Origin of the sequence: Streptomyces sp. NPDC005202 (genome assembly GCF_040608235.1) — a bacterium.
Classification (GTDB): Bacteria; Actinomycetota; Actinomycetes; order Streptomycetales; family Streptomycetaceae; genus Streptomyces.
Genome location: NZ_JBEXHW010000038.1, coordinates 1 through 57,035, shown reverse-complemented (window position 1 = coordinate 57,035; position 57,035 = coordinate 1). Strand labels below are relative to the sequence as shown.

General features: G+C 71.8%; 48 protein-coding genes, 1 rRNA gene and 9 pseudogenes (1 of these 58 running past the window's edge). 17 read left to right on the top strand and 41 right to left on the bottom strand.

What is annotated here, in order from left to right:
* The 8 genes and pseudogenes from ABZV31_RS33295 to ABZV31_RS33260 all read right to left on the bottom strand — a co-directional run.
* Positions 1–482, bottom strand: partial view of a S1 family peptidase gene (locus ABZV31_RS33295; RefSeq protein WP_355900590.1) — the 5' portion only. 424 nt of this gene lie to the left of the window's left edge; only the first 482 of its 906 coding nucleotides appear in the window; its start codon is at positions 480–482; its stop codon lies beyond the left edge, outside the window.
* A 245-nt stretch (positions 483–727) separates the two neighbouring features.
* Complete coding sequence (locus ABZV31_RS33290; protein WP_355900589.1) at positions 728–1,510, bottom strand: DUF1684 domain-containing protein; 783 nt, start codon at positions 1,508–1,510, stop codon at positions 728–730.
* The gene (locus ABZV31_RS33285; protein WP_355900588.1) at positions 1,507–2,598 is read right to left on the bottom strand and encodes an LLM class flavin-dependent oxidoreductase; all 1,092 of its coding nucleotides are present in this window, start codon (positions 2,596–2,598) and stop codon (positions 1,507–1,509) included. Before ABZV31_RS33285 ends, ABZV31_RS33290 begins: the two co-directional genes overlap by 4 nt.
* Positions 2,599–2,630: 32 nt before the next feature.
* Positions 2,631–3,245 carry a hypothetical protein gene (locus ABZV31_RS33280; protein ID WP_355900587.1) on the bottom strand — a complete coding sequence of 205 codons (615 nt, stop codon included), beginning with the start codon at positions 3,243–3,245 and terminating at the stop codon, positions 2,631–2,633.
* A gap of 97 nt (positions 3,246–3,342) precedes the next feature.
* Positions 3,343–3,528 carry a hypothetical protein gene (locus ABZV31_RS33275; RefSeq protein ID WP_355900598.1) on the bottom strand — a complete coding sequence of 62 codons (186 nt, stop codon included), beginning with the start codon at positions 3,526–3,528 and terminating at the stop codon, positions 3,343–3,345.
* 113 nt (positions 3,529–3,641) lie between these two features.
* Positions 3,642–3,830: pseudogene (locus tag ABZV31_RS33270) on the bottom strand (FAD/NAD(P)-binding protein); the annotation flags it as partial.
* Positions 3,831–3,832: 2 nt separating this feature from the next.
* A pseudogene (locus ABZV31_RS33265) lies at positions 3,833–3,922 on the bottom strand (FAD/NAD(P)-binding protein); the annotation flags it as partial.
* Between the two features lie 85 nt (positions 3,923–4,007).
* A pseudogene (locus ABZV31_RS33260) lies at positions 4,008–4,862 on the bottom strand (amino acid ABC transporter permease).
* 408 nt (positions 4,863–5,270) lie between these two features.
* Between ABZV31_RS33260 and ABZV31_RS33255 the strand changes: the two are divergent.
* Positions 5,271–6,228, top strand: a pseudogene (locus tag ABZV31_RS33255) (ABC transporter substrate-binding protein).
* Between the two features lie 8 nt (positions 6,229–6,236).
* Here the strand turns inward: ABZV31_RS33255 and ABZV31_RS33250 are convergent.
* On the bottom strand, positions 6,237–7,502 hold the full coding sequence (locus ABZV31_RS33250) for a DUF5685 family protein (RefSeq protein WP_355900586.1): 1,266 nt from the start codon (positions 7,500–7,502) through the stop codon (positions 6,237–6,239).
* Positions 7,503–7,752: 250 nt separating this feature from the next.
* Here ABZV31_RS33250 and ABZV31_RS33245 point away from each other — a divergent pair, with 250 nt between their 5' ends.
* Positions 7,753–8,190, top strand: a complete 438-nt coding sequence (locus ABZV31_RS33245; protein WP_355900585.1) for a cell division protein SepF — start codon at positions 7,753–7,755, stop codon at positions 8,188–8,190.
* A 36-nt stretch (positions 8,191–8,226) separates the two neighbouring features.
* Here ABZV31_RS33245 and ABZV31_RS33240 read toward each other — a convergent pair whose 3' ends face one another.
* Together ABZV31_RS33240 and ABZV31_RS33235 are read right to left on the bottom strand one after the other, a co-directional pair.
* A complete protein-coding gene (locus ABZV31_RS33240) occupies positions 8,227–9,426 on the bottom strand; it encodes an acyl-CoA dehydrogenase family protein (protein WP_355900584.1) in 1,200 nt (399 codons plus the stop codon).
* 103 nt (positions 9,427–9,529) lie between these two features.
* Entirely contained in the window at positions 9,530–11,131 is a 1,602-nt protein-coding gene (locus ABZV31_RS33235; protein ID WP_355900583.1) for an MFS transporter, read from the bottom strand.
* Positions 11,132–11,391: 260 nt separating this feature from the next.
* Between ABZV31_RS33235 and ABZV31_RS33230 the strand changes: the two genes are divergently transcribed.
* Together ABZV31_RS33230 and ABZV31_RS33225 are read left to right on the top strand one after the other, a co-directional pair.
* Positions 11,392–12,582 (top strand): hypothetical protein, encoded by a 1,191-nt coding sequence (locus tag ABZV31_RS33230; RefSeq protein WP_355900582.1) that lies wholly within the window; start codon positions 11,392–11,394, stop codon positions 12,580–12,582.
* Between the two features lie 237 nt (positions 12,583–12,819).
* Positions 12,820–13,851, top strand: coding sequence for a phosphatase PAP2 family protein (locus tag ABZV31_RS33225; RefSeq protein WP_355900581.1), 1,032 nt, complete (start codon positions 12,820–12,822; stop codon positions 13,849–13,851).
* Between the two features lie 169 nt (positions 13,852–14,020).
* Here the strand turns inward: ABZV31_RS33225 and ABZV31_RS33220 are convergent, their stop codons facing one another.
* Entirely contained in the window at positions 14,021–14,236 is a 216-nt protein-coding gene (locus ABZV31_RS33220) for an I78 family peptidase inhibitor (RefSeq protein WP_355900580.1), read from the bottom strand.
* 436 nt (positions 14,237–14,672) lie between these two features.
* On the opposite strand from ABZV31_RS33220, the gene ctaD reads away from it, so the two are divergent.
* Positions 14,673–16,364 (top strand): cytochrome c oxidase subunit I, encoded by a 1,692-nt coding sequence (gene ctaD / locus ABZV31_RS33215; RefSeq protein WP_355900579.1) that lies wholly within the window; start codon positions 14,673–14,675, stop codon positions 16,362–16,364.
* On the opposite strand, the pseudogene ABZV31_RS33210 reads toward ctaD, so the two are convergent.
* Positions 16,246–17,090: pseudogene (locus ABZV31_RS33210) on the bottom strand (WYL domain-containing protein); the annotation flags it as partial. The gene ctaD and the pseudogene ABZV31_RS33210 overlap by 119 nt on opposite strands.
* Positions 17,091–17,138: 48 nt before the next feature.
* On the opposite strand from ABZV31_RS33210, the pseudogene ABZV31_RS33205 reads away from it, so the two are divergent.
* Together ABZV31_RS33205 and ABZV31_RS33200 are read left to right on the top strand one after the other, a co-directional pair.
* Positions 17,139–17,291: pseudogene (locus ABZV31_RS33205) on the top strand (epoxide hydrolase); the annotation flags it as partial.
* 34 nt (positions 17,292–17,325) lie between these two features.
* The gene (locus ABZV31_RS33200) at positions 17,326–17,553 is read left to right on the top strand and encodes a hypothetical protein (RefSeq protein ID WP_355900578.1); all 228 of its coding nucleotides are present in this window, start codon (positions 17,326–17,328) and stop codon (positions 17,551–17,553) included.
* 164 nt (positions 17,554–17,717) lie between these two features.
* Here ABZV31_RS33200 and ABZV31_RS33195 read toward each other — a convergent pair whose 3' ends face one another.
* Positions 17,718–18,398, bottom strand: a complete 681-nt coding sequence (locus ABZV31_RS33195) for a transglycosylase family protein (RefSeq protein ID WP_355900577.1) — start codon at positions 18,396–18,398, stop codon at positions 17,718–17,720.
* Between the two features lie 536 nt (positions 18,399–18,934).
* On the opposite strand from ABZV31_RS33195, the gene ABZV31_RS33190 reads away from it, so the two are divergent.
* Together ABZV31_RS33190 and ABZV31_RS33185 are read left to right on the top strand one after the other, a co-directional pair.
* Positions 18,935–19,723, top strand: a complete 789-nt coding sequence (locus tag ABZV31_RS33190) for a hypothetical protein (RefSeq protein WP_355900576.1) — start codon at positions 18,935–18,937, stop codon at positions 19,721–19,723.
* A gap of 252 nt (positions 19,724–19,975) precedes the next feature.
* A complete protein-coding gene (locus ABZV31_RS33185) occupies positions 19,976–20,374 on the top strand; it encodes a hypothetical protein (RefSeq protein ID WP_355900575.1) in 399 nt (132 codons plus the stop codon).
* 60 nt (positions 20,375–20,434) lie between these two features.
* On the opposite strand, the gene der is transcribed toward ABZV31_RS33185, so the two are convergent.
* From der to aroH, 5 genes are all read right to left on the bottom strand, one after another.
* On the bottom strand, positions 20,435–21,916 hold the full coding sequence (gene der / locus ABZV31_RS33180) for a ribosome biogenesis GTPase Der (RefSeq protein WP_355900574.1): 1,482 nt from the start codon (positions 21,914–21,916) through the stop codon (positions 20,435–20,437).
* Between the two features lie 116 nt (positions 21,917–22,032).
* Entirely contained in the window at positions 22,033–22,734 is a 702-nt protein-coding gene (locus ABZV31_RS33175; protein WP_355900573.1) for a lysophospholipid acyltransferase family protein, read from the bottom strand.
* A complete protein-coding gene (gene cmk, locus ABZV31_RS33170; RefSeq protein WP_355900572.1) occupies positions 22,692–23,387 on the bottom strand; it encodes a (d)CMP kinase in 696 nt (231 codons plus the stop codon). Before cmk ends, ABZV31_RS33175 begins: the two co-directional genes overlap by 43 nt.
* Before the next feature lie 87 nt (positions 23,388–23,474).
* Complete coding sequence (locus ABZV31_RS33165) at positions 23,475–24,560, bottom strand: prephenate dehydrogenase (protein ID WP_355900571.1); 1,086 nt, start codon at positions 24,558–24,560, stop codon at positions 23,475–23,477.
* Positions 24,557–24,919: a chorismate mutase gene (gene aroH, locus ABZV31_RS33160; protein WP_355900570.1), complete on the bottom strand. Its 363-nt coding sequence runs from the start codon at positions 24,917–24,919 to the stop codon at positions 24,557–24,559. Before aroH ends, ABZV31_RS33165 begins: the two co-directional genes overlap by 4 nt.
* Positions 24,920–25,123: 204 nt before the next feature.
* On the opposite strand from aroH, the gene ABZV31_RS33155 reads away from it, so the two are divergent.
* The 4 genes and pseudogenes from ABZV31_RS33155 (at position 25,124) to ABZV31_RS33140 (ending at position 27,567) form a co-directional block, all read left to right on the top strand.
* Positions 25,124–25,780: a hypothetical protein gene (locus ABZV31_RS33155; protein WP_355900569.1), complete on the top strand. Its 657-nt coding sequence runs from the start codon at positions 25,124–25,126 to the stop codon at positions 25,778–25,780.
* Between the two features lie 21 nt (positions 25,781–25,801).
* Positions 25,802–26,388, top strand: a pseudogene (locus tag ABZV31_RS33150) (DUF6529 family protein).
* Positions 26,385–26,801: a Rieske (2Fe-2S) protein gene (locus ABZV31_RS33145; protein ID WP_355900568.1), complete on the top strand. Its 417-nt coding sequence runs from the start codon at positions 26,385–26,387 to the stop codon at positions 26,799–26,801. Before ABZV31_RS33150 ends, ABZV31_RS33145 begins: the two are co-directional and overlap by 4 nt.
* Positions 26,802–26,823: 22 nt before the next feature.
* Positions 26,824–27,567 (top strand): nucleotidyltransferase domain-containing protein, encoded by a 744-nt coding sequence (locus tag ABZV31_RS33140; protein ID WP_355900567.1) that lies wholly within the window; start codon positions 26,824–26,826, stop codon positions 27,565–27,567.
* 50 nt (positions 27,568–27,617) lie between these two features.
* On the opposite strand, the pseudogene ABZV31_RS33135 reads toward ABZV31_RS33140, so the two are convergent.
* From ABZV31_RS33135 to ABZV31_RS33090, 10 genes and pseudogenes are all read right to left on the bottom strand, one after another.
* Positions 27,618–27,736 (bottom strand): annotated as a pseudogene (locus ABZV31_RS33135) (ADP-ribosylglycohydrolase family protein); the annotation flags it as partial.
* A 30-nt stretch (positions 27,737–27,766) separates the two neighbouring features.
* Positions 27,767–28,858 (bottom strand): pseudouridine synthase, encoded by a 1,092-nt coding sequence (locus tag ABZV31_RS33130; protein ID WP_355900566.1) that lies wholly within the window; start codon positions 28,856–28,858, stop codon positions 27,767–27,769.
* Positions 28,858–29,544 (bottom strand): SMC-Scp complex subunit ScpB, encoded by a 687-nt coding sequence (gene scpB, locus ABZV31_RS33125; RefSeq protein WP_355900565.1) that lies wholly within the window; start codon positions 29,542–29,544, stop codon positions 28,858–28,860. Before scpB ends, ABZV31_RS33130 begins: the two co-directional genes overlap by 1 nt.
* Positions 29,541–30,731, bottom strand: a complete 1,191-nt coding sequence (locus ABZV31_RS33120; RefSeq protein WP_355900564.1) for a segregation/condensation protein A — start codon at positions 30,729–30,731, stop codon at positions 29,541–29,543. The genes scpB and ABZV31_RS33120 overlap by 4 nt, the downstream gene beginning before the upstream one ends.
* Positions 30,732–30,749: 18 nt before the next feature.
* Positions 30,750–31,322, bottom strand: coding sequence for a hypothetical protein (locus ABZV31_RS33115; RefSeq protein WP_355900563.1), 573 nt, complete (start codon positions 31,320–31,322; stop codon positions 30,750–30,752).
* Positions 31,307–32,434, bottom strand: a complete 1,128-nt coding sequence (locus tag ABZV31_RS33110) for a ParA family protein (protein ID WP_355900562.1) — start codon at positions 32,432–32,434, stop codon at positions 31,307–31,309. Before ABZV31_RS33110 ends, ABZV31_RS33115 begins: the two co-directional genes overlap by 16 nt.
* Before the next feature lie 412 nt (positions 32,435–32,846).
* Entirely contained in the window at positions 32,847–33,971 is a 1,125-nt protein-coding gene (gene ald, locus ABZV31_RS33105) for an alanine dehydrogenase (protein ID WP_355900561.1), read from the bottom strand.
* A gap of 135 nt (positions 33,972–34,106) precedes the next feature.
* The gene (locus ABZV31_RS33100; RefSeq protein WP_355900560.1) at positions 34,107–36,176 is read right to left on the bottom strand and encodes a tetratricopeptide repeat protein; all 2,070 of its coding nucleotides are present in this window, start codon (positions 36,174–36,176) and stop codon (positions 34,107–34,109) included.
* Positions 36,177–36,337: 161 nt separating this feature from the next.
* Positions 36,338–36,964: an NUDIX hydrolase gene (locus ABZV31_RS33095; RefSeq protein ID WP_355900559.1), complete on the bottom strand. Its 627-nt coding sequence runs from the start codon at positions 36,962–36,964 to the stop codon at positions 36,338–36,340.
* An 85-nt stretch (positions 36,965–37,049) separates the two neighbouring features.
* The gene (locus tag ABZV31_RS33090; protein ID WP_355900558.1) at positions 37,050–38,699 is read right to left on the bottom strand and encodes a CTP synthase; all 1,650 of its coding nucleotides are present in this window, start codon (positions 38,697–38,699) and stop codon (positions 37,050–37,052) included.
* A 524-nt stretch (positions 38,700–39,223) separates the two neighbouring features.
* Here ABZV31_RS33090 and ABZV31_RS33085 point away from each other — a divergent pair.
* Together ABZV31_RS33085 and ABZV31_RS33080 are read left to right on the top strand one after the other, a co-directional pair.
* Positions 39,224–41,026 carry a glycoside hydrolase family 15 protein gene (locus ABZV31_RS33085; protein WP_355900597.1) on the top strand — a complete coding sequence of 601 codons (1,803 nt, stop codon included), beginning with the start codon at positions 39,224–39,226 and terminating at the stop codon, positions 41,024–41,026.
* 105 nt (positions 41,027–41,131) lie between these two features.
* A complete protein-coding gene (locus ABZV31_RS33080; RefSeq protein WP_355900557.1) occupies positions 41,132–42,799 on the top strand; it encodes a PucR family transcriptional regulator in 1,668 nt (555 codons plus the stop codon).
* On the opposite strand, the gene ABZV31_RS33075 is transcribed toward ABZV31_RS33080, so the two are convergent.
* The 6 genes and pseudogenes from ABZV31_RS33075 to ABZV31_RS33050 form a co-directional block, all read right to left on the bottom strand.
* A complete protein-coding gene (locus ABZV31_RS33075; RefSeq protein ID WP_355900556.1) occupies positions 42,796–43,929 on the bottom strand; it encodes a glycosyltransferase family 4 protein in 1,134 nt (377 codons plus the stop codon). The genes ABZV31_RS33080 and ABZV31_RS33075 overlap by 4 nt on opposite strands.
* 239 nt (positions 43,930–44,168) lie before the next feature.
* A pseudogene (locus tag ABZV31_RS33070) lies at positions 44,169–44,919 on the bottom strand (hypothetical protein).
* 28 nt (positions 44,920–44,947) lie between these two features.
* Complete coding sequence (recN, locus tag ABZV31_RS33065) at positions 44,948–46,666, bottom strand: DNA repair protein RecN (RefSeq protein ID WP_355900596.1); 1,719 nt, start codon at positions 46,664–46,666, stop codon at positions 44,948–44,950.
* Positions 46,667–46,908: 242 nt separating this feature from the next.
* Positions 46,909–47,814, bottom strand: coding sequence for an NAD kinase (locus ABZV31_RS33060; protein ID WP_355900555.1), 906 nt, complete (start codon positions 47,812–47,814; stop codon positions 46,909–46,911).
* Complete coding sequence (locus ABZV31_RS33055) at positions 47,811–48,626, bottom strand: hemolysin (RefSeq protein ID WP_355900554.1); 816 nt, start codon at positions 48,624–48,626, stop codon at positions 47,811–47,813. The genes ABZV31_RS33060 and ABZV31_RS33055 overlap by 4 nt, the downstream gene beginning before the upstream one ends.
* A gap of 55 nt (positions 48,627–48,681) precedes the next feature.
* Positions 48,682–48,987 (bottom strand): hypothetical protein, encoded by a 306-nt coding sequence (locus ABZV31_RS33050; protein WP_355900553.1) that lies wholly within the window; start codon positions 48,985–48,987, stop codon positions 48,682–48,684.
* A 42-nt stretch (positions 48,988–49,029) separates the two neighbouring features.
* Between ABZV31_RS33050 and ABZV31_RS33045 the strand changes: the two genes are divergently transcribed.
* Entirely contained in the window at positions 49,030–49,377 is a 348-nt protein-coding gene (locus ABZV31_RS33045) for an SCP2 sterol-binding domain-containing protein (RefSeq protein WP_355900552.1), read from the top strand.
* On the opposite strand, the gene ABZV31_RS33040 is transcribed toward ABZV31_RS33045, so the two are convergent.
* From ABZV31_RS33040 to ABZV31_RS33025, 4 genes are all read right to left on the bottom strand, one after another.
* Positions 49,361–50,185, bottom strand: a complete 825-nt coding sequence (locus ABZV31_RS33040) for an ABC transporter ATP-binding protein (protein ID WP_355900551.1) — start codon at positions 50,183–50,185, stop codon at positions 49,361–49,363. The two genes, ABZV31_RS33045 and ABZV31_RS33040, sit on opposite strands and share 17 nt — an antisense overlap.
* Before the next feature lie 82 nt (positions 50,186–50,267).
* Positions 50,268–51,359 carry an iron chelate uptake ABC transporter family permease subunit gene (locus ABZV31_RS33035; RefSeq protein ID WP_355900550.1) on the bottom strand — a complete coding sequence of 364 codons (1,092 nt, stop codon included), beginning with the start codon at positions 51,357–51,359 and terminating at the stop codon, positions 50,268–50,270.
* A complete protein-coding gene (locus tag ABZV31_RS33030) occupies positions 51,356–52,399 on the bottom strand; it encodes an iron chelate uptake ABC transporter family permease subunit (RefSeq protein ID WP_355900549.1) in 1,044 nt (347 codons plus the stop codon). The genes ABZV31_RS33035 and ABZV31_RS33030 overlap by 4 nt, the downstream gene beginning before the upstream one ends.
* An 82-nt stretch (positions 52,400–52,481) precedes the next feature.
* Entirely contained in the window at positions 52,482–53,510 is a 1,029-nt protein-coding gene (locus tag ABZV31_RS33025) for an HAD hydrolase-like protein (RefSeq protein ID WP_355900595.1), read from the bottom strand.
* A gap of 85 nt (positions 53,511–53,595) precedes the next feature.
* Here ABZV31_RS33025 and ABZV31_RS33020 point away from each other — a divergent pair, with 85 nt between their 5' ends.
* Positions 53,596–54,888 (top strand): DUF1015 domain-containing protein, encoded by a 1,293-nt coding sequence (locus ABZV31_RS33020; RefSeq protein ID WP_355900548.1) that lies wholly within the window; start codon positions 53,596–53,598, stop codon positions 54,886–54,888.
* A 93-nt stretch (positions 54,889–54,981) separates the two neighbouring features.
* Here ABZV31_RS33020 and ABZV31_RS33015 read toward each other — a convergent pair whose 3' ends face one another.
* Together ABZV31_RS33015 and rrf are read right to left on the bottom strand one after the other, a co-directional pair.
* On the bottom strand, positions 54,982–55,746 hold the full coding sequence (locus ABZV31_RS33015; protein ID WP_355900594.1) for a hypothetical protein: 765 nt from the start codon (positions 55,744–55,746) through the stop codon (positions 54,982–54,984).
* A gap of 1,196 nt (positions 55,747–56,942) precedes the next feature.
* A 5S ribosomal RNA gene (gene rrf / locus ABZV31_RS33010) occupies positions 56,943–57,035 on the bottom strand; the annotation flags it as partial.

Sequence of the window (57,035 nt, the reverse complement as noted above, 5' to 3'; positions counted from 1 at the left end):
GACGAGTCCGACCACCAGGTGCCCGCACCGTCGGTGCAGTGACCGGCGGTCAGGAAGTAGTAGTTGCCGCTGGCGTCCTGGACGTTGAAGCCCAGCGAGCAGCGCCAGCTACTCGCATAGATGGCGTCGCCGCCGGAGATCAGTTTGTTGAACTTGCCCGGGGTGTGCTTGATGGTCAGGGCGCCGGAGTTGGCACCCGCCTGCCGCTTGATCTTGGCGATCTCGGCCGGAGAGACCGTGCTGTCGACGGTGACGACGACACGGTTGGTCTTGCTGTCGACCGCCCAGGCGGTGCCCGGGATGTCGGCCTTGAGCACCGAGTCGCTCGCCTTGGTGAGCTGGGCGGTGCTGAAGGTGGTCGTGTCGGACGCGTTCGCGCTGGGGACCGCGAACGCGGCGGCGGCAACGAGCCCGGTGGAGACGGCGATCAGCCGGGTCCGTCTCGTAATGCCGCTGCGAGGAGTGGTGCGCTTGATCCTCACTTTTCGTTCCTCCACAGGGGAAGTCGGGGGCCCGCGTGGGGTCGGGGCCCGTGAGGCGCAGCCAGGGAGCACGCGTCCGGATTCCGGACACGCCGTGCCCCTGACAAGCGCTGTGGGGGGAGTATTCGGCCGAACGGCCGGTAGGCGCAAGGGCGCCTTTCGGCCGTGCGACTGTGTGTGATTCGAGTGGGCTGTGTGCGATCAGGACGAGTTGACGCTCCGTCAGCAGCGAGGACAACCTTGCCTCAGAGCAGGGTGCGCTCCCCCGCCGGTATCGCAAGGCCCAGGGTGTTCCCCGGCGGCGGGAACGGGCAGATGAAGTGGTCGGCGAACGCGCACGGCGGAAGAAGGGCGCGGTTGAAGTCGACGATTGTGCGCCCCTCGGCGTCCGGGGCGCCGGGGTACAGGAACCGGAAGCGGATACTGCCGTCCCCGCTGGTGGCGTCGGCGAACACCGCCCACAGCGAACCGTCCTGCCGCACCGCGACCTGGAGCGTCAGTTCCTGTCCGTCGAGCGTGAAGGCCAGTTCCCCGGCGAGCCCGAGACCGCGCTCGCGTCCGTCCGCGTTCCGCACGCGCACGGTGCGGCTCTCCTCGTACGCGGTGAAGCGCCCCGGCACCGACCAGCGCGGATCGTAGGCAGTGGCCTCGATGCCCCGGAACGCCCGCCGCGCCGCGGCGGCGGGATTGAAGTCCCGTATGCCCCATATGCCTTCGCGGACCAGCACGACCAGCCGGCGCTCACCCAGCGCGACCCGGGCGGCGTCCACCGCTCCGGTGTCGGCGACGAGCCGCACCTGACCGCTGAAGGGCTGCCCGTCGACGGTCAGACCGTCCGCCTCGGCAGCGGTGAGCACGACCGTGTCACCGTCGGCCGCCCAGGTCCCGGGGATGTCCGGAATTCGACCGTCCGGATAGTCCTCCAGCCAGTACGTGCCGGACAGCGCGAGTGGCCCGTAGGGCGCCGACACCGTTTCGACACGGTGTTCGTGCCACTGCTTCCACGCGTCGGATGCGTCCGTCGTCATGTGATCAACCCTTCCATGCCGGGCTGGGCAGGCAAACCGAGGTGTGAGCGCAGAGTGACGCCCTGGTATTCCGTGCGGAACGCGCCGCGCTCCTGGAGCAGCGGCACCACGCGGTCCACGAAGTCGTCCAGTCCGCCGGGGGTGAGATGCGGGACGAGGATGAAGCCGTCGGCGGCGTCACGCTGTACGAACTCGTCGAGTTCGGCGGCGACCGCCTCCGGGGTGCCGATGAAGGACTGCCGGCCGCTCGCCTCGATCACGGTCTGCCGGATGGACAGCCCCTTCTCCTTCGACAGCGCCCGCCACTTCTCGGCGAGCGCGACGGTGTCGCCGCGCCGGGTCCGTCCCTGCGTGAGCTGCGCGTCCGGCACCGGGTCCAGGTCGGGCAGGGGCCCGTCGGGGTCGTACGCCGACAGGTCGACGCCCCAGATCTGCTCCAGCGCGAGCATCGCGTTCTGCGGGGAGATCTGCCGCTTGCGCATCTCGCCGGCCTTCTCCTGGGCCTCGGCGGCGGTGTCGCCGAGGACGACGGTCACGCCGGGCATGATCTTCAGGTCGTCGGGTCCGCGGCCGTACTTCGCCAGCCGCCGCTTCACATCGGCGTAGAAGGCGCGCCCCGCCTTCAGCGTGCCGTGCCGGGTGAAGATCACGTCGGCCGTGGCGGCCACGAACTCCCGGCCCTCGTCGGAATCCCCCGCCTGGATGACGACCGGATGGCCCTGCGGCGAGCGCGGAACGGTGAACTCGCCCGCGATGTCGAAGTGCTGCCCTCGGTGCGCGAACGGCCGCGACACGCCGTCCGGCGTCCACGCGTCCCACAGCTGACGTGCCTGGACGTGGAAGGGCTCGGTGTGCGTGGTGGTGACCGTGGGGACCAGGCCGACGCGGTGGGTCGCGGGCGCCACCCGGGACAGGACGGTCAGCGCGTCGGGGCCGGGGCGCGCGAAGCTGTCGTCGAGCGTCACGAAGTCCAGGCCACCGCTCTCGGCGAGCCGCGCCAGCGCGACGTAGGAACCGGCGTCGTACGCCGACTGCTGATCGACGGCGGCCGCCAGGTGCAGCAGCCTCCGGCCGTGCGGTGCGGTCATGTGGGGGAATCCCTTCTGTGGCGAGCCACGGTTCAGAGGACCTTGGAGAGGAACGCCCGCGTCCGCTCGTGCTGCGGCCGGTCGAGTACGTCGTCGGGCGCGCCCTGCTCGACGATCCGCCCGGCGTCCATGAAGACCACGGTGTCGGCGACCTCGCGGGCGAACCCGATCTCGTGCGTGACGACGATCATCGTGGTGCCCCGGCCGGCCAGGTCCTTGATGACGTCGAGGACCTCGCCGACCAGTTCGGGGTCGAGCGCGGAGGTGGGTTCGTCGAAGAGCAGCAGCTTGGGTCCAGAGGAGTACCGCACCCCGTCCAGCGGACGGTCGAGGGCACCGAGGTCGAGCCGGTCGGCGGGGTCGGGCACGGCGGACGCGACGAGCACCTCGCGCTCGGCGGTGTCGGCGGCCGCGTACTTTTCCTCGAAGTCCGCCCAGGCGACGGAAGTCCGGTCGGGGTGAGCCGCGAACAGCCGGTGATAGTGGGCGAACCCGAGTTCCTTCTCCACCAGCGGCCACACGTCGCGCCGGAAGTCGAAACCGTCCGGCCGGGCGAGCAGCGCGTCGACGTCGGCGGGGCCGAAGAAGCGGGGCAGCGGCGGGCGTTCACCGCCGAAGTCGTAGCCGATCTTGGAGTGGTACGGCACTCCGCGCCGCGAACCGAGTACAGGACCGGCTCCTGTCCCGACTAAACGTACGTGTCCCCCTCGTACCGCCCGCCCCGCCCCTCCGTCAGCAGCACCATCAGGTCGACGAAGGCGAGCCCGAACCGCGGACGAGGACGGGTTCGCCGGCCTTCAGCGGGGACAGGTCGCTGTCGGCGGTGAAGTCCGGCGGCAGGTGCACCAGGCCATGGGTGCGGGCGTAGGCGGCCAACTCGCCCTGCTCGCCGTCGAGTTCGGCGTCCAGGTGCCCCAGGGCGAGCACCACGAGGTCGGCGGGGAGCGGACGCGGGCGGCCCTCCAGCCACACCTGCTGGCGGCCCGCGCGCGGACGGCGGTGACGCGCACGGCGCGCCGCGGGTGGTGGTGCACGGTGATGCCCAGGGGCAGGGCGGCCACGGCCCGGTCGTACACCCAGCGCAGGTAGGCGCCCTGGATACGACGGTCGGCGAAGGTACGGCCGTCCAGGCCCGCCCACTCGTGCAGGTCGGGCCCTCGCGCACCGGCCCGGCCATGTCCACCGTGTCGTCGGTGAACATGGTGACGTCCTCGGCGTGCGAGTTCATCCACAGCAGCGGCGACTGCGCCGCGCGCCAGATGCGTCCGGCACCCGGCGGATGGGGGTCGACGAGGTGGATGTCGAATCCCGAACCGGCATACAGCTCGGGCGCGTTGGCGGCGATGCGCTCGATCAGACCGGTCCCCCGCGGCCCGGCCCGACGATCACCAGCGACGGCCGGTGGGTGGTCATCGGGTGCGCTCCGAACCGCGCGCGTAGTGCTTCTCCACGTAGTACTGGCCGACGCTGAGCACCGAGGTGACGAGGGTGTACCAGATCGTGGCCACCATCAGCAGCGGGATGACCTGGTAGGTGCGGTGGTAGACCAGTTGCACCGAGTACAGCAGGTCCTGGACGGCGATGACGCTGACGATGGAGGTGCCCTTGAGGGTGCCGATCAGCATGTTCCCGGCGGGCGGCACGATGGCGCGCATCGCCTGCGGCAGTACGATCCGCCGCCAGCGGCGCCACCGGCTCAGGCCGAGCGCCTACGCGGCCTCGATCTGGCCGCGATCGACGGACAGGATGCCGCCGCGCACCACCTCGGCGGCGTACGCGGCCTCGTGCAGGGTGAGGCCGACGATCGCGACGGTGACCGGGCCGAGCAGGTTGACCGTCTTCACGCCGAGGATCTGCGGGTACAGCGCCCCGATGTTGAACCACAGCAGCAGCTGCACCAGGATCGGGATCGACCGGAACAGCCAGACGTATCCCCAACTCACCGCCCGCAGCACGGGGTTGGCGGACAGCCGGAACACGGCGAGCAGGGTGCCCAGCGCGAAACCGAGCGCCATGACGACGGCGGTCAGCCACAGGGTCAGCCACAGCCCGCGCAGCACGGAGTCCGAGGTGAACCAGTCGGCGACGACGTCCCACTGGAACGCCTGGTTGCGCACGACCGAGGTGAGCGCGAGGCCGAGCAGGACGAGGACGAGGGCGGCGGCCGTCCACTGGCCGAGCCGGCGCTGCGGGACGATTCGCAAGGCGCCCGCGTGCTCCGGTATCTCCGGTGCGACGGCTTGGGCGAGAGTGTCGGAGGACATGCGAAGGCTCCGTGATGCGTAGGTTCGAGCACGGGGTGGGTGCCTTCACACGGAGCGCGCGGTGTCGCCACGGCACGCGGTACGGCCGAGCCCCTCAGCAGGGCCGTTCGTCGAGAGTACGGGTCCGTTTGCCCTCGCTGTCAAGGCTGTCCATCATGTGAGCCGTACATCTCAAGTCGGTTGACGCGGAACCGGATGCCTGTTCCACTCGGCCCATGCATCCACAGCAGTGGCTGGTCACGCGCTCCCACATCGACTTCGGTCGCGTGTGGTCCTCTTCCTGTTGAGCCGACCCACTGCGCGCCCCTGATCCCGTGGGCGCCGTCAGCGTTCTCCCTCCTCGCCTTCACACGCGCACCCATCCCTCGCGCTCTTTGACGCCCTTTTGCTCCCAGGAGACCGCACACCATGCGTACGCCCACGCGTGCCCGCCGCCGCCTTTTCGTACCCTTTGCCCTGATCACCTCCGCAGCGCTGCTCCTCACCGCGTGCAGCTCCGGGTCGGACGGCTCCTCGGGGAGCGGTGCCGCGGGCGCCGCCGCCAAGGCCGGCACGATCCCCACCACGGACGTCGTCTCCGGCATCCGGAGGGACGAGGCGGCTGCAAGGCTGCTGCCGTCCGGGGTGTCGGGCCTCACCGTCGTCTACAGCGTCGGCGGCACCCCGCCCGGCACCACCTACCTGGACGACGGCAAGACTCTCACCGGCCAGGACGTCGACTTCACGAACGCCGTCGCCAAGGTGCTCGGCATCAAGCTCAAGACGCAGCAGGCGAGCTTCGAGGCGATCCTGCCCGCCCTCGACAGCGGCAAGTACGACGTCGGCGCCGGCAACTTCGACGTGACCGACGAGCGGCGCAGGACCATCGACTTCGTCACCTACATCAACGACGGCCAGGGCTTCGCCACCCGCGAGGACAGCAAGCTGGGCAAGGTCACCGACCTCAAGCAGCTGTGCGGGCTGAACATCGCCACCGGCGCGGGCACGACCTTCGAGGCCACGCTGGAGCAGAACAAGCACGTCTGCACGGACGCGGGCAGGCAGGCGTACGGCGTGCAGACCTACAGCGAGACCGGCGCGCTGTGGTTTTCGCTCCAACAGGGCCGCAGCGACGTCGTGATGTCCACCATCAACGGCCTGCGCTACGCCGTCGCCCACCAGACGGGCGTGAAGTTCCTCAACGAGTACCACCGCCTCGACGTCGGCTTCGCCTTCAAGAAGGGCACGAAGCTGGCTCCGGCCTTCCAGGCGGCGGTGAACAAGCTGATCGCCGACGGGACGTACGAGAAGATCCTGAAGAAGTGGGGGACGACGGGATCGGCGATCAAGAAGTGGCAGATCTTCGCCGCCGGAACTGAAGAACTAGAACAGGCCTCAGCAGTCGCAGCCGCAGTCGCAGCCACAGCCGTCACCGCAACTGCAGCAGTTCCCGCAGCACTCACAGCAGTCGCCGCAGTCGCAGTCACAGTTGCTGCACCAGCCCTCGCGTTTCTGCCGCGACCACGGACCCTCGAACTCGTCTGCGCAGCACGCCTTGCAGGTGCAGCACAGCCCGATGGCCACCGCGCACCCGGCCCAGAAGCCGCGCTTGCCCGGCCGTGGGGGCTCGCCGCCGAAGGGGTTGCCTCCCGTGTAGGGGTTGTTGGGGTCGTACGGGGTCTGCGGGTTCTGGGGTAATGGGGGGCCCTGCGGTGCGTAGGGGCCCTGCGGCGGCCCGAAGGCGCCCTCGGGCGCGTGCCCGCAGGACTCGGTGCCGAAGGCCCGGTCCACCGAGCGCCGCAGTTCGTGGGCGAGCAGCAGGTGGGCGAGCCGGCCGTCGGTGAACTCCACCTCGCGCAGGGCGAGCCGGATGCCGTGCACCGCGTCGTCGGCGAGCCGGCGGGCCTCGGCGAGCGAGGTGCCGGTCGCGGTGAGCGGGTTCCAGGCACCCGACGCGGCGTCGGCCTCCCGGTCCTCGACGGCGTCCAGGAGGTGCGCGAGCCGTCCGAAGAGACGCCCGGCCTCGGCGAGCGGCTCGGCATTGCCCGGCCGCCCGGCGAGGACCGCGGTGTGGGCGAAGGCCGCGGCGGTGGCGGTCTCGGTCGGTTCGGTGACCGTCAGGATCGGCGTCCCGGGCCCGGCGAGCGCCTCGATGCCGACCTGCCGGTCGACGGCGTCGACGAGGACGGCAGTGTCGAACCCGACGTCGGCCCCGGTACGGGCGCCCGCGCGCCCCCAGCTGTCGGCGACCCGGCGGGCGGCGAGCGCCACCGGACGGCGGGCCAGCAGCCCGTCGCCGTCGGCGACGTGGTCGCGTACCTTGGCCGAGGCGAGCACCAGCGAGACGGCCGCCGCGAGCCGCGCCCCCTCGCCCTGCGCGACTGAAGCGGTGCGCATGCCGCGCAGCGGACACGGGCCCGCTGTGCGCCGCCCCCTTTCGTTCTTCGCGACCTGAGCCTCCGTCAGAACGGATATGATAAGCCCGTCATAGTTCGTCACGACGCGCGCGAACTGTCCGTGGTCGCCGCGCAGCGCCAGGCACAGCCCGCACAAATGCGCCATCCACTGAGTCTTGAGACTCTCACCGAGCCGGTGGCGGCAAGGCCTGACAATTCCGAACACGACGATCCCCCGTGACGCGTACGACGTTGACTGCCGCATCGTATCGGCCACTTCGTTCACCCGTACGCACCGCACGTCACCCGTACGCCGCCTACAATCATATTTCACTCTCAGTCAGCAGCCGTTTACCGCCGTGCCCTTGGGAAACACGGGCTCTCGACGGATTCGCTGTGCACCAGTACCGTCACAAACCCCCCGCGCGGCGTCTATCCACTTGGCGCGCCATCCGCATCATGGATGACCATAGGGATGCGGAAAGCAAGAAAGACCGCTGCGAGAGGAGGCGTCCATGGGATCGGTACGCAAGGCGAGTGCGTGGCTCGGCCTCGTCGACGACAACGATGACGAGCGCTACTACGACGACGACTACTCCGAGGGCACCGAGTCCGGGGACGCCTGGGTCACGGACCCCCGGGTGAAGGTGGCCACGGACACGGCCGAGGACAAGGGCCGCCGGATCGGCACGGTGACCCCGGACAGCTTCCGCGACGCGCGCGCCATCGGCGAGCTGTTCCGGGACGGGGTGCCGGTCATCATGAACCTCACGGCCATGGAGGCCGCCGACGCCAAGCGCGTCGTCGACTTCGCGGCCGGGCTGGTCTTCGGCCTGCGCGGCTCCATCGACCGCGTGTCCAACCGGGTGTTCCTGCTCTCCCCCGCCGACACCGAGATCGTCAGCGGCGACCCGGCGGCGCATCGCTCGGACGGCTTCTTCAACCAGAGCTGAGGCAGGGCCGCGTACCGGCCCTGCCTCCTTGAGGCCTCACCGGAAGGCGTCGAGACCGGTGAGCGCCTTGCCCAGCACGAGCTGGTGCATCTCGACGGTGCCCTCGTAGGTGAGCACCGACTCGAGGTTGGTCGCGTGCCGCATCACCGGGTATTCGAGGGAGATCCCGTTCGCCCCGAGAACGGTCCGCGCCGTACGACAGATCTCGATCGCCTCTCGTACGTTGTTGAGCTTGCCGAAGCTGACCTGCTCGGGACGCAGACGGCCGGCGTCCATGCGCCGCCCCAGGTGGTGGGCGAGCAGAATTCCCTTGTGCAGTTCGAGCGCCATGTCGGCGAGCTTGGCCTGGGTGAGCTGGAAGCCACCGATGGGCCTGCCGAACTGCTCCCGCGACTTCGCGTAGTCGACGGCGACCTCGAAGCAGGAGCGGGCCGCGCCCATGGCACCCCAGACGATCCCGTAGCGGGCGTGGGACAGACAGCTCAGGGGTCCGCGCAGTCCGACGACCTCGGGCAGCACGGCGTCGGCGGCCAGCCGCACGTCGTCGAGGACGAGCTCGCTGGTGACGCTGGCCCGCAGGGACCACTTGTGCTTGATCTCCGGGGCGGAGAAGCCGGGGGTGTCCGTCGGCACGACGAATCCGCGGATGCCGTCGTCGGTCTGTGCCCAGACGACGGCGACGCCGGCGACGGAGCCGTTGGTGATCCACATCTTGCGGCCGTTGAGAACCCAGTCGGTGCCGTCGCGCTTGGCGTAGGTGCGCATGGAGGCGGGGTCGGAGCCATGGTCGGGCTCGGTGAGGCCGAAGCAGCCGATCACCTCGCCGGTGGCCATGCGGGGGAGCCACGTCTGCTTCTGCTCTTCGGAGCCGAACCGATGGATGGCGTACATGGCGAGGGAGCCCTGTACGGAGACGAGGGACCGGATGCCGGAGTCGGCGGCCTCGAGTTCGAGGCAGGCGAGGCCGTACTGGACGGCGGTGGCGCCGGCGCAGCCGTATCCGGTGAGCGACATGCCGAGGGCGCCGAGGGCGCCGAGTTCGCGGGCGAGGTCGCGGATGACGGGCAGTTCGCCGTTCTCGTACCACTCGGCGACGTGGGGCAGGACGCGGTCGGCGGCCCAGTTCCGTACGGTGTCGCGGATGGCCAGGTCCTCCGGGTCCAGGAGGTCGTCGATCCCGAGCGGATCGGCGGGGTCGAACGGGGGCAACGGGGGCAACTTCGAGGACGCGGACATGGGACACCCTCCGGCAACTGAAAACTAGCATCGCTAGTTGAGCGACTCGGCCCGACGTTACGACGCAGTGTCTCGCACGTCCACCCAGCCCGTAGGAGGCGGCTCAAGCCGAGACGCGGGGCCTTTCGACCTCCCGTTGGGCAGGCAGCTCCACCGCCGACCCCTCACACTGCATCACCCGCGGCAGGCGCAACGCCATCACCGCCCCGAGCAGCAGCAGCCCCGCACTCACCAGCAACGTCACATGCAGCCCGTGCACGAAGGAGTCCCGAGCCGCCCGCCGCAGGGCCACCCCCGCCGACCCCCCAAGCTGCCCGGCCACCTCGTACGCCTCCCCGAGCGAGTGCGACGCCGCCCCGGACGCCGCCGCCGGCACCCCCGGCACCCCCGCCAGCCCAGGCGCGTACGCCGCGTTCATCACGCTGCCCAGCAACGCGATCCCGATCCCCGCCCCCAACTGGTACGACGTCTCCCCGATCGCCGCGGCCCCGCCCGCCTGCGCCGGCGGCGCCTCGCTCAGCATCGACTCGTACGCCCCGAACAGGGTCGTCTCCAGACCGAAGCCCAGCAGCACGAACCCGGCCAGCAGCAGCCCGGCGTTGTCGTCCCCGCCCATCGCCGTCAGCACCACCACCGCGGCCGCCGTCAGACAGAACCCGAAGCACACCATCCGCCGCGGCCCGAACCGCCGCAGCATCCGCGCCCCCGCCAGCCCGGCCGCCATCGCCGCGAACGTCAGCGGCAGCAGTCGCAGCCCGGTCTCCAGGGGGGACAGCCTTAGCACCAGCTGCAGATACTGGGCCGCGATCAGCTCCAGCCCGACCAGCGCCAGCATCGCCAGCACGATGCACCCGACGGACGTACTGAACGCCGGCCGCGAGAACATCCGAAGATCGACCAGGGGATGCCGACGGCTCCCCTGCCTCCGTACGAAGAAGACCAGCAGCACGGACCCCGCCGCCAGCGGCACCAGGGTGAACACGCTCAACACCGGCTCCCCGCCGCCGAGCCGCTTCACGCCCAACACCGCGCAGAACAGCCCGGCCGCCGCCATCAGCGCGCCCACGACGTCCCAGGGACCTTCGCGGTCGCCGGTCGACTCGGGCAGCAGCAGCCGGCCCACCGGCAGGCTGACCAGCATCAGCGGGATGTTGACGAGGAAGACCGACCCCCACCAGAAGTGCTCCAGCAGGAAGCCGCCGAGCAGCGGCCCGACCGCCGCGCCCACCGCGGCCACGGCGCTCCAGACCCCGATCGCCAGCGCCCGCTCACCCCGGTTGGGGAAGACCTGCCGCAGGATCGACAGCGTCGCAGGCATGATCATGGCGCCACCGACGCCGAGCAGCGCCCGGGCGAAGATCAGCATCTGGGGGTTCGGGGCGAAGGCCGATACGGCGGAGGCGATGCCGAAGAGGGCGTAGCCGAGGAGCAGGATCCGCCTGCGGCCCGCCCGGTCACCGAGAGTGCCGAAGAGGATCAGCAGCGAGGCGCAGACGAGCGGGTAGGTGTCGACGATCCACAGCAGTTGGATGGCGCCGGGCCTGAGATCCTCGGTGACGGCGGGCACCGCCACGTGCAGCACGGTGGCGTCCACGGCGACGAGCAGCAGGCTGACGCAGAGGACGACGAGGACGACCCAGCGGTTGGCACCGGCCCCGGCCGCCCGACGGCGCAGCGCACCGGCGGCCGTGGTCGTCCCGGACATGTACGTACCTCCCAGATGAGCCCTCGCGGTCGGCGGGCCCGCGGGGTGGGGACTCCCCACGGCTCGGCCGGAGAGGAGCGGTCGTCTCCAGCCCGCGCAACGACGTGCGAGTGACTCGTCAGCGTACGCGAGTCCGCCCCGGTGTCGCGTGGCCCACCTCTCAGACCCCGTGCCGAACCCGTGTGGCGTGCGCCACCCCCTCCTCCGCCATCACGCCCCCGCGGCCGGTCCGGTTCCGTACGCGGTCGATAATCGAGCCCGTGACCGATCTTGAAACGCACGTGGCATCGGCCCGCCCCGGGGCCCTGCGCCGGGCCGCACCGGCGCTCCTCGGGTACGCGGCCGTCCGCGCCCTGGGCCTGATCGCCCTGGCCGCATGGAGTGCCGCGCGCGGCAAGAGCGCGTACACCCTGCTGACCGCCCGCTGGGACTCGCTCTGGTACACGCGGGTCGCCGGGCTCGGGTACGGCTACGAGGTGCGCCTCCCGAACGGGGACGTGCACTCCAACCTGGCCTTCTTCCCGCTGCTGCCCTGGCTGGAGCGACTGCTCGCCGCGGTGACTCCGTTGTCCTGCGCCGACGCCGGCTTCGTCGTCAGCCTCCTCTCCTCGCTCGCCGCGGCCTGGGGGATCTTCGCGGTGGCCGATCACGTGTACGGCCGCCGGGTCGGGATCTGCGCGGTGCTGCTGTGGGCGGTGCTGCCGGTCGGGATCGTGCAGTCGATGGCCTACAGCGAGTCGCTGTTCACGGCGCTCGCCGCCTGGTCACTGTACGCGGTGCTGACCGGCCGCTGGGTGACCGCGGGCGCCCTGGCCCTGCTGTCGGGGCTGACCCGGCCGGTGGGACTCGCCGTGGTCGCGGCGGTGTGGGCGGGGGCCATCACCTCGTTCGTGCGAACCCGGAGCGCGCCGGAAGCCCACGGCGCGGGCAATCGGACACGCGCCCCCGGACTCGACGCCCGCCGCGCCCTCGGCATGCTGCTCGCCCCCCTCGGTGCCGCCGGCTACGTCCTGTGGGTCGGCCACCGCACCGGCAAGGGCCCCCTCGGCTATCTCGACGTCCAGGCGGGCTGGCGCAACGGCTTCGACGGCGGCTACGCCTTCGCCCGCTTCGTCGCCGACAAGTTCACGTCGTTTCCCTCGGCCCTGGCCGGGCTCGGGCTGGTCGTCGGCGTCGGTCTGGTGATCCGGCTGTACGTCGTCGGCGTACGACAGGGCCAGCCGTTTCCGCTGCTGGTGTACTCGGGCGTCGTCACCTTGCTCGCCCTGTGCGCGTCGGGCTACTTCGGCTCGAAACCGCGCCTGCTGCTGCCCGCCTTCCCGCTGCTGCTGCCGCTCGCTCTGGCCCTGGCCCGGCTGCGTTCGTCCAGGTCTGCCCTGGTGGTGGGTGGTGTGGCGGTGGCCTCCGCGGTCTATGGGGCGTTCTGGCTGAACGGCTCCGGTCCGCCGTGATCGGCTCCGGTCGGCCGATGAGCGCCCGGACAATTCCACCCGAGCGTTCGGTTAACGAATTCATAAGCGCCGCAAAACGGCCCTCCGGAATGATCAAAGGAAATGAAGGACGCCGCGCGCGGGCATTGCGGAATCCATGGAAATAAACCCCCGCTGAGAGCAATCCCACATCACATCGTCATCACAAAGCCCGTGATTCGTCCGGGAACTGCGCTCACTCGCTGTAACGTCGATTGGGTGCGTACCGAACGAACCCTCACCCGCCTGGACCGGGTGTTCGCCAGGCTGGACCGTGAGCCGCAACGGCCGGCGCACATCGACGTGCCGAGGATGAGCCGACACCGGGTCGTGCTCTTCTCGGCGACCCTGGCCTTCTACCTGTCGATCGTCTGGGCCGTGGTGACGACCTCCTGGCTGGTCCGGCTCGACTGGCAGGTCATGTTCTTCCGGCCGTACCAGCAGTGGCCGCAGATCCACGCGTTCCTCGACTACTACGTGGTGCTGGGCCAGCGCGGCCCCACCGCCGTGATGGTCGCCGCGTGGCTGGGCTGGCGTTCGTGGCGGCAGCACACCCTCCGTCCGCTGGTCACCCTCGCCATGTCGCTGCTGCTGCTGAACATCACGGTCGGCGCCGCGAAGATCGGGATGGGGCGCCTCGGACCGCACTACGCGACCGTGATCGGCTCGAACGAGATGGGCCTGGGCGGCGATATATTCCCCAGCGGCCACACCGCCAACGCCGTGGTGACGTGGGGCATCCTGGCCTATCTGGCCTCCACCCCGAGGGCGCGGCGCTGGCTGTCGGCGCTGTCCGCGGTGACGGCGCTCGGCGTCGGCCTCACCACCGTCTACCTGGGTACGCACTGGCTGAGCGACGTGCTCCTCGGCTGGGCCGCGGGGCTGCTGATCCTGCTGGCGCTGCCGTGGTTCGAGCCGCTCATCGCCAAGTCCGAGGCCGGGCTCTTCGACCTGCGCGACCGCTGGCGCTCCCGTCGCCGCCGTCCGGCAGCGGTGCCCGCTCCGGCCGCCCCGGTCGGTGCGCCCGTGCTGCTCAAGCCGCGCGTCCCGGCGCAGGACGAGGCGCCGGTGGGCCGCGAGACGGTCGGCGCACCCCGCTCGGCCAGGACCCCGGTCCATCTCGCCCCGGGCCCGCACACGGCCCGCTCGGAGCGCACGCCGGTCACCCCGGTCGGCAGCCGACGGCCGCCGCACTCCGACCGCATCCCGCGCGGCACGACTTCGGCGGCCCGCCCCCTGACGGGCGGCTGATCTCCCCCACTGCTCAACGCGTGGGAGGTACCCGAAGGCAGCGGGGCCGGTACGCACCCTCCACCCCGCGGCGAAGGCCCCGGCTCCTGTCCTCGAGTTCCAGGAGCCGGGGCCTTCGCCGTCGTTCGCGGCATCACCAGCCGGGCGGGGTGCTTCGTCGGCGGCGGTGTCAGCCCTTCCACGCGCGGGCCACGTGACCGTCCTTGACCTCGAAGTTGAGCCGTCCGACCCGGTACTCCATGGTGATGATCGCGCCCGGCGACAGGGACCGCACTTTGGACCAGCCCCGTTCGCGCGCGAGCCGCTCGGCCCGCTGGGCCTCGAGGCCGACATACCCGTCCGGACTGTCCTGGGGCTCCGCTGGCGGAGTGGGAATCGGTGACATACCGCCACGCTAGGCGCTGGCCCGCGAACGTGGAAGTCCACGGTGGCACCAGGGGTCCCGCATCCCCCTCCTGTCACACTTCTGTCACAGCGGCACGACGCCCGTTCGGCCCGAACTCCGTCACGCGTACGGGCGGTTCCGTCCCCCTTCCGCGGGCATTCGAACGCAATTCCCGCGTGTCGGGGCGGCGCCTGGAAAAGCACGGCGGAAAGTGCCGGGAGAACCGATCCGGGCCGGTCCGGGCCCCTTTCCATTCCGAATCCGCGCGGGGCCACAGGAGCTGACGCAGCACAGGAATTTCACCGTTCCAGCACAGAACACCCGTACGCCCCCTGTCGGAGCGCGCGGCGGCGTGCGCATGATGGCGTAAGCCCGCGGGGAGTGCGACGCGGGCCGCGGCGGACCCGGGCGCGACGAGCGAAGGGGCGAGCGAGCGATGGGAACCCAGACCGATCCGGCCTCCGTGCGACCCGCACGGACCAGGCGACCCGGCCGACTGGTCGTCGACTGGCTGACCACCACCGACCACAAGAAGATCGGCCATCTCTACCTGATCACGTCGTTCGCGTTCTTCCTGATCGGCGGGATCATGGCGCTGCTGATGCGGGCCGAACTCGCCCGGCCCGGGCTGCAGCTGATGAGCAGCACCCAGTTCAACCAGCTGTTCACGATGCACGGCGCGATCATGCTGCTGCTGTTCGCGACCCCGAGCTTCGCGGGCTTCGCCAACGAACTGATGCCACTGCAGATCGGCGCCCCCGACGTGGCCTTCCCTCGGCTGAACATGCTGTCGTACTGGCTGTTCCTGTTCGGCGGCCTGATCGTGCTGGGGTCGCTGCTCGTGCCGGACGGGCCCGCCGCCTTCGGCTGGTTCGCCTACGCGCCGCTCAACAACTCCGTGCACTCCCCCGGCCTCGGCCCCGACCTGTGGATCATGGGGCTGGCGCTGGCCGGCTTCGGGACGATCCTCGGCGCGGTCAACTTCATCACCACCATCATCGGAATGCGCGCCCCGGGCATGACGATGTTCCGGATGCCGATCTTCACCTGGAACACGCTGTTCACGTCGATCCTGATCCTGATGGCGTTCCCGGTGCTGGCGGCCGCGCTGCTGGTGCTGGAGGCGGACCGCCGCTTCGGCTCGCAGGTCTTCGAGGCGGCCAACGGCGGGGCGCTGCTGTGGCAGCACCTGTTCTGGTTCTTCGGCCATCCCGAGGTGTACATCATCGCGCTGCCGTTCTTCGGCATCATCACCGAGATCCTCCCGGTGTTCAGCCGGAAACCGATCTTCGGCTATATGACGCTGATCGGCGCGACGATGGCGATCACCGGCCTGTCGGTGGTGGTGTGGGCGCACCACATGTTCGCGACGGGCGCGGTGCTGCTGCCGTTCTTCTCCTTCATGAGCTTCCTCATCGCCGTGCCGACGGGCGTGAAGTTCTTCAACTGGAGCGGCACGATGGTCAAGGGCTCGCTGTCCTTCGAGACGCCGATGCTGTGGGCGACGGGCTTCCTGGTGTCGTTCCTGTTCGGCGGGCTCACCGGGGTGATCCTGGCGTCGCCGCCGTTGGACTTCCACGTCACGGACTCGTATTTCGTGGTCGCGCACTTCCATTACGTCGTCTTCGGCACGGTCGTCTTCGCGACCTTCGCCGGCTTCTACTTCTGGTGGCCGAAGTTCACCGGGAAGATGCTCGACGAACGGCTCGGCAAGATCCATTTCTGGACGCTGTTCGTCGGCTTCCACACCACCTTCCTGGTGCAGCACTGGCTGGGCGCGGAGGGCATGCCGCGCCGGTACGCCGACTATCTCGCCGCGGACGGCTTCACCGCCCTCAACACCGTCTCGACGATCGGCGCGTTCCTGCTCGGGATGTCGACGCTGCCGTTCCTGTACAACGTGTGGAAGACCGCCAAGTACGGCGAGAAGGTCGAGGTCGACGACCCGTGGGGCTTCGGCCGCTCCCTGGAGTGGGCGACCTCGTGTCCGCCGCCCCGGCACAACTTCGTCACGCTGCCCCGGATCCGCTCGGAGTCCCCGGCATTCGACCTGCACCATCCCGAGCAAGCCGGTGAGGCTCCGCAGCCCGAGCCAAAGCGGCATCAAGCCGGTCACGGGCCGTCCTGATCGCCTCGGTCAGCTCGGCTGGCTCCAGCACCTCGAACTCCAGGCCCATCATCACGTGGACGACCATCACGTCGAGGCTCGCGGCGCCCGTGCGCAGGATGCAGGCGTCCGGCCCGTCGGCCTGAAGCGTCCCGGCCGAGGGCGAGATCCGCTCGGCGGCCTCGGCCAGCGGCACGAACAGCCGGATGACGGCGTGCGAGGCGTACGCGCGCGTGGAGACGCCCAGGGAGACGTACGCGGCGAGGTCGTCGGCGGGCGGGTCCGTGGGGCGAAGCGCGGGCCGTGCGGCGGCCTGGGGGTGATGCGGTCGACGCGGAACGTACGCCAGTCGTCGCGGTCGAGGTCCCACGCGACCAGGTACCAGCGACGCTCGGTGCACACCAGGCGGTGCGGTTCGACGGTCCGGCGGGTGGCGGCGCCGATGGGGGTCCCCCCGCTCGAGCCGGTTCGAGAGTGGGGGAGGCTGCGGTACTCGAAGCGCAGCCGCTCGGCGTCCCGGCACAGCTGGGCGAGCTCGGTCAGGACGGCGGGGTCGGCGGCGGAGGGCTGGGGGCCGCGCAGCATCGGCACGGTGAAGGCGTTCAGGGCGCTCATCCGGCGCCGCAGCCGGCTCGGCAGCACCTGCTCGAGCTTCGCCAGCGCCCGTACGGAGGTTTCGCCGATGCCCTCGATGCCCTGCCCGGCGGCGGTGCGCAGTCCGGCGGCGACGGCGACCGCCTCGTCGTCGGCGGGCTCACCGAGCGGGAGCGGCGCAGCCTCGCGCCCATCGCGCGGTTCACCACGGGCGGCTTCGGCTACAACGTCCTGCAGTCCACCCGCCCGCAGACCCTGTCCTACGCCCTCATCGACTCCCCCGTCGACCGGGACACGCTGCTGACGAACGTGATGCTGTACTGGCTGACCGGCACGGCCGGTTCGGCCTCGCGCGCGCGTGGTGCTCCTCGACGAGCCCGCGCAGGGCATGTCGCCGACGGTCGCGGCCCGCACGTACGACCTGCTGGCAGCACTCCACGCGTGCGTGGTGCTCGCCGAGCAGCGACTGCCGCCCGTGCTGCACGGCCGTCCGGCCGTGGTGTACGAACTGCACCGCGGCCAGGTCGTGTTCAGCGGCGAGGCGAGCGAGCTGCAGCGGCGTTCGAGCAACGGCGGATCGCAGCGGGGCTCGGGCCCGGGGCGCCCTTCCGGCTGACCACCGACGCATCCGGGCCGAGAGCCGGTCCGGATGACCGCCGACGTGTGCCCGGGCCGAGCCGGTCCGGCTGACCACCGACACGCCCCGGCCCGCCCCAACGGGTGGGCCCCGCCCGGCCGGCGGGCCGGGCGGGGCCTCGTGCCCGGCGCAGGGGGAGCGGCTCAGAGAGCGAGGCGCTGTCCGGGCACGATCAGGTCGGGATCACCGCCGATGACGGCCTTGTTGCCGGCGTAGAGCCGCTGCCAGGTGGTCCCGTGCCGGGCGGCGATGCCGCTCAGCGTGTCGCCCTCGCGGACGGTGTAGTCGCGGCGGGACGCACCGCGGTTCGTGTAGCCCGTCGCGCGTGCCGGCGCCTGCGACGGTTGCTGCGAGGGGGCTGCCTTCCGTGTCGTCTTCTGGGCCGACTTGTGCGTCGACTTGTGCGTCGACTCGGTCGTGACCGAACCCGACGCGGCCGCGGGTGCGCTGCCGTACGCCCCGGCCCGGGCCGAACAGACCGGCCAGGCGCCCCACCCCTGGGCCCGCTGGACCCGGGTGGCGACGGCGATCTGCTGGGTCCTGGAGGCCTGGTCGGCGGTGGGCGCGTACGCCGTTCCGCCGTAGGCGCGCCAGGTGCCGGCGGCGAACTGGAGCCCGCCGTAGTAGCCGTTGCCGGTGTTGATGTGCCAGTTGCCGCCGCTCTCGCACTGGGCGATGCGGTCCCACACTCCGCCGTCCGCCGCCTGGGCGTTGCCGGTCGCGGCCAGCAGCCCGAGCGGAGCGAGCAGGGCCGCCCCGGCGAGAACCGCCGCCGTCCGTGTCTTACGAGCGTTGTCGCGCGTGGTATCGGCACATTCGGACATGTAATTCCCTTTCGAAGGACTCGGGGTCCCCCAAGGCGGGGCGCACTTCCCGCGCATGAACGCGGTTGTTGCGCTCCGCCCCGTCCGCCGGAGGCTGTGCTGCGAGCCGACTTGGTGCGGTCGGCGGACGTACCCGAGCGGTGCTCGTTGCACACGGCCGAGGAATTTAGGGAGCATGGCGAGCCGGGATCAACCAACTCCCCGTCGCCCCAGGCCAGTTCGCCGTTACCCCAGGTATCGGCGATTTCCGGTCACCCACTTCATGCGCTGATTTCCTGATTTGTCGACCAGTGACGCCGTCCACCTGTGACTCACTTCACCTCGTCAAGGCCCTTTGATTTCCGAGGAGTTGACAAGGAGTGGCAGGTTCCGCACCAGGCGTGACCCTGTGCGTCCGATGGTTCGATTCCGTTCGCCGGAGGGCGTGACTCCCGCCACAGATCACCCGTTGTCTTCTTCATGAACCGGGGGCCCATCCGGTTCATGGGCCGGGAGCCACCCGGTCCCGCCACGCACCGCATCCCGAGGGAGCCACCGTGCCGCGCATGCTCGACGTCAGCGACGCCGTACGCGCCGAGATCGGCGACGAAGAAGCCGACCGGCTGCTCGCCGGAGAGAACGCCCCGGGCAGTTACGACTGCACGTCCTGCCGCACCCCGGGCGACTCCGAGCAGGAGCGCACCAGCACCGTCCTGTTCGTCGGGGACGAGACCGCCGTCCTCGCCTTCGCCCACGCCAGCTGCCTGCCCTCGCAGGTCATCCAGGTCACCGAGGAGCAGCTGCAGGGCGCGGTCCGCTCCATCAACGCCGGTTCCGGGGCCACCGATGCGGAGCCCCAGAAGGTCGTGCCCGAGCAGGCCGTCCTCGGCGTGACCAGCGGGCTCGTCCTAATCGCCGGGGAGTTGCACCCGGCCCTCGTCGTGGAGCCGACCGCGCCGATCGTGCGCCCGGGCACGACCGGCGCCGGTGACGACTTCCTGCCGCTGCTCATCGAGCAGGGCTTCCTGTCCGTGACCGACCTCGGCTCCGTGCCGCCCGTGCTGCACGGCTGGTCGGTGCTGCTGGCCGTGGGCCGGCTGCACGCCGTCCTCCAGCCCGGGACCAACGGGGGCCAGGCGGTGGCCTGGTGGCAGGCACATCAGCCGCTGCAGGTCACCGACGGGTGGCGGGCGGCCGCCAACAAGCACCAGCAGGTCATCATGCTCGCGGCGCCGGTGGGGTCCATCGGGCGGCAGCCCCGGGAGGACCTACTGCGGGCGGCTTTGGACAAGGCGGCGGCGAACGGGAAGCTGGTTGCGGCGGCGCTGCCCCTGGCCGGGACCTGAGCGCCCAAGGTCCGGGGGCTACGGCTCCGACGATGGCTACGGCTCCGACGGTGGCTGCGGGTCCCGACGGTGACTACTTATCCCGACGGTGACTGCGGATCCCGACGGTGACTGCGGATCCCGACGGTGACTGCCGGTCGTTCGTGGCTTGTCGCGCCCTCGCGGCGCAGCCGCGTGACGCCACAGTCACCGCGCCCCTTTTGGGGCGCTTCACAGCCGCATCCCTTCCGGTTCGGGGTCGTTTGGACATACGTGCACGCATATGACGTTCCCCGCCGCCAGTCCTATCAGCTGATCCCGTCCGCGCGGGTGGCGCAGGATCCTCCTAGCGGCCCATCGGCCACGCCGATCTACGACGCGCTCTACGCCGAGTACGTCAAGTCCTACCGAGCCCTGCCGGGTGACCGCAGCGGCGAGGAGGACCTGGGCTTCATCGCGTTCGGGAACCTCCCGCACGGCTCGGGCCCGCACAGTACAGGGTCGTACGGCTCCAGCGGATACAGCGCCTACAGCGCGGGGGCGTACAGCACCCGTCACGGCACCGGGCAGCAGCAGTCGCAGTGGCAGCGCGTCGGGACACTCGGGCGGCAGGACTCCGGGATGCACCACGTTCCGGCGGCATTGCCGCCCGCCCGGCGGCGCGGAATCTGACGTACCGGCGTGAAAAGGGCGGCCCCTGGACAGGGGCCGCCCTTTCCGTCGCCGCTGCGGCTACTTCTTCTTCGCGCCGCGCTTCTCGCGCACCCGCACCGAGATGTGGATCGGCGTCCCCTCGAAGCCGAACTCCTCGCGCAGCCGACGCTCGATGAAGCGCCGGTAGCCCGCCTCGATGAAGCCGGAGGCGAACAGCACGAACCGCGGCGGCTTGGTGCCGGCCTGGGTGCCGAAGAGGATGCGCGGCTGCTTGCCGCCCCGGATCGGGTGCGGGTGGGCGGAGATGAGCTCGCCGAGGAAGGCGTTGAGGCGACCGGTGGGAACCCGGGTCTCCCAGCCGGCCAGCGCCGTCTCGATCGCCGGGACCAGCTTCTCCACGTGCCGCCCGGTGCGCGCCGAGACGTTCACCCGCGGCGCCCACGACACCTGTGCCAGGTCGGTCTCGATCTCCCGCTCCAGGTAGAAGCGGCGCTCCTCGTCGAGGGTGTCCCACTTGTTGTACGCGATGACGAGCGCGCGGCCCGCCTCGACGGCCATGGTGATGATGCGCTGGTCCTGCACCGAGATGCTCTCGGAGGCGTCGATCAGCACGACGGCCACCTCGGCCTTCTCCACCGCGGCCGCGGTACGCAGGGAGGCGTAGTAGTCGGCGCCCTGCTGGAGGTGCACCCGCTTGCGGATGCCGGCGGTGTCGACGAACTTCCAGGTCTTGCCGCCCAGTTCGATCAGCTCGTCGACCGGGTCGCGGGTGGTGCCCGCCAGCTCGTTGACGACGACGCGCTCCTCGCCGGCCACCTTGTTCAGCAGCGAGGACTTGCCGACGTTCGGGCGGCCGATCAGGGCGACCCGGCGCGGGCCGCCGACGGCGGTGCCGAAGGTCTGCGCCGGGGCGTCCGGCAGCACCTCCAGGACGCGGTCGAGCATGTCGCCGGTGCCGCGGCCGTGCAGCGCGGAGACCGGGTACGGCTCACCGAGGCCGAGGGACCACAGGTACGCGGCGTCGGCCTCGCCGCTCGGGCCGTCCACCTTGTTGGCGCACAGCACCACGGGCTTGCCGGCCTTGCGCAGCAGTCGTACGACCGCCTCGTCGGTGTCGGTCGCGCCGACCTTGGCGTCGACGACGAAGACGACGGCGTCGGCGGCCTCGATGGCGTACTCGGCCTGCGCGGCCACGGAGGCGTCGATGCCGAGGACGTCCTGCTCCCAGCCGCCGGTGTCGACGACCTTGAAGCGGCGGCCCGCCCACTCGGCCTCGTAGGTGACGCGGTCGCGGGTGACGCCCGGCTTGTCCTCGACGACCGCCTCGCGGCGGCCGATGATGCGGTTCACCAGGGTCGACTTGCCGACATTGGGGCGGCCGACGACGGCGAGCACGGGCAGCGGCCCGTGTCCGGCCGCATCGATGGCGCCCTCGACGTCCTCGAGGTCGAAGCCCTCTTCCGTGGCGAGCTCCATGAACTCCGCGTACTCGGCGTCGCCGAGCGCCCCGTGCTCGTACTCGTGCTCAGCCGAGCCGTCGGGCTGGATCTGGTCGTTCATGAAGTCCGTACCTCGTCGTTCATCGTGGTGGTCGGTGGCGCACCCGCGCCGGGTGATCCACTACTCAAGTGTCGCCCAGCGCCCGGTGAGGCGCCCGGCGTTTTCCGGGCGGCCCGTCAGAGGCGGGTGCCCGGCTGACGGCCGGTGAGCCGTCTGGCGTGCTCCAGGTGGGCCGCGAGCTGCTTCTGGATGCGCTCGGTGGCCTCGTCCAGCGCCCTGCGCGTACGCCGGCCGCTCCCGTCGCCCGCCTCGAAGGGGTCGCCGAAGACGACGTCGACGCGGGAGCGCAGCGGGGGCAGCCGCTTTATCAACCGTCCGCGCCGCTCGGAGCTTCCCAGCACGGCCACCGGGACGACGGGGGCGCCGCTGCGGACGGCGAAGTACGCGAGCCCGGCGCGCAGCGAGGAGAAGTCGCCCTCGCCGCGGGTGCCCTCCGGGAAGATGCCGAGGACGCCGCCGTTCTCCAGGACGCCGAGGGCCCGGGTGATGGCGGTCCGGTCGGTGGTGTCGCGGTCCACCTTCACCTGACCGATGCCGGTCAGGAAGGGGTCGAGCGGACCGACGAACGCCTCCTTCTTGATCAGGAAGTGCACCGGCCGGGGCGCCACTCCCATCACCATCGGACCGTCGATGATGTGGGAGTGGTTCACCGCGAGGATCGCCGGACCCGTCGCCGGCACCTTCCAGGCACCGAGCACGCGCGGCCGCCACAGCCCGTACATCAGGCCGACGCCGATGCGCCGCCCGACCTCGGCGCCCCGCTCCGAGGGAAGGCTCACTTGGCGGCCCGCTTCTCCTCGACGAGCGTGACGACACACTCGACGACCTGCGCCAGCGTGAGGTCGGTGGTGTCCACCTCGACCGCGTCGTCGGCCTTCGCCAGCGGCGAGGTCTTGCGGCTGGAGTCGGCCGCGTCCCGCTTGATCAGGGCCTCGCGGGTGGCGGTGACGTCCGCGCCCTTCAGCTCGCCGCTGCGGCGGGCCGCGCGCGCCTCCGGGGAGGCGGTGAGGAAGATCTTCAGATCGGCGTTCGGCAGCACGGTGGTGCCGATGTCGCGGCCCTCGACGACGATGCCGGTCTTGGCGGAGGCGGCCAGCGAACGCTGCAGCTCGGTGATCCGGGCGCGCACCTCGGGCACCGCGCTGACCGCGCTGACCTTGGAGGTGACCTCCTGGGTGCGGATCGGTCCGGCGACGTCCACGCCGTCGACGGTGATCGTCGGGTGGGCCGGGTCGGTGCCGGAGATGATCTCGGGCTTGCCGGCCACGGCGGCGATCGCGGAGGGGTCGTTGATGTCGATCCCGTTGGTCACCATCCACCAGGTGATCGCCCGGTACTGGGCGCCGGTGTCCAGGTAGCTCAGGCCGAGCTTCGCGGCCACGGCCTTCGACGTGCTCGACTTGCCCGTGCCGGAGGGGCCGTCGATGGCGACAATCACGGGCTGGGCGGTCCGGGCGGCGCCGTTTTCCACAGGGGACACCTTCCTGGTGAAGGGTGGTGGATGGGTGCGGGACGCGAGGGCGCCCCGCACAAGGTTACTGGCTCCGCGGACGCCCTCTTACTGGCGGATGGCCCAGCCCCGCTCCCGCAGGGCCGCCGTCAGGACCGGTGCCGCCTTCGGCTCCACCATCAGCTGCACCAGACCGGCCTGCTGCCCGGTCGCGTGCTCGATGCGGACGTCCTCGATGTTGACGCCGGCCATCCCCGCGTCCGCGAAGATGCGGGCCAGCTGGCCGGGCTGGTCGTCGATGAGGATGGCCACGACCTCGTACGCCCGCGGAGCGGAGCCGTGCTTGCCGGGGACGCGGACCTGGCCCGCGTTACCGCGCCGCAGCACGTCCTCGATGCCGGCGGTGCCCTCACGGCGCTTGGCCTCGTCGGAGGACTGCAGGGCGCGCAGGGCCTGGACCGTCTCGTCCAGGTCGGCGGCGACGTCGGAGAGCAGGTCGGCGACCGGGCCGGGGTTCGCGGACAGGATGTCGATCCACATGCGGGGGTCGGAGGCGGCGATCCGGGTCACGTCCCGGATGCCCTGCCCGCACAGCCGTACCGCCGCCTCCTCGGCGTGCTCCAGGCGCGCGGCGACCATGCTGGAGACCAGGTGGGGCATGTGGGAGACGAGGGCGACGGCGCGGTCGTGGGCGTCCGCGTCCATGACAACCGGAACGGCCCGGCAGTGCGAGACCAGCTCCAGGGCCAGGTTGAGGACCTCGGTGTCGGTGTCCCGGGTGGGGGTGAGCACCCAGGGGCGGCCCTCGAAGAGGTCGCCGGTCGCGGCCAGCGGGCCGGACTTCTCGCGGCCCGACATGGGGTGGGTGCCGATGTAGCAGGACAGGTCGAGGCCGAGCGACTCCAGCTCGCGGCGCGGGCCGCCCTTGACGCTGGCGACGTCCAGGTAGCCGCGGGCCACGCCCCGGCGCATGGCGTCGGCGAGCACTCCGGCCACGTGCGCCGGCGGGGCCGCAACGATCGCGAGGTCGACCGGGCCGTCCGGGGCCTCGTCGGTGCCGGCGCCGAGCGCGGCCGCCGTACGGGCCTGCTCCGGATCGTGGTCGGCGAGGTGGACGGTGACGCCGCGCTGGGCGAGGGCCAGGGCCGCGGAGGTGCCGATGAGCCCGGTTCCGATGACGAGTGCGGTTCTCACTGGGCGATGTCCTTGCGCAGGGCTGCCGCGGCGCCGAGGTAGACGTGGGCGATGTCGGCGCGGGGTTTGTCGGACTCGATGTGCGCGAGGACGCGGACGACGCGGGGCATGGCGCCCGCGATGTCCAGCTCCTGGGCGCAGATCAGCGGCACGTCGACGATGCCGAGCTTGCGGGCCGCGGCCGCCGGGAAGTCGCAGTGCAGGTCGGGCGTGGCCGTGAACCAGATGCTGATCAGGTCGTCCGTGGTCAGGTCGTTCCGCTCCAGGATGGCGGTGAGCAGGGCACCGACCTGCTCGTCCATGTGGCCGGCCTCGTCCCGCTCCAGTTGGACGGCCCCCCGGACCGCTCGTACCGCCACGGCGCTGCTCCTTGCTGACGTGCGTATCGGCTCTTGGCCCATCCAGCCTAGTCAGACCACATCCGGCCGGTGCGTGGTGCCCGCCGGCTGAGACGGCGGGGACGTCGGCCCCGACATCACCCGAGAACACTCCCGTGCGCCTCTGGACGCGGGGGCGCCGGTCCGCTCTGATGGCAAGCAAGCCCGCCTCGGGCAAGGCCCCGCATGAAGCGTCCCGGACCGCTGCTCACCCTTCACGCGGGCCTGCTGCTCGGCCTGTTCATGCTGACCCTGAACGCGACGACGGGGACGAAGAACGCTTCGTCGTCGTACCGCGAGGAGTCCCCCGCCCCTACGGCGTCGCCCCCGAGGACGACGACCCCGCCGCCCGGCCCGACGCCGTCGCGGACACCGGTGCGCGACGCCGACTACGCCGGCCGCACCGACGACGACGCGGCCGCGGTCGCCGTCTCGGTGCGGAACGGCAGGGCGATCGCGTACTTCTGCGACGGCCGCGCCAAGGAGTCGTGGCTGAAGGGCGACGTGAAGGACGACGGGAGCATGAAGCTCACCGGCCGTCACGGCACCGAGCTGGACGGGAAACTCCAGGAGGGCCGGCGGATCCGCGGCACGGTCGACATCGACGGGGGGCACTTCGCGTTCACGGCCGACAAGGCGGTCAAGCCGTCCGGGCTGTGGCGGGCGACGGCCACCGTGCGCGGCGCGAAGATCGACGGCGGCTGGATCGTGCTGAGGGACGGTCGGCAGGTCGGCCTCCTCGACCGCGACGGCAAGCCGTCGGCGGCGCCCCGCATCGATCCAGTGACCGGCGCGGTGACGGTCGACGGACAGCAGCTCACGGCTCGCCCCGTGACCCCCTGAAACCCCCTGAGGGAGCCGACCATGACCGTCGACCCGAACGCCGCCACCCAGGGCTTCCCCGCGCCCCGGCAGCCCGCCCGGCGCCGCCCGCACCCCGCCCGCTACCTCGTCCCGGCCCTCGTGGCCGCCGCCGTGGCGGTCGCCCTCGGCGTGTACGGCAAGGTGCACCATCCGACGGGCACCGCCTTCAACCTGGCCGGGTTCAGCAGCACGGGCGCGGTGAAGTCGTGGCTGGCGTCGACCGCCTTCTTCTTCGCTCTCGTCCAGCTGGTCTCGGCGTTCATGGTGTACGGCAGGCTGCCCGGGCCGCGCTGGGCGCCGGCGCTGCACCGCTGGTCGGGCCGGGCCGCCTTCCTGGTGGCGGTGCCGGTCGCGGTGCACTGCCTGTACGCACTGGCTATCAGTCGTACGAAACGCGCATTTTGTGGCACTCTCTCCTGTGTTGCTTCTTCTTCGGCGCCTTCAGTGCAAAGATGCTGTTGCTCCGCTTGGAGCGCCTCCCCGGCTGGCTGCTGCCCGTCGTCGGCGGACTGGTGTTCGCCGTGCTCACGGCCATCTGGCTGACGTCCACCCTCTGGTTCTTCCGCACCTTCGGAGTGACGACATGACCCACCCCTCGACGCGGCGCACGGTTCTTGCGACGGGCGCAGCGGCGCTCGTCGCGGCGGGGTGCAGCAAGCACGGCGACGACAACAACTCCTCGAAGGCGTCCCCGTCCGCGAGCGCCTCCGGCGGGCAGGTGCTGGCGAAGACGAGCGACATCCCGGTCGGCGGCGGCAAGGTCTTCACGGACCAGAAGGTCGTGGTGACCCAACCGACGAAGGACGAGTTCAAGGCCTTCTCGGCGATCTGCACCCACCGGGGCTGCACGGTGAACAAGGTCGCGGACGGCACCATCGACTGCCCCTGCCACGGCAGCAGGTTCCGCATCGCCGACGGCTCGGTGGCCGGCGGCCCGGCGCCGAGGCCACTGCCCGCGGAGCAGATCGAGGTGGAGGGAAATTCGATCCGCCTGGCATGAGGATCCGCGTACGCTCCCGGGCATGCAGCCCGAGGACCTGGTGCGCGACCACACGATCTACGCCTGTGTCATGGGTTCGCGGGCCTTCGGTCTGGCGACGGACGACAGCGACACGGACCGCCGTGGTGTGTTCGTCGCCCCCACACCCCTGTTCTGGCGCTTCGAGAAGCCGCCGACGCACGTGGACGGACCGCTTCAGGAGCAGTTCAGCTGGGAGCTGGAGCGCTTCTGCGAGCTGGCGCTGCGCGCGAATCCGAACATTCTGGAGTGCCTGCACTCCCCGCTGGTCGAGTACGCCGACGACACGGGCCGTGAACTGCTGGCCCTGCGCGAGGCGTTCCTGTCCCGGCAGGTGTACGAGACCTTCACGCGCTACGCCCTCGGCCAGCACCGCAAGCTCGACGCCGACGTCCGCACCCGCGGCGCGCCGCGCTGGAAGCACGCGATGCACCTGCTGCGCCTGCTGACGAGCGCCCGGGACCTGCTGCGCACGGGCCGGCTGACCATCGACGTGGGCGACGAGCGCGAGCGCCTGCTGGCGGTGAAGCGCGGCGAGGTCCCGTGGCCCGAGGTCGAGTCCCGGATGACCCACCTGGCGACGCAGACCGAGGCGGCGTTCCACCGCACCCCGCTCCCCGAGGAGCCCGACCGCCGACGCGTGGCGGACTTCCTGCTCCGTGTCCGCCGCGCCTCAGCCCTCCAGGCGGACCCGGACGACGAACACGTGCAGGACGTCGCACGCCCCCGGCGCGTCGGGCAGATCTGAGACGCCCCGCAGGTCCACATCCGAGTCCAAGGCCGGTGTCCAGGCGACGATCACGCCTCAGCGTCCCAGAGCGCTCCCAGTGCCAGCAGCTCCCCTCGGTACTCGATGCGGTCCGCCCACTGCGCCGGCCAGGCCTCCGCCCCCAGGCACGCGCGCCAGCGAAGGCGCCCGCCCCGGCGCAAGCCCCTGGAGATCGCCCCTAGAGGTCGACCTCCTTCATCAGCATTCCGACCTCCGTGTTCGACAGGCGGCGCAGCCAGCCCGACTTCTGGTCGCCCAGGGCGATGGGGCCGAAGGCGGTGCGGACCAGTCTGTCGACGGGGAAGCCGGCCTCCGCGAGCATGCGGCGCACGATGTGCTTGCGGCCCTCGTGGAGGGTGACCTCGACGAGGTAGTTCTTGCCGATCTGCTCGACGACACGGAAGTGGTCGGCGCGGGCGTAGCCGTCCTCCAGCTGGATGCCGTCCTTGAGGCGCTTGCCCAGGTCGCGCGGGATCGGGCCGACGATGTGCGCGAGGTAGGTCTTCCGCACGCCGTACTTGGGGTGGGTCAGGCGGTGCGCCAGCTCGCCGTGGTTGGTGAGCAGGATGACGCCCTCGGTCTCGGTGTCGAGCCGGCCGACGTGGAAGAGCCGCGTCTCACGGTTGGTGACGTAGTCGCCGAGGCACTGGCGGCCCTCCGGGTCCTCCATCGTGGAGACCACACCCGCGGGCTTGTTCAGCGCGAAGAACTGGTACGACTGGGTCGCGACCGTCAGGCCGTCGACCTTGACCTCGTCCTTCTCCGGGTCGACCCGGCGGCCCTGCTCGGTGACGATCTCGCCGTTGACCTCGACCCGGGCCTGCTCGATCAGCTCCTCGCAGGCGCGCCGGGAGCCGTACCCCGCGCGTGCGAGCACCTTCTGCAGCCGCTCGCCCTCCTGCTCGGCGCCCGGGAAGGTCTTGGGCAGCTTGACGTCCTTCTTGCCCGCGTACCGTGCCCGGTTGCGCTCCTCGATCTGCACCTCGTACTCGCGAGGGCGCGCCGGGGCCGTACGGCCGCGTCCGCCGCGCTGCTGCGGGGACTGCTTGGGGCCGCCCTTCGCGCCGCCGCGGGCCGCGTCCCCGCGCGCCGCGCCGCCACGCCCGGACTTCGGGCCGTCCTTCGTGGCGCCGGGGCCCACGTCGTAGCGGCGCTCCTCGGGGCGGGGCTTGCGGGGGCGGCCCTGCCCCTGCCTGTCGTCCCTGCTGTTGCCGGCACCGCGGTAGTTTCCGCGCCCGCCGTGTCCGCCGTTCCTGCCGCTGCTTCGCATCAAAGTTCCGTCTGGTCGTCTACGTCGTCGGTACCCGGCCTCACCGGGGTTCCCGGCGCATCGTCATCAGGCGCGTCCGGGTCGAACGACAAAGCCCCTTCCTGGGTCTCGGCCTCGATCGCCTCGGCCTCGGGGAGGAAGGGCGCGAGCTCCGGGAGCTCGTCCAGACCGCGCAGGCCCATCCGTTCCAGGAAGTAGTTCGTCGTCCTGTACAGGATCGCACCTGTTTCGGGTTCCGTGCCCGCCTCCTCGACCAGACCGCGCTGCAGCAGGGTGCGCATCACGCCGTCGCAGTTCACGCCGCGGACCGCGGAGACGCGGCTGCGGCTGACCGGCTGGCGGTAGGCGACCACCGCGAGGGTCTCCAGCGCGGCCTGGGTGAGCCGGGCCTGCTGGCCGTCCAGGACGAAGCCCTCGACGGCGGCCGCGTACTCGGGCCGGGTGTAGAAGCGCCAGCCGCCCGCGATGAGCCTGAGCTCGAAACCCCGGCCCTGCACGGTGTACTCGTCGGCCAGCTCGCGCAGCGCGTCCGCGATCTGCCGCCGGGGCCGCTGGAGTATCTTCGCCAGGTGCTCCTCGGTCGCGGGCTCGTCCACGACCATGAGGACGGCCTCCAGGGCGGGCTTGAGGTCGAGGTCGGCGACGGTGCGCAGCCCCGCCGGTACGTCGGTGGTCTCCTCGCTCACGCCTTGTCCTCCTTGGACTTCTTGGGCTCCTCGGGCGGTCGGTCGAACTCGTCCGTCACCATCGGCGTCTCGTCCCCGTCCCCGCCGGTCCAGCGCACGACCAGCTCGCCGAGCGCCGTCTCCTGCTCCAGCGCCACGGCCTTCTCGCGGTACAGCTCCAGTAGTGCTAGGAAGCGGGCTACGACGGTGAGCGTGTCGTCGGTGTCCTCGACCAGCGCCTGGAAGCTGGCCTCGCCCAGCTCCCTCAGCCGCGCGACGACGATCCCGGCCTGTTCCTGCACGCTGACCAGGGGCGCGTGGATGTGGTCGACGTACACCTGCGGCTTGGGCTTGGGCTGCATCGCCTTGACCGCGAGCCTGGCAAAGCCCTCCGCGCCGATGCTGATGACGACGTCGGGCAGCAGCTCGGCGTGGTGCGGTTCCAGGCCGACGGTACGGGGGTGGCGCCGGGCCTCCTCGTCGAGGCGGTGGCTGAAGATGTCGGCGATCTGCTTGTACGCCCGGTATTGCAGCAGGCGGGCGAACAGCAGGTCCCGGGCCTCAAGGAGCGCCAGGTCGGCCTCGTCCTCCACCTCGGCGGCGGGCAGCAGCCGGGCCGCCTTGAGGTCGAGCAACGTGGCCGCCACGACCAGGAACTCGGTCGTCTCGTCCAGGTCCCAGTCCGGCCCCATGGCCCGGATGTGCGCCATGAACTCGTCGGTGACCTTCGACAGGGCGACCTCGGTGACGTCGAGCTTGTGCTTCGAGATCAGCTGGAGGAGGAGGTCGAAGGGGCCCTCGAAGTTCGAGAGGCGGACCTTGAAGACGCCATCACCGGGTTCGGCTTCCTCGGGCTTCGGCTGCGGAGCGCCCTCGGGTGCCGGCTCGGGCTCCGCTTCCGGCTCCGGAACGACGACCGCGAGTTCCGGCTGAGGAACCATGACCTCGGCATCCGGCTCCGCAACGACGACCTCGGCCTCGGGTTCCGGCTCCGGCTCCGGCTCCGGCTCTGAAACGACGGCCGCCGGTGCCGGCTTCGCAGGAGCCGGAGGATCAGCAACGGGCGGTGTCTCCGTCGGCGTGGGAGCGGCCACCGGCGCCGGTTCATCCAGCGGAGCCACCCGCGGAGCGCCCGGCCCCCGCCCCAGCCCCAGCGCACGCCGACGGCTGGCGGAGGCGCCGGGGGCGGGAACGTCGTTCGAGGTCATGGCCCCCGCAGGCTACCGCTACCGCCCGCGCAGCCGTCGTACGAGGATGCTGGCGTCCCCGCGGGTCTCCAGATCCGCGAGCACGACGGCGACCGCCTCGCGGACGATGCGCCCGCGGTCGACGGCCAGCCCGTGCTCGCCCCGGAGCACCAGGCGGGCGTGCTCCAGGTCCATGAGCTCCTCGGCGGACACGTACACCGTGATCTTCTCGTCGTGCCGCTCCCGGCCGCTGGGCCGGCGGGCCGTGGCCCGGCCGCGCTTGCGCGGCTGCTGCGCGGCGGCCGAACCTTCCTGCGCCCCCTGGCGCCGCCCGGAGCGCTCCGCGGCCGCGCCCCGGCTGCGGGACTCGCCGGCGTCGGCCGCTTCGGCGTCGGCCGCGACGTGCTCCGCGCCCTCGCCGTCACCGCCCTGCGCGGGCACCGACTGCGGCGCGTCCTCCGCCGAGGCGACCGCCGGGTCGCTCTCCCCCGCGGGAGCGGGCACCCGGGCCTCGCCGTTGGCCTGGCGCCTGGGAGTTGACGCCTGCAGCGCCATTCCCCCTGTCGTACGGAACAGTTCGTCGGCCCCCGGCAGACTCACTCGGCGTGACACCGGGCGAGCACCTCCCTGGCGAGCTGGCGGTAGGCGGCGGCGCCGACGGAGTTCGAGGCGTACGTGGTGATCGGCTCACCGGCGACGGTGGTCTCCGGGAAGCGGACCGTGCGCCCGATGACCGTGTGGTAGACGTGGTCGTCGAACGCCTCGACGACCCGCGCGAGTACCTCGCGGCTGTGCACGGTGCGCGAGTCGTACATCGTGGCGAGGATCCCGTCGAGCTCCAGCTCCGGGTTGAGCCGCTCCTGGACCTTCTCGATGGTCTCCGTCAGCAGCGCGACACCGCGCAGCGCGAAGAACTCGCATTCCAGGGGCACGATCACCTTGTGCGCGGCCGTGAGGGCGTTGACGGTGAGCAGGCCGAGCGAGGGCTGACAGTCGATCACGATGTAGTCGTAGTCCGGCAGCAGCGGCTTGAGCGCCCGCTGGAGCGTCGACTCGCGCGCGACCTCGCTCACCAGCTGGACCTCGGCGGCCGACAGGTCGATGTTGCTGGGCAGCAGGTCCATGTTGGGGACCGCGGTCTTCAGCAGGACCTCGTCCGCGGACATGCCCCGCTCCATGAGCAGGTTGTAGACGGTGAGGTCGAGCTCCATGGGGTTGACGCCGAGGCCGACCGACAGCGCGCCCTGCGGGTCGAAGTCCACGAGCAGCACACGGCGGCCGTACTCCGCGAGCGCGGCGCCCAGGTTGATGGTCGACGTTGTCTTGCCGACGCCGCCCTTCTGGTTGCACATCGCGATGATCTTCGCGGGGCCGTGGTCGGTCAGCGGACCCGGGATCGGGAAGTACGGCAGCGGACGTCCGGTCGGACCGATGCGCTCACGGCGCTGGCGGGCCGCGTCGGGCGCGAGCGTGGCCGCGTACTCGGGGTCGGGTTCGTACTCGGCGTCGGGGTCGTAGAAGTGCCCCTCGGGCAGTTCGTCGTAGTCGGCGAAGTGGTTGTGGGGCACGCCACTTCCGTCGCCGGCCATGGCGTTCACGTGATGGCCATCCATGCTCTGGTGTGCTGTCCGAGTCGCCTGCGGACTCTGGTGGGCTGCGAAGGTGCGCACAGCAACGGAGCCGACAGCCTCGAATCCCGCGGGACCCCGGCCCCGTGCAGGCATTCCTGGTTGACCACCCCCGGGAGAAAATGTCGACTCATTCACAAGTCGTCTTACCTCCTTGGTGACCAGGAAACTTCTAGACAGGTCAGCGTGGCACCATGCCGACGGTTGGCGACTCTATGGCGTGTCGGCGGTCCGCAGCAACACAATCCGCCGGACCCGGCCCGATGTGTCGGCAATGAAACATCCCTCTGTCAAGGGCGTACGACCGTCGCACGGCAGGTTTCACCGGTGCGTGAATCGGTCGAAGGGTTACGTTCGAGGCGAGTTGACCGAGCGTGACGAAGTGACCATACACACATCCGGCCGGACCTCGTCGGGCAAGGTCCGGCCGGGTGTGCTCTGTTGACGACACGTGTTGACGTATCGCCTTTTGCTGACTGATGACTTGGCGGACGCTCCGGTCGGCGGATCAGCCGAGCAGGGACTCCAGCTCCACGTGCTCCAGGCCGTGCGCCTCCGCGACCTCCTTGTAAACGACCTTGCCGTCATGGGTGTTGAGGCCCTTGGCCAGTGCAGGGTCGCGGCGCAGCGCCTCCACCCAGCCACGGTTGGCCAGTTCGACGATGTACGGCAGCGTGGCGTTGGTGAGCGCGTAGGTGGAGGTGTTGGGCACCGCGCCGGGCATGTTGGCGACGCAGTAGAAGACCGACTCGTGGACCCTGAAGGTCGGCTCGGCGTGCGTGGTCGGGTGGGAGTCCTCGAAGCAGCCACCCTGGTCGATCGCGATGTCGACAAGGACACTTCCCGCCTTCATCCGGGACACCAGCTCGTTGGTGACCAGCTTCGGGGCCTTGGCACCCGGGATGAGGACGGCGCCGATGACGAGGTCGGCGTCAAGGCAGGCCTTCTCCAGCTCGAAGGCGTTGGAGACGACGGTCTGGATCTTCGTACCGAAGATCTTGTCGGCCTCCTTGAGCTTGTTGATGTCCTTGTCGAGCAGGGTTACGTGGAAGCCCATGCCGATGGCGATCTGCGCGGCGTTCCAGCCGGAGACACCGCTGCCGATGACGACCGCCTTGGCGGCCGGCACGCCCGGGACACCGCCGGGCAGCACGCCGCGGCCGCCGTTCGCGGCCATCAGGTGGTAGGCGCCGACCTGCGGGGCCAGGCGGCCGGCGACCTCGGACATCGGGGCGAGCAGCGGCAGGGTGCGGTTCGGCAGCTCGACGGTCTCGTAGGCGATCGCCGTGGTGCCGGACTCCAGGAGGGCGTCCGTGCACTCCTTGGAGGCGGCCAGGTGCAGGTAGGTGAAGAGGATCTGGTCCTTGCGGAGGCGGTGGTATTCCTCGGCGATGGGCTCCTTGACCTTCAGCAGCAGGTCGGCGGTGGCCCAGACCTCGTCCGCGGTGTCCAGGATCTGCGCACCGGCCGCCACGTACTCCTCGTTCGGGATCGAGGAGCCGACGCCGGCGTTCCGCTCGACGACGACCTGGTGGCCGTTGCGTACCAGCTCGTGCACGCCGGCGGGGGTGATGGCCACCCGGAACTCGTTGTTCTTGACCTCGCGGGGAATGCCGACCTTCACGTCGATCACGGTCCTTGGCTCAGAGAATGTGGGGCAATACAACACGTACCCCGGCATGCAGGGGCATACCAGGAGACACCGCAGGAGAACGAGCGGTAGAGCCAGTCTAATGAAGGCGTTCCAGCTGTCTAGCCTTTCATTGCATCAATCTTCAGCGGATGCGCTACGGATTTCGCAGGCGTTAGCGTCGTGTTCCGGGCCTGGATCGCTCTCCTGGAGCTCATTCCCCAGCATGCGCTCGGCCGCCCCGCGGTGCAGGCCCGCGGCCGCCGGGTCGCCCAGCCGCTCCAGGGTGTCGGCGAGCCGCAGCTGCAGCGCGGCCTGCAACCGGACGTCCTCGGCGCGGCGCGCCCACTCGACGGCCTCCTGGCAGGTGCGCAGCGACTCCGCGGGCCGTCCCGCGTACTCCTGGACCCGCGCCAGCTCGCTCAACGCCCGGGCGTGGGCGGCGACATCGCCGTTCCTGCGGTGCGCCGCGATCGCCGCGCGCCAGTTGCGCAGGGCCTCCCCGTAGCGGCCCGCGTAGGTGTGCGCGGTGGCGATACGGCCGTACAGCCGGGCCGCGTCCGCCCGCTCGCCGCGGGCGAGGCGCTGGGCCAGGGCCCGGCCGAACCAGTCGGCGGCCCGGTCGTGATCCCCGAGCTCCTGGTGGGCGCCGCCCACGGATTCCATCGCGCGGCCGGTCGCGTACGGGTCGTTCGCTTCCCGTCCGGCGTCCAGCGCGGCCCGGTAGCGGGCCAGCGCCTCCGTCGTCCGGCCGGTGCGGGCGTCCAGGTCGGCGAGGTTCAGCAGGGCGGCGGCCTTCTCCCGGGGCAGGTTCTGCCGCTCGGCCACGTCGAGGACGAGGCGGTGGATGCCGTACAGGTCGCCCGCGGCGGCCTGGGTGCCGACGTGGGCGACCATCGCCCGCACGAGCTGCGACATCAGGCGGCGCGCGAGGGTGTCCAGCTCCCCGTCGGCGACCGCGAGCCGGGCGGCGGCGAGCAGGGCGGGCCGGCGCACGCGCAGCCAGTCGGCGGCCACCCGCGGGTTGGGAAAGCGCAGGGCCGGGGGCAGGCTCTTCAGCTTCTCGCGGGTCTCGGGGCTGTCGGTCTCCGTGATCGCGCGGCAGGACTGCAGCAGCCGTACGGTCCGCTCCAGCATGCGGGCGCGGGCCAGCTGCAGCTCGGCGGGGCGGTCCTGGGTCTCGGCGAGGGACCGCAGCAGCGGGTGCAGGCAGCCGGGGACCTCGTAGCGCGGCAGCGGCGCGGGCACGGCCCGCAACAGGCCGAGGGCGACAAAGTCGTCGAGGGTGGCGTGGGCGCGGTCGACCGAGCAGCCGACGAGGGCGGAGGCGGTGTGCGGATCCACGTCGCCGGCCGGGGCGAGGGCGAGCAGGCGCAGCATCCGGGCGGCGGGGCCGGGCAGGGAGGCGTGCACGAGCCGGAAGACGCGGCTGAGCGGGCTGCCGTCGTCGGGGTCGGTGTGCAGGTGCTTGGCGAGGTCGGCGACGGCCGCCTTGGGGCGGGCGGCGAGCCAGCCGCCGGCCAGGGTCAGCGCGGCGGGCTGGCCCTGGCACACCTCGACGAGCCCCTCGGCGGCGCGCGGGTCGACGGTGATGCGGACCGGGTCGATGTGCCGGGACAGCAGCTCCACAGCGGACTTGGTGTCGAGCCCGCCCAGGGTGCAGGGGCGGACGTCCGCGATGCCGGTGAGCGGGCCCTCGGCGACGGCGACGACCAGGCAGTCGGCGTTCTCCGGGAGCAGCGCGTCGACCTGCTCGGCGCCGGCCGCGTCGTCGAGCAGGAGCAGCGTCCGGCGGTCGGCGAGGGCGGCCCGGAGGGCTTCGGTCAGGTCGTCCCCGGCGGCGCCGGGCGGGGTCGGCAGTTCCAGGGCGGTGAGCAAGTCGCGGGCGGCGCGCTCGACCGGCACGGGCGTGCCGTCGGGGTCGGTGAGCCGGGCGCGCAGCACGCCGTCCGGGTAACGGTCCGCGACCTGCCGTACCAGCTCCTCGGCGAGCGCCGTACGGCCGGAGCCGGGCCTGCCCGCGATGAGGAGCACGCGCGCGCGGGGGGCCTTGCGGCCGGAAAGGGTGTCGAGGCCGGCGCGCTCGATGTCGGCGCGCAGATCCTTCAACTCCCGTGTGCGGCCCAGGAAGCAGCTCTTCGCGGCCGCGGGGAACCGGTCGTCCGCGGACAGGTTCACGCCACCTGCGTCCACCGCCTGATCCGTCACGGGCCACACTCCCGTCCCACCGCACGCGCAAGCCCGCCGGGACTCCGGTCCGGGCGTTTCCAGAGCCTAGTTCACGCTCTGCGACGTCCCGGGTGGAGCACGGCGGACACGTCGCCCGATCGGATCAGGCGATCGTCACACTGGAGGGGGGAGGGGCGTTCTCAGGACTCGAAGGGGCGCGCGGGCCACGGCGCCTCGGCCGGGCGCAGGGCGTCCAGCCCGGCGCCCTGCCGCGCCGCGAGAAGCGCGAGGACGCCCACGACCAGGCAGTTGTTGTGCAGGTCGCCCGCGAGTACCCCACGCACGAGCTCCTCGACCGGTACGCGCGCGATCTCCAGATCGGTCTCCTCGTGCTCGGCCTCGAAGCGCTCACCCTCCGCCTCGGACAGGCCGCGGGCGAGGAAGATCCGCACGGCCTCGTCGCAGCCGCCCGGGGTCGTGTACACGTCCGTCAGGACGCGCCAGTCCTCGGCCTTGACGTGCGCCTCCTCGTACAGCTCCCGCTGGGCGGCGTGCAGCGGGTTCTCGCCGGGCACGTCGAGCAGGCCGGCCGGGATCTCCCACAGCTTCTGCCGCACGGGGTGGCGGTACTGGCGGATGACCAGGACGCGGTCGGCGTCGTCGAGGGCCAGGACGGCCACGGAGCCGGGGTGCACCTGGTAGTCGCGGCGGACCACGCTGCCGTCGGGCATGACCACGTCGTCGGTGCGGACCGAGGTCTTGTTCCCGACGAACGGGGTCTCCGTCGCCCGGATCTCCCACTCCTCGGGGGTGTCCTTGATCGTCATGCCCTGTCCTTCCACACGTGCACAGAGAAAAGCGGGGGTGCGCACCTTTGAAGGTACGCACCCCCGCCACCGTACAACTGGTGTGTTACTTGGAATTCTTCCGCTCGACCGCGGCCTTCACCAGGCCGGCGAACAGCGGGTGCGGACGGGTCGGGCGCGAGCGCAGCTCGGGGTGCGCCTGCGTGGCGACCAGGTACGGGTGGACGTCGCGCGGGTACTCGACGTACTCGACGAGCTTGCCGTCCGGCGAGGTGCCGGAGAAGACGATGCCCGCCTTCTTCTCCAGCTCGGCGCGGTAGGCGTTGTTCACCTCGTAGCGGTGGCGGTGGCGCTCCTCGACGTACTCCTTGCCGTCGTACACCTCGCGCACGATCGAGCCCTCGGCCAGCTTGGCCGGGTACATGCCCAGGCGCATCGTTCCGCCCATGTCGCCCTCACCGGCGACGATGTCGAGCTGCTCGGCCATGGTGGAGATGACCGGGTGGGCGGTGGCCGGGTCGAACTCGGTGGAGTTGGCGTCCGTGATGTCGGCGAGGTTGCGCGCGGCCTCGATCACGATGCACTGCAGGCCCAGGCACAGGCCGAGCAGCGGGATCTTGTTCTCGCGGGCGTAGCGGATGGCGCCGACCTTGCCGAGCACGCCGCGGTCGCCGAAGCCGCCCGGGATGCAGATGCCGTCGACGTCGGCGAGCTGCTGCTTGGCGCCGGCCGGGGTCTTGCAGTCGTCGGAGGTGACCCACTTGATCTTCACGCGGGCCTTGTTCGCGAAGCCGCCCGCGCGCAGCGCCTCGGTGACCGACAGGTAGGCGTCGGGCAGGTCGATGTACTTGCCGACCAGGGCCAGGGTGACCTCGTGCTCGGGGTTGTGGACGCGGTCGAGCAGGTCGTCCCAGGTCGTCCAGTCCACGTCGCGGAAGGGCAGGTCCAGCTTGCGCACGACGTAGGCGTCCAGTCCCTCGGAGTGCACGACCTTCGGGATGTCGTAGATCGAGCGGGCGTCCGGGCAGGCGACGACGGCGTCCTCGTCGACGTCGCACATCAGGGAGATCTTCCGCTTGATCGCGGTGGGGACCTCGCGGTCGCAGCGCAGCACGATCGCGTCCGGCTGAATACCGATGTTGCGCAGCGCCGCAACCGAGTGCTGGGTCGGCTTCGTCTTCAGCTCACCCGAGGGGCCGATGTACGGCAGGAGCGAGATGTGGACGACGAAGACGTTGTCGCGGCCGACCTCGTGCCGCACCTGGCGGACCGTCTCCAGGAACGGCAGCGACTCGATGTCGCCGACCGTGCCGCCGACCTCGGTGATCACGACGTCGACCTCGTCGGTCGCCATGCGGCGGATGCGGTGCTTGATCTCGTTGGTGATGTGCGGGATGACCTGCACCGTGTCGCCCAGGTACTCGCCGCGCCGCTCCTTGGCGATCACCGTCGAGTACACCTGGCCCGTGGTGACATTGGCGGTGCCGTCCAGGTCCCGGTCGAGGAAACGCTCGTAGTGCCCGATGTCCAGGTCGGTCTCGGCGCCGTCGTTGGTGACGAACACCTCACCGTGTTGGAAGGGGTTCATCGTGCCCGGGTCGACGTTCAGGTACGGGTCGAGCTTCTGCATCACGACGCGCACGCCCCGGGCCTTGAGCAGCATGCCGAGGCTCGAGGCCGTGAGACCCTTGCCGAGAGAGGAGGCGACACCCCCGGTGACGAAGATGTGCTTGGTCGTCGTGGATTTGGGCGGCATGGGCAAGAGGGGGCTCCCGTGGTCGCGGTCTGGAGGGCGGTGCGGCTGTCCGGCCCGGAGAATCCGGGCTTTTCCGGGTTCTTTCCCGGGGGTGCCGTCGCTGCGGTTCGGGGGTTTCGAGCCCACCGGTCCACGGACTACCAGGGTATCAGCGCCGCGCGGGGATGACTTCCGGCCACGCTCCGCGCACACGTCGACACGGTCGCGAACCGCTCACAGGTTTCTCACCCATGGCTCACCCGTTCGGCGCATGTGCGTTGCCCGGAGCGGCACGCAGATCATCTACGTGCGTCGTATCCTGCTCGGACACTCGCTGCCGAGCCCGGCCGGAAACACGGCACCACCCCCGCCCGTCATCACCGGAACAACGAGAGCTCGTCAGTCCGTTGAGCAACAACTGTCGTTTTGCCCCACAAGCCGAGCGACTGCTTGCTGCACCGCTCAACGACGCATTACAACGACCCCTTGACCGCACTAGCGACCGCCCCTTGCGGGGTGACGTGGCCGTTCGACTGGAGTTGCACGTGGCCGGGCGCATCGAAGACTACGCACTCATCGGAGACATGCAGACCGCAGCACTGGTCTGCCGGGACGGGACAGTCGACTGGCTGTGCCTGCCCCGCTTCGACTCGCACGCCATCTTCGCCGGTCTGCTGGGCAACGAGGAGCACGGCTTCTGGCGGCTGGGCCCCGCCCACCCGGCCGACGCGGAGCCGCCCGCGGCGGCCCGCCGCAGCTACCGGGGCGACTCGCTGATCCTGGAATCCGAGTGGGACACCCCGCGCGGCACGGTCCGCGTGACCGATTTCATGCCCCCGCGTGACGGCGCCCCGCAACTGATCCGGATCGTGGAGGGCGTCTCGGGCCGGGTGCCGATGCGCTCGGCGCTGCGCATGCGATTCTCCTACGGCCGGGTCGTGCCGTGGGTGCACAAGCACGACCATCGCACGGTCGCGGTCGCCGGCCCGGACTCCGTGTGGTTCGACACATCCGCCGAGACCTACGGCAAGTCGTTGACCACGTACGCGGACTTCACGGTCGCACCGGGTGACCGGATCACGTTCACGATCTCGTGGCAGCCCTCGCACAAGGAGCCGCCGCCGCTGCCGGAGCCGGAGCAGTCGCTGGAGGCGACGGAGGAGTTCTGGCGCGAGTGGGTCGGGCACTGTACGTACCACGGTCCGTACCGCGAGGCCGTGATCCGCTCCCTGATCACCCTCAAGGCCCTGACGTACGCCCCGACGGGCGGCATCGTCGCCGCCCCCACCACCTCCCTGCCGGAGGACATGGGCGGCGTGCGCAACTGGGACTACCGCTACACCTGGCTGCGGGACGCGGCGATCACGCTGTCCTCGCTGCTGCGCACCGGCTACCGCGAGGAGGCGCGCGCCTGGCGCGAGTGGCTGCTGCGGGCCGTCGCCGGCGACCCGGAGAACCTGCAGATCATGTACGGCATCGCCGGGGAGCGCGAGCTCGGCGAGGCGGAGCTGGACTGGCTGCCCGGCTACGAGAACTCCGCGCCGGTCCGCGTCGGCAACGGCGCCGCGCACCAGCTCCAGCTGGACGTGTACGGCGAGGTCATCGAGGCGCTGCACCTGGCCCACATGACGGGCCTGGCCCGCAACGACTACGCCTCCCTGCTCCAGCTGAAGTTGATCCGCTACCTGGAGCGGCACTGGGAGGAGCCGGACGAGGGCATCTGGGAGGTGCGCGGCCCGCGCCGCCACTTCGTGCACTCCAAGGTCATGGCCTGGGTCGCGGTCGACCGCACCATCAAGCTCCTCGAGTCCGGCGACGCCGACGGCCCGCTGGAGCGGTGGCGCCGGCTGCGTGACGACATCCACCGGGACGTGTGCGAGAGGGGCTACGACAAGGAGCGCAACACCTTCACGCAGTCCTACGGCTCGAAGGAGCTGGACGCGTCCTTGCTGCTCATCCCCCAGATGGGCTTCCTGCCCCCGGACGACAAGCGCGTGATCGGCACCATCGAGGCGATCCAGCGCGAGCTGTCCACGCCGGACGGCTTCATCCTGCGCTACCCCACGGACGGGGAGAAGGCGGGCGTCGACGGCCTCCCCGGCGACGAGGGCGCCTTCCTCGCCTGCTCGTTCTGGATGGCCGACGACCTCGCGATGATCGGCCGCGTGGACGAGGCACGCCAGCTCTTCGAGAAGCTGCTGTCCCTGCGGAACGACCTGGGCCTGCTGGCGGAGGAGTGGGACCCGCGCCTGCAACGCCAGGTGGGCAACTTCCCGCAGGCGTTCAGCCACGTGCCCCTGATCGACACGGCACTGCGGCTGACGGCGAGCGGGGCGTACGGGGGCTGACGCGGGCCACAGGCAGCACGCGGACCCGCCCACCCCCGCAGCCACCCCTGCGCCGGGCGCACCTGAAGCTGTCCCGACTCCATCCGCCCAGGTAGCGTCCGCTGCATGGACAGCAGATTCGACACCGAGGGAGCCGGGATCACGGTTCGGCGCGCCCTCGAGCTGCCCGGCCTGCGCAGCGGCCTTCCTGAGGTCGTCGCCGCCGCCGACCGGCTGCACCGCAGCGTCCGCTGGGTGCACGCGGGCGAGGTCCCCAACATCGCCTCCCTCCTCAAGGGCGGCGAGCTGCTGCTGACCACCGGCTACGGGCTCGGCACCCGCCCGGCCGACCAACGCGCCTTCGTCCGCACGCTCGCCGACCGGGGCATCGCCGCCCTCGTCGTCGAGCTCGGCCCGCGCTTCGCCCGCCTGCCCACCGCCCTGGTCGAGGCGGCCCGGAACGCCGGTCTCCCCCTCGTCCAACTGCACCGCGAGGTGCCGTTCGTGACGGTCACCGAGGAGATCCACACGGAGATCGTCAACGGCCACTACGCGCTGCTCCAGCGGGCCGAGGAGGTGCACCGCCGATGTACGGAGGCCCTGCTGGGCGGCGGCGGGGTGCCGCAGGTGCTCGGCATCCTGGCCGACGTCGGCGACAACCCCGTCTTCCTGGAGACCCCGGACGGGCGGCTCCTGTACGCCGCCGGCTCCGGCCCCGAGGGCGCCGATCCGCTCCAGGTCTGGGAAGGGCTGCGGGGCCAGCACAAGGACGCCCCGCCCCCGGCAGGGTCCGTCCTGGTGGACGTGCCCGGCGGCGGCCCCGGGACGGGGTCGGTCCGCGCCCGGCTCGTGCTGCTGCCCGTCCGGGCGCCCCTCGCGCCGGTGCACCGCATGGCCGCCGAGCGGGCCGCGGGCATCCTGGCGGTGGTCCTGATGCAGGCCCGCCAGGAGGAGGAGCTGGCGGCGCGCGGCCGCGGCGACTTCCTCACCGACCTCGCCGAGGGCCGTATCGCCGCGGAGGACGCCCCGGCGCAGGCCCGCGTCCTCGGCTTCAAGCCGGGCAACAGCCCGCTCCTGCCCGTGGTCATGCGGCTGGGCGACGCCCTCGCGCCCGATGGGGGTACCGCCCGCTCGAGCGCAGGCGGGAGTGGGGGAGGCTGGGCGGTGCTGGCGCGGGCGGTCGCCGAGGAGCTGGCGTCGGTGGGCGTGCCGGTGCTGCTGGGCGTGCGGCCGGTCGAGGGCCGCGTCCCGCTGCTGCTCGGCCTGCGCTCGGAGTCGGAGCGGTCGGCGGTCGCGGACCGGGTCGCGGCGGCGCTGCGGGCCGGTGTGGAACGGGCGGGCATGCAGCGGCCGGGCGCGCAGCCGCCGGTCGTGGTCGTCGGGGTGGCCGGCGGCTGGGCGGCCGCCTCGGCGGGCCTGCGGCACGCGGCCGAGACGGCGACCGCGGCGCAGGGGCTGCCGGACCGGCCCTGGTACGACGCCCGCCGCCTCGACATCGACCTGCTGTTGTGGCGGCTGCGCGACCACCCGGACCTCGCGGCCTTCGTGGACCGCGCCATCGGCCCGCTCCGGGACCACGACAACCGTTCCAAGCCGCCGCTGCTGCCCACCCTGGAGACGTACCTGGCGCACGCGGGCCGCAAGGCGGAGACGGCGCGCGAGCTGCACCTCAACCGGCAGACGCTCTACAACCGCCTCGCCCGCATCGGGGAGTTGCTGGGCACCGACCTCGACGACCCGCAGACGGTCCTGGCGCTGAGCCTGGCCCTGCGGGCCCGCCGGCACGTCCCCTAGGTCAGCGGCCTTGGCTGGGTCAACTCGTCGTACACGCTGAGGACCTGGGCGACGTTCTCGTCCTCGGTCGGCCAGGTGGCCGCCTGCCGGGCGCCCATCTCCTTCAGCGCCTCCTGGCGTTCGGGGTCGCCCAGCAGCCGTACGACGGCGGCGGCGAACGCCTCCGCGTCCTGGTGCGGGACGAGTTCGGCCGCCTCCCCCACGACTTCGGGGATGCCGCCGGTCTGCGCGGCGACGAGCGGCACGCGCGCGTGCAGGGCCTCCTGCGCGAGGACGGAGCGGGCCTCCCAACTCCCCGGCAGCAACGCCAGATCGGCGGCCGCGAGCAGCTCGCCCACGTCGTCGCGCCGCCCGATGAGCCGGACCGGCAGCTCCTCGTCCTCGATCCGCCACTGCAGCACCGTACGCAGCGGGCCCTCCCCCGCGATCACGAGCAGCGGCACGGGATCCAGGCGGCGCCAGGCGCGCGCGGCGTCCAGCAGGAGCTCGTGGCCCCGGTGCCGGTGGAGGGAGCCGACGGCGATGAGCAACGGCCGTCCCGTGGCGCCGAGTTCGGCCCGCACCTTCGCGCGCGGCCGCTCGGGATCCTCGTACCCGGCGGCGCGCGGCCGGGGCACCGCGACCGCGGCCAGCCGGGCGTCCCGCGCGCCCCTGCGGCGGGCCCGGTCCACGAGTTGCGAGGTGGTGCCGAGCACGACGGTGGCGGCCTTCGCGACCCGCCGCTCCAGCAGGCGCAGCAGATGGGCGCGGGGCCCTTCGGCGTGCGCGTGGTTGTGCCAGGTGACGACGAGCGGGGTGCGCCGCCCGCCGAGTGCGAGCACCGCCCGGAAGGAGGCGTGCAGGCCGTGCGCGTGCACGAGGTCGGCGTGCGAGCAGGCCGCGCGCAGCTCGGCCACGGACACCGGGTCGCTGCTGCGCGGCACCGGTACGTGCTCGGCACCGACGCCGGTGAAGTCGTAGGCGCGGTCGGCCTCGGCGGGGGCGCACACCGTGACCCGCACGCCCCGCGCGACCAGCCCCGCGGCCAGCGACCGCACGTGCGCGCTGCTGCCGGCGTTGCCTCCGCCCAGCACCTGCACGGTGCGCAGCGCCGACTGACCGTGCGATGCGGGGCTGCTCACAGGGCTCACGTGGCCGGGGCTCCTGGTTCGGCGTCGGGCGGTCACGAGGAAACGTACAGAAGGTATCGAGCGGAGGGGCTGTACCGCGCGCTTCCTCCGCGTGCTGGGGTTCCAGCCCCAAGGATGCCAGCACGTACGGGTGTTCCGGGAATGCCCGGGGGTGCGACAGCCCCCGGGGACGGGCCGACGGGACGGGTCGGGTCACTCACACGAGTGAAAGTGACGAGCCGGGCGGCCCTCGGCATGCTTCACAGGGAGCGGGCCCACTCGCTCACCTTGTCCCCGTACACGGCCGCGGCCACCACCGCGGCGGCGTGCGCGAGCAACCCGGCGCGCCCGTTGCGCGCGACGGCGGCGGCGCCCAGGGCCGCGCCCAGCGCGTGCGCCCCCGTGTCACCGATCATCACGCGCTTCCCCCAGGTCGTCGGGGAGGACGGCCGCGGCGGCGCCCATCGCGGCGGCGGCCGGTTCCGCGCCGGGTCCCGGCCGCAGCAGCCCGGGCGCCCCGAGCATGAGCACCGCACCGGCGGCCCGGCCCGGGTGCACATCCACGAGGTTGACGACGTGCGCGGCCCCGGCGATCACGATCCCCGCGAGCACCTTGTCCAGCGGCCGCTCCTTGAGCCGCGCCCCCGCGACGAGCCCGGCGGCGGAGATCCCGAACAACTTGACCGCCCCGCTGGTGACTTCACCGTTCCGCAGGGCCGCCAGATGGGCCCGGAACCCGCGCCGCGGGTCACCGGCCCCGGCGACGTCGTCGTAGGCCCCGCAGGCACCGGCGGCCAGCACCGCGAACCCGGAGACCGGCCGCACCCGCCCCGCCGCGACCGCAGCCGCCAGCGCCGTCGCGGGCCCGGCGTACAGCCCGACGGCCCGCCCGGCGTGGTTCTTCCGCTCCCAGCGCCCACGTCCGCCCGGCGCGGTGGCGCGGAGGGCGGCGGTTCCGGCGCGGGTGAGGCCGGCGGCGAGCGCGAACGAGGTGGCCATACGGGTGATCATCCCCCCCCCACCCTACGGACCGCGCCCGCTACGCGTCCGCCCGGGCCGTGGCCAGCAGTTCCTCGGCGTGGGCGCGGGCCGTCTGAGAGTCCTCCTGGCCGGCCAGCATGCGGGACAGCTCCCGGATCCGGTCCTCGCCCTCGAGCACCTTCACCCCGGACCGGGTCACCGACCCGTCGTTGGTCTTCTCGACCAGCAGCTGCCGGTCGGCGAAGGCGGCCACCTGCGGCAGGTGGGTCACCACGACGACCTGCGCGGTCTTCGCCAGCCGCGCGAGGCGCCGCCCGATCTCCACCGCGGCCTTGCCGCCGACGCCCGCGTCGACCTCGTCGAAGAGGTACGTCGGCACCGGGTCCGTCCCCGCGAACACGACCTCGACGGCCAGCATCACGCGCGACAGCTCACCACCGGACGCGCCCTTGGCGATCGGCCGCGGTGGTGCTCCCGGATGCGGGGCGAGCAGCAGCTCGACCTCGTCGACACCCGAGGGCCCGTACGCGACCGTACGGCCATTGACCTCGACGCCGTCCGGGTCCTCGGTCTGCCGGATGTCGAACGACACGCGCGCGTGCGGCATCGCCAGCGAGGCCAGCTCGGCGGTCACGGCGGCGGCGAACCGCTCGGCGGCCTCGGTACGGGCGTCCGTCAACGCCTGTGCCAGTCCGCCCAGTTCGGTCCGCAGCGCGTCCCGCTCGGCGGTCAGCTCCTCGATCCGCTCGTCGTCGCTGTCCAGTTCGGTCAGCCGCGCGGCGCTCCGCTCGGCCCACGCGAGCACGGCGGCGACGTCCTCGCCGTACTTCCGGGTCAGCGCGTTCAGTGCGGCCCGCCGCTCCTCCACAGCCGCCAGCCGCAGCGGATCGGCGTCCAGGTCGTCGGCGTACCCCGCCAGCTCCCCGGCCGCGTCGCCCAGCAGGATCCCGATCTCCCCGATCCGGTCGGCGAGCGCTGCCAGCGCCGGATCGTGCGCCCGCACGGCCTCCAGGGCCCGCTGGGCGCCCGCGACGAGGGTCGCCGCGTCGATGCCCTCGGGGTCCTCCGGATTGCCCGCGAGAGCGGCGTGCGCGGCCGTCGCGGCGGACGAGAGGGCTTCGGCGTGCCCGAGCCGTTCCGCCTCCTCGGCCAGCTCCACGTCCTCACCGGCCCGCGGCTCCACTGCGGCGATCTCGTCGAGGCCGTAGCGCAGCATGTCGGCCTCCTGGGCCCGCTCACGCGCGCGCGTGGTGATCTCTTCCAGCTCCGCGGAGACTGCCCGGAGCCGCCGGTAGGCCTCCGTGTACTTCGCGAGCGGAACGGCGACCGCGTCCCCGGCATACCGGTCGAGCGCCTGCCGCTGCCGGGACAGCTTCAGCAGGCCCTGCTGGTCGGTCTGCCCGTGCACCGCCACCAGGTCGTCGGCGAGCTCGGCGAGCAGCCCCACGGGCACACTGCGCCCGCCCAGATGCGCCCGCGAGCGTCCTTCGGCGGAAACGGTACGGCTGATCAACAGCGCCCCGTCGTCGAGCTCGGCGCCGGCCTCCTCGGCCCGGACGGCGGCCGGAGCGTCCGCGGGTACGGTGATCCGCCCCTCCACGACCGCGTTCCTGGCCCCGATCCGGACGAGCGCCGGGTCCGCACGCCCGCCCAGCAGCAGCCCCAGGCTGGTGACCACCATGGTCTTGCCCGCACCCGTCTCACCCGTGACGGCGGTGAAGCCGGGCGACAGCTCGACGACCGCATCGTCGATCACTCCGAGCGACCGTATCCGCATCTCCTCCAACACGGACAAGACCTTACGAGGTCGGGGGCGGGGAGTGCGACGGCCCCCGGCCCGGTCGTGAGTAGCCGCAGGTGGACGAAAGCGCATTGGTCGCTTATGTCACCCAGGTGAGTGGACCCGCCTCAGGGGCCGGGGGCGCGGGGTTGTGCCGGTATGCGGCTTTGCCGCGCGGGCGCGACCGGCCGGAGACGACCCGCAGCCGCCCGCGCTCCCCAGCGCCCCACGGCGAACCGCTAGTGCGGCGCCCCCCGCCACCCGGAAACCGGCAACGCGAACTTCGCGACCAACCGATCCGTGAACGAGGCGTGATGCAACCGAGCCAGCCGCACCGGCACAGCCCCTCGCCGCACCTCCACCCGCGCCCCCGGCGGCAACTCGACCGCCCGCCGCCCGTCGCACCACAGAACCCCCGGCGGGACGTGCGGCAGCACCTCGACCGCGAGCACCGAATCAGGCGACGTCACCAACGGCTTGGCGAACAGCGCGTGCGCACTGATCGGAACCATGAGCAGCGCCTCGACCTCGGGCCACACCACAGGTCCGCCCGCGGAGAAGGCGTATGCCGTGGAACCGGTCGGAGTCGACAGGACGATCCCGTCGCAGCCGAACCCCGTCACCGGCCGCCCGTCGATCTCGAGCACCACTTCGAGCATCCGCTCGGCGGACACCTTCTGCACGGCGGCCTCGTTGAGGGCCCAGTCGGTGTGCACGATGTCCCCGTTTCGGTGCACGACCACGTCGACGGTCATGCGCTCCTCGACCTCGTACGCCCTGCTCACCACCCGGTCGACGACCTTGTCGAGGTCGTCCCGCTCGGCCTCGGCGAGGAAGCCGACGCGTCCGAGGTTCACGCCGAGCATCGGCACCCCGGAGGCGCGGGCGAACTCGGCGCCGCGCAGCAGCGTGCCGTCACCGCCGAGCACGATGAGCAGTTCGCACCCGTCGAGGCACTGCGGAGTGGCCTCCTTGACCAGCTCCACCTCGTCCGGCAGCGGCAGGTCGCGCGCCTCCGCCTCCAGGACGCGCACGCCGATCCCGCAGCGCAGCAGCCCCTTGACCACGAGCTCGGCACTGCGAACGGCTGCCGGCCGCCCGGTGTGGGCCAGCAGGAAAACGGTTCGAGCTTGGGTCTGTGTCAACGCGGCCCCTCCGCCACTGCACGGTCAACGTCGGCTGGATCCAGTTCGGGTGCGCCGGCCCGCAGCCAGAGAAAGTACTCGACATTGCCCGAGGGCCCGGGCAGCGGACTGGCGGTGACACCCTGCACCCCGAGCCCGAGCTCCCAGGCCTTCCCGGCCACCCCGCGCACGGCCTCCGCGCGCAACTGGGGACTGCGGACGACGCCCCCGCTCCCCAGCCGTTCCTTCCCTACCTCGAACTGGGGCTTGACCATCATCACCAGGTCGGCGTCCGGCTTCGTGCACCGCACCAGGGCGGGCAGCACCAGGCCGAGCGGGATGAAGGACAGATCCCCCACGACAAGATCCACAGGCTCCCCATCGATCGCTTCGAGCGTCAACTCTCGTACGTTCGTACGGTCCTTGACAGTGACGCGTTCATCGTTCCGGAGAGACCAGGCGAGTTGTCCGTATCCGACGTCGACGGCGACGACGTGTGCGGCGCCCGCCCGCAGCAGGACGTCCGTGAAGCCGCCGGTGGACGCGCCGGCGTCCAGCGCCCGCCGGCCCTCGACGACGAGCCCCTGCGGCACGAAGACCTTCAGCGCGCCCGCGAGCTTGTGGCCGCCCCTGGAGACGTAGTCGGGGTCGCTGTCGTCGGCCGCGACGACGATGGCGGCGGCGGTCTCCACCTGCGTGGCGGGCTTCGTCGCGACGGTCTTGCCGACGGTGACCCGCCCGGCGGCGATCAGCTGGCTGGCGTGCTCACGCGAGCGCGCGAGCTTCCGGCGGACCAACTCCGCGTCGAGACGGCGGCGTGCGACTCCTGCCACGTTCGGTTCAGCTCCTGTTTTCGTGCGGCAATCAAATGGGGTGACCGGGAGGGTCTCATTGAGGGGCGGTGGTCGGGTGACGGGTGGGCGCCGGAGGTCCCGGGCGGGCGTCGAGCGCGGTCAGCGCGTCACGCAGCGCCCGGTGTACATCCTCGTACACCTCGACGTGTCCGTCCGTGGCGAGGTGGTCGGCGTCGCCGAGCCGCTCCAGGGCCGCGTCGACGTCGGCGTTGCCGGTGGGGGTGCGGGGCACGTTCAGGGGGGCGGGGGCGGAGGGGTCGTACTCGGGTTCGACCGGAGCATCCACCCCCGGATCCACCGTTTCCTCTCGCACCCCGGCCTCGGGCACAGAGTCGCTCATGCCCAGACGCTACCTCGAACCGCTGGGGTACCGTCGATCGCGATGGCCACGATTGAGGAGTGCCGTACGGCACTCGAAAAGCTCTCGGACAACATGGCGAACGCGGAAGGGGACGTCCGTGAGGCAGCGGCCCTGGACCGCTCGGTGAGCTGCCACATCAAGGATCTCGACGTCACCTTCGTCGGCCGCCTCGAGAACGGCCGGATCGTGGTGCGGGACACCCTGCAGGGACCGCCGCCGGAGAAGGCCCAGATCCGGCTGGCCATGGCCGGCGACGACCTGGTGGCGCTGGTCGACGGCGAACTGCACTTCGCCAGGGCCTGGGGCTCGGGCCGGGTAAGGCTGGAGGCGAGCCTGTTCGACCTGTTCCGCCTCAGGAAACTTCTGTAGCGGCCACCCTCCGGGTCTCGGCCCGTGCCTTGCGCGCCGCCGGCACCACCAGCGGCGTCCCCGTCTCCGGGTCGTCGATGACCTGGCAGCGCAGCCCGAAGACCTCCTCCACCAGCTCGGCCGTGACGATGTCGTTCGGCGCGCCCTCGGCGATGACCTTCCCGCCGCGCAGGGCGATGAGATGGGTGGCGTACCGGGCCGCGTGGTTGAGGTCGTGGAGCACGGCGACCAGCGTGCGGCCCTGTTCCTCGTGCAGTTCGGCGCACAGGTCGAGGACGTCGATCTGGTGCTGGATGTCCAGATACGTCGTCGGCTCGTCGAGCAGCAGCAGCGGGGTCTGCTGAGCGAGCGCCATGGCGATCCACACACGCTGGCGCTGACCACCCGACAGTTCGTCGACATGGCGATCGGCGAGCTCGGCGACCCCGGTCTGTTCCATGGACTCCCGTACGACCCGCTCGTCCTCGGCCGACCACTGCCGCAGGATCCCCTGGTGCGGATAGCGGCCGCGGCCCACCAGGTCGCCGACGGTGATCCCGTCGGGTGCGATCGACGACTGCGGCAGCAGCCCCAGCGTCCGCGCGACCTTCTTCGCGGGCATCGACTGGATGACCTGCCCGTCGAGCAGCACCCGGCCCTGGCTCGGCTTGAGCATCCGCGACAGGGCCCGCAGCAGCGTGGACTTGCCGCACGCGTTGGGGCCGACGATCACCGTGAAGGAGTGGTCGGGTATCTCCACCGACAGCTGCTCGGCGATGACGCGCTGGTCGTAGGCGAGGGTGACGTTGTCGGCGGACAGGCGGTTCACGGTGCTCCTTCGGTCGGTCGGCCCGCTGCTGACGCTGGGGTGGCGCTCATGTCCGGCCCGCCGCTGACGCTGGGAGTGGCGCTCATATCCGGCCCGCCCTGCGCTCGGTGACCAGCAGCCACAGCAGGTAGACCCCGCCGAGCACGCCGGTGACCACGCCCACGGGCAGCTGGTCGGCGCCGAACGCCCGCTGCGAGGCCCAGTCGGCGGTGACCAGCAAAGCAGCGCCCATGCACAGGGAGGCCACCAGGTTCGGGCCGGGCGAGCGGGTCAGGCGCCGGGCGAGCTGCGGTGCGGTCAGGGCGACGAAGCCGACGGGGCCGGCGGCGGCGGTGGCGGCCGCGGTGAGCAGGACGGCTGCCCCCATCAGCAGCAGCCGTACGCGCTCGACGCGCACGCCGAGGGCGTACGAGACGTCGTCGCCCATCTCCAACATGCGCAGGTCGCGGGCGTGGGCCAGGACAAGCGGCACGAGCACGGCGCAGAGCGCGAGTAGCGGCCAGACCTGGTCCCAGTCGCGGCCGTTGAGGGAGCCGGTCATCCACACGACCGCGCGGGCCGCGTCCACGAAGTCGGCCTTGGTGATGAGGTAGCCGTTGACCGCGGTGACGACCGCGGAGACGCCGATGCCGACCAGGACCAGCCGGTATCCGTGCACGCCCTGCTTCCAGGCGAGCAGGTAGATGGCGAGGCCGGCCACCAGGCCACCCACGAGGGCTCCGAGGGTGACCGCGGTGGCGCTGCCCGCGAACAGCACGATCACGACGAGCGCGCCGGCCGTCGCGCCCTGCGAGAGGCCGAGCACGTCCGGACTGCCCAGCGGGTTGCGGGAGATGGACTGGAACAGCGCACCGCCGAGCCCGAGACAGGCGCCGACCAGAAGCCCCACGAGGACACGCGGCAGCCGCAGTTCACGGACGATGATCTCCTGGACCTGGTTGCCGTTGCCGACGAGCGTCTTGAGCACGTCGGAGGCCGGGATCGGGAAGTCGCCGGTGCCGATCAGGACGACGCTCGCGGCGAGCGCGGCGAGCAGCAGCAGGATGACGACGACGAACGCCCGGACGTCGAGGCGGACGGACAGCCCGCCCGGGGTCCGGACGGTGCGGACGGCACGGGTGGTTCGGACGGCACGGGTGGCACGGACGGCACGGGTGGCACGGGTGGTCTTCACAGCTGCGCCGTCCTCCGCCGTCGTACGAGCAGGATGAACACCGGGCCGCCGATGATCGCGGTGACCACACCGACCTGGAGCTCGGCGGGCCTGGCGACGATCCGCCCGATCACGTCGGCGCCGAGCAGCAGCACGGGCGACAGGATCGTGGCGTACGGCAGGATCCAGCGCAGGTCGGGTCCGGTGAAGGAGCGGACGACGTGCGGGACCATCAGCCCGACGAAGACGATCGGCCCGCAGGCGGCGGTCGCGGCCCCGCACAGCACGGTCGCGGCGAGCATGGACAGCGCCCGGGTGCGGTTCAGGTGGGCGCCGAGGGCGCGGGCGGTGTCCTCACCCATCGCCAGGGCGTTGAGCGGCCGGGCGAGCAGCAGGGCCAAGACGGTGCCGGCCGCGAGGAACGGCAGCACCTGCGTGATCGTCGCGTCGGTGGCGGAGGCCAGGGAACCGACGGTCCAGAAGCGCATCTTGCCGAGCGCCGCGTCGTCCATGATCATCACGGCCTGCAGATAGCCGTAGAGCGCGGCGCTGATCGCGGTGCCGGCGAGCGCGAGCCGTACGGGTGTGGCGCCCCGGCTGCCGCCGAGGAACCACACCAGCGCTCCGACGGCGGCCGCGCCGAAGAAGGCGAACCAGACGTAGCCGCTCAGGCTGGTGACCCCGAAGTACGCAATAGCGGTGACGACCGCGGCCGACGCGCCCACGTTGATGCCGAGCAGCCCCGGGTCGGCCAGCGGATTGCGCGTCAGCGCCTGCAGGACGGCCCCGGACAGGCCGAGCGCCGCCCCGGCGAGCAGGCCGAGGACGGTACGGGACAGCCGCTCGCCGACCACGACGTCGCCGTACGTCCCCGAGCCCTGGAACAGGCCGTGCCAGACCTGCACCAGGGACAGCTCCTTCGCTCCGATCGCGATGCTCGCCAGGGCGACCAGCACCAGGATCGCGGCGGACACGAGGAGCCCAACGGCTCGTATCGCCCGGCGGGTTGGGGGCGCGGCACGGGTCACCGCGTGTTCTTCGGGAGGACTGTCGACCAACACGAGGTTAGGTTAACCTAACCTCGCCAACTCCTCGATGTCGCGTCGCGCGGGACGCCCGGATTCACCGGCTCGTGGGTGCGATTCACAGACCCAATCGCGCCAGCGCCTTCCCCGCGTCCAGCGCGCACGAGCCGTCACCGGCCGCCGTCCAGGCCGCCGCACACAGGGCGCGCAGCCCGTCCAGCGCTTCCCCGTCGCCGTCCAGCTCCAGCCGCTCCGCTCCCGCCGTCGCCGTCCACCCGCCGCAGCGGAAGCCGTCACCCATCTCGGTGATCTCCGGCTGCCCGGTGAGCAGTCCGCGCAGGTCGGCGTCGACGTACGTCGGCCGGTGCTGCGGCGGCGCGGCGAGCAGCTGCGCACCGTCGGTCACTCCGGTGAGGACGAGCAGCGAGTCGACACCGCCGTTGAACGCGCCCTCGATGTCCGTGTCCAGCCGGTCCCCGACGACCAGCGGCCGCTTCGCGCCGGTGCGCAGGATCGTCTCGCGATGCATGGGAGGCAGCGGCTTGCCCGCCACCTGCGGCTCCGCCCCTGTGACGATCCGGACGACCTCGACGGCCGCGCCGTTGCCCGGGGCGATGCCGCGTGCGCTCGGGATCGTCAGGTCGGTGTTGGAGGCGAACCACGGCACCCCGCGCGCGATGGCGTAGCACGCCTCCGCGAAGCGCCCCCAGGGCAGTTCGGGCCCGCCGTACCCCTGCACGACCGCCACCGGATCGTCGTCCGCCGACTCGACCGGCTCGAGGCCGCGCTCGCGCAGCGCCACCCGCAGCCCCTCCCCGCCGACCACGAGCACGCGCGCGCCCGCCGGCACCTGCTCGGCGATCAGCCGGGCCACAGCCTGCGCCGACGTGACGACGTCGGACGCCGCGGCCGGTATCCCCAGTTCGGTCAGGTGCGCGGCCACGGCGTCCGGGGTGCGCAGCGCGTTGTTGGTGACGTACGCCAGCCGCATCCCGCCGTCCCGGGCCATGCCGAGCGACTCGACCGCGTGCGCGATCGCGTTGCCCCCCGCGTACACCACCCCGTCCAGGTCGAGCAGGGCCGTGTCGTACGCCTCGCTCAGGGCCTGCCCACTGCCCTCGGGCCTTGTCCTGACGCCCTGGCTCATGCCCAGACTCATTCCGCATCGCTCCTCGTGACACCGGCTTTCCCCCGATCATCCCCCATGCCACCGGCACACGTACGATGCCGGGATGAACACTGCGGGTCACTCGCCAGCAACGGCGCGCCGAGGCCTCGATCTCACCCCGTTCCGGGGCCTTCGTTACAACCCCGAGCGGGTCGGCAGCCTGGCCGCCGTGACGTCCCCGCCGTACGACGTCGTCGTACGCCCCGACGGCCTGCACCACCTCCAGTCCGCCGACCCCCACAACATCGTCCGCCTGATCCTGCCGCAGGCCGGCACGCCCCGCGCCCGCAACGAGCAGGCAGCGGACACCCTGCGCCGCTGGCTGTCCGAGGGCGTCCTGACCACCGACCCCGAACCGGGCCTGTACGTCTACGAACAGCGCAACGGCGACGGCATGCTGCAACGCGGCCTCATCGGCGCCCTGCGCGTGTCGGACCCGGCGGAGGGCGTGGTGCTGCCGCACGAGGACGTCATGCCGCACGTCGTCGCGGACCGCGCCGCTCTGATGCGCGCCACCTGCGCGAACCTCGAACCGCTGCTCCTGACCTATCGCGGCAACGGCCAGGCTGCCGCCGCGACCGTGGTTGTCGAGCGCACCGCCGAACAGCCTCCCCTGCTGTCGACGACCACCGAGGACGGTTTCAGCCACCGCCTGTGGTCGATCACCGACCCGGCCGACGTGGAGCGGATCCAGAAGGACCTGGCCGAGCACCAGGCCCTGATCGCCGACGGCCACCACCGCTGGGCGACCTACCGGTGTCTACGCGCAGAGCACCCCTCCCCCAGCCCCTGGGACTACGGCCTGGTCCTCCTCGTCGACACGGCCCGCTACCCGCTTCGCGTCCGCGCCATCCACCGCCTCCTGCACGGCCTCCCGGTCGCCGACGCGCTGTCCGCGCTCGACGGCCTGTTCCGCGTACGGCGTCTCGACCTGCCCCTGGCACAAGCCCTGGAGGACCTCGCCGACGCGGCCTGCGCGGGCAACGCCTTCCTGCTCGCCGGGGACGGCGCCTTCCACCTCGTCGACCGCCCCGACCCGGACCTCCTGGCCCGGACGGTCCCCGCCGACCGTCCCGCCGCCTGGCGCACCCTCGACGCCACGGTCCTCCACGCCACGCTCCTCGACCACGTCTGGCGCATCCCCGAGGACTCCCCGGCCCACATCGCCTACATCCACGACACGGTCGCCACGGTGGAGAAGGCGGAACGCGACGGCGGTACGGCCGTCCTGATGCACCCGGTCCGCGAGGAGGTCGTGCGCGACCTGGCCCGCCAGGGCGTCACGATGCCCCGCAAGTCGACGTCGTTCGGGCCGAAGCCGGCGTCGGGGCTCGTGCTGCGCGCGCTCGACATCTGACACGGCAGAGGGCGGGTCCCCGCCGGGGCCCGCCCTCTCTCACCGGCTGACGCCACTCCTCCGTCGTCAGTCCTTGTCGTCCGTACTTCGTCGTCAGCCCCTGTCGTCGTCCGTGGACGCGTCCTCGGACTCGGACTCGGCGTCGCTCTCGCTCTCGCGCTTGCTCTCACCCTCGCTCTCGTCGAGCGCGTCGACGAACTCCACGCCGTCCAGCTCCGCCAGCCGGTCCGAGGCATCGGTGCTGCCGTCCCGGTCGGCCTCGACGGCCTTCGCGAACCACTCCCGCGCCTCGGCCTCCCGGCCGGCGGCGAGCAGCGCGTCGGCGTAGGCGTACCGCAGGCGCGCGGTCCACGGCTGTACGGAGTTGGAGGCCAGCTCGGGGCTCTGCAGCGTCACGATGGCGGCGTCGAGCTGCCCCATGTCACGCCGGGCGCCGGCCGCGACGAGCCGCATCTCGACCTGCCCGGCCTTGTCGAGCTTGTGCACCTCGGGAGCCCCGGCCATGTCCAGCGCCTTCTCCGGCCGCCCGAGACCGCGCTCGCAGTCGGCCATCAAGGGCCACAGGTCCACGTTCCCGGTCATCCGCCGCGCGGTGCGGAACTCGGCGAGCGCCTCGCCGTACTTCTGGTTCGCGTACGCGGCGAACCCCGCAGCCTCCCGTACGGCGCCGACGCGGGACGCCAGCCGCAGGGCGACCTTGGAGTAGCCGTAAGCGGCCTCGGGGTCCTCATCGATGAGGCGTGCGACCATCACCAGGTTCTTGGCGACGTCGTCCGCAAGCGTTTTCGGCAGGCCCTGCAGCTCCTGCCGTACGTCCTTGTCGATCTCGTCGCCGGTGACGTCCTCCGGGATCGGCAGCCGCTTGATCGGCTCGCGGTCCCGCTCCCGCTCCTCCCGGAACCGGCCACCGCCACGCCGGTCGTCACGGCCCCGGAAGCCACCGGGGCGTCCGCCGCGGTCGTCGCGACGGGGGCCGCGTCCGCCACGGTCGTCCCGGCCACGGAATCCCCCACGCTCGCCGCGGTTGTCGCCGCGGTTGTCGCCGCGGTTGTCGCCGCGGTTGTCGCCGCGGTTGTCGCCGCGGTTGTCGCCGCGGTTGTCGTCGCGGCGGCCGTAACCGCCGCCGTAACCGCCACGGTCGTCGTCGCGCCGGAAGCCACGGCGGTCATCGCGAGGCTCGCCTCGATCATCCCTGCGGTCGTCACGACGGTCGCCACGGCGGTCATCGCGGCGGTAGGCGGGTCGGTCGCTGTCACGCCGGTCGTCACGGCGTCCGTAGCCGCCGCGCTCACCTCGGCTGTCGTCTCGGCGGAACCCTCCACGCTCGGGGCGCTCGGACCGGTCATCGCGACGGAAACCGCCACGGTCGCCGCGGTTGTCGCCGCGGTTGTCGCCGCGGTTGTCGCCGCGGTTGTCGTCGCGGCGGCCGTAACCGCCGCCGTAACCGCCACGGTCGTCGTCGCGCCGGAAGCCACGGCGGTCATCGCGAGGCTCGCCTCGGTCATCCCTGCGGTCGTCGCGCCGGTCGTCGCGGCGGTAGGAAGGGCGGTCGCCGTCGCGCCGGAAGCCACGGCGGTCATCGCGAGGCTCGCCTCGGTCATCCCTGCGGTCGTCGCGCCGGTCGTCGCGCCGGTAGGAAGGGCGGTCGCCGTCGCGCCGGAAGCCACGGTCCCGGTCGTCGCGCCGCCCGTAACCGCTACGGTCGCCGTCTCGCCGGTCGTCACGGCGGAAGCCGCCGCGCTCGCCGCGCTCGCCACGGTCGCCGCGCTCGTCGCCGCGGCGGTCGTCGCGACGGCCGTAGCCACCACGGTCGTTGCCGCGGCTCGGGCCTCCGCGGTATCCGCCGCGGTCACCACGGTCACCACGGTCACCACCGTCCCGGCGGCGCTGGTCGCGCTCCGGGCGCTCGTCGGGAGAGTTGGTGGACATCGGTGACTCCTGTCTTCTGTACCGCAAAGTCATTCTTGCGCAGCCGGGTACCCGGCGCGCTCCGGAAAAACGAAAGGACCCCTGGTCCCAGCTGTACGCTGGCGACCAGGGGTCCTCCAAAGATTGTTCGGCGGCGTCCTACTCTCCCACAGAGTCCCCCCTGCAGTACCATCGGCGCTGTAAGGCTTAGCTTCCGGGTTCGGAATGTAACCGGGCGT

Excerpts from the sequence above, each read along its gene's own strand:
- ABZV31_RS33290 (WP_355900589.1), bottom strand. The coding sequence starts at position 1,510 with ATGACGACGGACGCATCCGACGCGTGGAAGCAGTGGCACGAACACCGT.
- ABZV31_RS33285 (WP_355900588.1), bottom strand. The coding sequence starts at position 2,598 with ATGACCGCACCGCACGGCCGGAGGCTGCTGCACCTGGCGGCCGCCGTC.
- ABZV31_RS33250 (WP_355900586.1), bottom strand. The coding sequence starts at position 7,502 with ATGCGGCAGTCAACGTCGTACGCGTCACGGGGGATCGTCGTGTTCGGA.
- ABZV31_RS33245 (WP_355900585.1), top strand. The coding sequence starts at position 7,753 with ATGGGATCGGTACGCAAGGCGAGTGCGTGGCTCGGCCTCGTCGACGAC.
- ABZV31_RS33240 (WP_355900584.1), bottom strand. The coding sequence starts at position 9,426 with ATGTCCGCGTCCTCGAAGTTGCCCCCGTTGCCCCCGTTCGACCCCGCC.
- ABZV31_RS33235 (WP_355900583.1), bottom strand. The coding sequence starts at position 11,131 with ATGTCCGGGACGACCACGGCCGCCGGTGCGCTGCGCCGTCGGGCGGCC.
- ABZV31_RS33220 (WP_355900580.1), bottom strand. The coding sequence starts at position 14,236 with ATGTCACCGATTCCCACTCCGCCAGCGGAGCCCCAGGACAGTCCGGAC.
- ctaD (WP_355900579.1), top strand. The coding sequence starts at position 14,673 with ATGGGAACCCAGACCGATCCGGCCTCCGTGCGACCCGCACGGACCAGG.
- ABZV31_RS33200 (WP_355900578.1), top strand. The coding sequence starts at position 17,326 with ATGTCGCCGACGGTCGCGGCCCGCACGTACGACCTGCTGGCAGCACTC.
- ABZV31_RS33195 (WP_355900577.1), bottom strand. The coding sequence starts at position 18,398 with ATGTCCGAATGTGCCGATACCACGCGCGACAACGCTCGTAAGACACGG.
- der (WP_355900574.1), bottom strand. The coding sequence starts at position 21,916 with ATGAACGACCAGATCCAGCCCGACGGCTCGGCTGAGCACGAGTACGAG.
- ABZV31_RS33155 (WP_355900569.1), top strand. The coding sequence starts at position 25,124 with ATGAAGCGTCCCGGACCGCTGCTCACCCTTCACGCGGGCCTGCTGCTC.
- ABZV31_RS33145 (WP_355900568.1), top strand. The coding sequence starts at position 26,385 with ATGACCCACCCCTCGACGCGGCGCACGGTTCTTGCGACGGGCGCAGCG.
- ABZV31_RS33140 (WP_355900567.1), top strand. The coding sequence starts at position 26,824 with ATGCAGCCCGAGGACCTGGTGCGCGACCACACGATCTACGCCTGTGTC.
- ABZV31_RS33130 (WP_355900566.1), bottom strand. The coding sequence starts at position 28,858 with ATGCGAAGCAGCGGCAGGAACGGCGGACACGGCGGGCGCGGAAACTAC.
- ABZV31_RS33120 (WP_355900564.1), bottom strand. The coding sequence starts at position 30,731 with ATGACCTCGAACGACGTTCCCGCCCCCGGCGCCTCCGCCAGCCGTCGG.
- ABZV31_RS33110 (WP_355900562.1), bottom strand. The coding sequence starts at position 32,434 with ATGCCTGCACGGGGCCGGGGTCCCGCGGGATTCGAGGCTGTCGGCTCC.
- ABZV31_RS33095 (WP_355900559.1), bottom strand. The coding sequence starts at position 36,964 with ATGACGATCAAGGACACCCCCGAGGAGTGGGAGATCCGGGCGACGGAG.
- ABZV31_RS33090 (WP_355900558.1), bottom strand. The coding sequence starts at position 38,699 with ATGCCGCCCAAATCCACGACGACCAAGCACATCTTCGTCACCGGGGGT.
- ABZV31_RS33080 (WP_355900557.1), top strand. The coding sequence starts at position 41,132 with ATGGACAGCAGATTCGACACCGAGGGAGCCGGGATCACGGTTCGGCGC.
- recN (WP_355900596.1), bottom strand. The coding sequence starts at position 46,666 with ATGCGGATACGGTCGCTCGGAGTGATCGACGATGCGGTCGTCGAGCTG.
- ABZV31_RS33050 (WP_355900553.1), bottom strand. The coding sequence starts at position 48,987 with ATGAGCGACTCTGTGCCCGAGGCCGGGGTGCGAGAGGAAACGGTGGAT.
- ABZV31_RS33045 (WP_355900552.1), top strand. The coding sequence starts at position 49,030 with ATGGCCACGATTGAGGAGTGCCGTACGGCACTCGAAAAGCTCTCGGAC.
- ABZV31_RS33025 (WP_355900595.1), bottom strand. The coding sequence starts at position 53,510 with ATGAGCCAGGGCGTCAGGACAAGGCCCGAGGGCAGTGGGCAGGCCCTG.
- ABZV31_RS33020 (WP_355900548.1), top strand. The coding sequence starts at position 53,596 with ATGAACACTGCGGGTCACTCGCCAGCAACGGCGCGCCGAGGCCTCGAT.